Source organism: Peribacillus tepidiphilus (genome assembly GCF_009466385.1).
GTDB classification, from domain to species: Bacteria; Bacillota; Bacilli; order Bacillales; family DSM-1321; genus Bacillus_BN; species Bacillus_BN tepidiphilus.
Map to the genome: position 1 here is coordinate 1 of NZ_WIAQ01000018.1, position 47,736 is coordinate 47,736.

Annotated in this window: 47 protein-coding genes and 1 riboswitch; of the genes, 35 read left to right on the forward strand and 12 right to left on the reverse strand. The window is 37.0% G+C overall.

The window, feature by feature from the left end; genetic code table 11:
* Positions 1–160: 160 nt before the first annotated feature.
* The 5 genes from GD441_RS10745 (at position 161) to GD441_RS10765 (ending at position 3,401) form a co-directional block, all read left to right on the forward strand.
* Positions 161–385: a YozE family protein gene (locus GD441_RS10745; protein ID WP_153126437.1), complete on the forward strand. Its 225-nt coding sequence runs from the start codon at positions 161–163 to the stop codon at positions 383–385.
* Positions 386–492: 107 nt separating this feature from the next.
* Complete coding sequence (locus tag GD441_RS10750; RefSeq protein ID WP_153126438.1) at positions 493–1,200, forward strand: hypothetical protein; 708 nt, start codon at positions 493–495, stop codon at positions 1,198–1,200.
* Between the two features lie 71 nt (positions 1,201–1,271).
* Positions 1,272–1,439, forward strand: a complete 168-nt coding sequence (locus GD441_RS10755; protein WP_153126439.1) for a YozD family protein — start codon at positions 1,272–1,274, stop codon at positions 1,437–1,439.
* A 407-nt stretch (positions 1,440–1,846) separates the two neighbouring features.
* Entirely contained in the window at positions 1,847–2,647 is an 801-nt protein-coding gene (locus tag GD441_RS10760) for a serine/threonine protein kinase (RefSeq protein WP_153126440.1), read from the forward strand.
* Entirely contained in the window at positions 2,631–3,401 is a 771-nt protein-coding gene (locus tag GD441_RS10765; RefSeq protein WP_153126441.1) for a sporulation protein, read from the forward strand. The genes GD441_RS10760 and GD441_RS10765 overlap by 17 nt, the downstream gene beginning before the upstream one ends.
* Before the next feature lie 209 nt (positions 3,402–3,610).
* Here the strand turns inward: GD441_RS10765 and GD441_RS17010 are convergent, their stop codons facing one another.
* Positions 3,611–3,769 (reverse strand): hypothetical protein, encoded by a 159-nt coding sequence (locus GD441_RS17010; protein ID WP_191992158.1) that lies wholly within the window; start codon positions 3,767–3,769, stop codon positions 3,611–3,613.
* A gap of 172 nt (positions 3,770–3,941) precedes the next feature.
* Between GD441_RS17010 and deoD the strand changes: the two genes are divergently transcribed.
* The 3 genes from deoD (at position 3,942) to GD441_RS10780 (ending at position 7,187) form a co-directional block, all read left to right on the forward strand.
* Positions 3,942–4,643 (forward strand): purine-nucleoside phosphorylase, encoded by a 702-nt coding sequence (deoD, locus tag GD441_RS10770; protein WP_153126442.1) that lies wholly within the window; start codon positions 3,942–3,944, stop codon positions 4,641–4,643.
* Positions 4,644–4,803: 160 nt separating this feature from the next.
* The gene (locus GD441_RS10775) at positions 4,804–5,658 is read left to right on the forward strand and encodes a M15 family metallopeptidase (protein ID WP_153126443.1); all 855 of its coding nucleotides are present in this window, start codon (positions 4,804–4,806) and stop codon (positions 5,656–5,658) included.
* A gap of 56 nt (positions 5,659–5,714) precedes the next feature.
* Positions 5,715–7,187, forward strand: coding sequence for a lmo1851 family serine protease (locus tag GD441_RS10780; RefSeq protein WP_276567787.1), 1,473 nt, complete (start codon positions 5,715–5,717; stop codon positions 7,185–7,187).
* A 56-nt stretch (positions 7,188–7,243) separates the two neighbouring features.
* On the opposite strand, the gene GD441_RS10785 is transcribed toward GD441_RS10780, so the two are convergent.
* A complete protein-coding gene (locus tag GD441_RS10785) occupies positions 7,244–7,954 on the reverse strand; it encodes an AlbA family DNA-binding domain-containing protein (RefSeq protein WP_153126445.1) in 711 nt (236 codons plus the stop codon).
* 238 nt (positions 7,955–8,192) lie between these two features.
* Between GD441_RS10785 and GD441_RS10790 the strand changes: the two genes are divergently transcribed.
* From GD441_RS10790 to GD441_RS10800, 3 genes are all read left to right on the forward strand, one after another.
* Positions 8,193–8,591, forward strand: coding sequence for a hypothetical protein (locus GD441_RS10790; protein WP_153126446.1), 399 nt, complete (start codon positions 8,193–8,195; stop codon positions 8,589–8,591).
* A gap of 219 nt (positions 8,592–8,810) precedes the next feature.
* Positions 8,811–9,728, forward strand: coding sequence for a CobW family GTP-binding protein (locus tag GD441_RS10795; protein ID WP_153126447.1), 918 nt, complete (start codon positions 8,811–8,813; stop codon positions 9,726–9,728).
* A 104-nt stretch (positions 9,729–9,832) separates the two neighbouring features.
* A complete protein-coding gene (locus tag GD441_RS10800) occupies positions 9,833–10,675 on the forward strand; it encodes a hypothetical protein (protein WP_153126448.1) in 843 nt (280 codons plus the stop codon).
* Positions 10,676–10,716: 41 nt separating this feature from the next.
* Here GD441_RS10800 and GD441_RS10805 read toward each other — a convergent pair whose 3' ends face one another.
* Positions 10,717–10,962 (reverse strand): DNA alkylation repair protein, encoded by a 246-nt coding sequence (locus tag GD441_RS10805; RefSeq protein WP_153126449.1) that lies wholly within the window; start codon positions 10,960–10,962, stop codon positions 10,717–10,719.
* A 100-nt stretch (positions 10,963–11,062) separates the two neighbouring features.
* On the opposite strand from GD441_RS10805, the gene GD441_RS10810 reads away from it, so the two are divergent.
* The 7 genes from GD441_RS10810 (at position 11,063) to GD441_RS10840 (ending at position 16,926) form a co-directional block, all read left to right on the forward strand.
* Complete coding sequence (locus GD441_RS10810) at positions 11,063–11,338, forward strand: hypothetical protein (RefSeq protein WP_153126450.1); 276 nt, start codon at positions 11,063–11,065, stop codon at positions 11,336–11,338.
* Between the two features lie 220 nt (positions 11,339–11,558).
* Positions 11,559–12,524: a YncE family protein gene (locus GD441_RS10815; RefSeq protein ID WP_153126451.1), complete on the forward strand. Its 966-nt coding sequence runs from the start codon at positions 11,559–11,561 to the stop codon at positions 12,522–12,524.
* A 6-nt stretch (positions 12,525–12,530) separates the two neighbouring features.
* Positions 12,531–13,223: a response regulator transcription factor gene (locus tag GD441_RS10820; RefSeq protein ID WP_153126452.1), complete on the forward strand. Its 693-nt coding sequence runs from the start codon at positions 12,531–12,533 to the stop codon at positions 13,221–13,223.
* Entirely contained in the window at positions 13,210–14,616 is a 1,407-nt protein-coding gene (locus GD441_RS10825; RefSeq protein WP_153126453.1) for a sensor histidine kinase, read from the forward strand. The genes GD441_RS10820 and GD441_RS10825 overlap by 14 nt, the downstream gene beginning before the upstream one ends.
* Positions 14,617–14,639: 23 nt before the next feature.
* On the forward strand, positions 14,640–15,110 hold the full coding sequence (locus GD441_RS10830) for a FixH family protein (RefSeq protein ID WP_153126454.1): 471 nt from the start codon (positions 14,640–14,642) through the stop codon (positions 15,108–15,110).
* Between the two features lie 132 nt (positions 15,111–15,242).
* Positions 15,243–15,758 carry a DUF6385 domain-containing protein gene (locus GD441_RS10835; RefSeq protein WP_153126455.1) on the forward strand — a complete coding sequence of 172 codons (516 nt, stop codon included), beginning with the start codon at positions 15,243–15,245 and terminating at the stop codon, positions 15,756–15,758.
* 361 nt (positions 15,759–16,119) lie between these two features.
* Positions 16,120–16,926, forward strand: a complete 807-nt coding sequence (locus tag GD441_RS10840; protein ID WP_153126456.1) for a CAP domain-containing protein — start codon at positions 16,120–16,122, stop codon at positions 16,924–16,926.
* 3 nt (positions 16,927–16,929) lie between these two features.
* On the opposite strand, the gene GD441_RS10845 is transcribed toward GD441_RS10840, so the two are convergent.
* Both GD441_RS10845 and GD441_RS10850 read right to left on the reverse strand, forming a co-directional pair.
* On the reverse strand, positions 16,930–18,342 hold the full coding sequence (locus tag GD441_RS10845; RefSeq protein WP_153126457.1) for an IS1182 family transposase: 1,413 nt from the start codon (positions 18,340–18,342) through the stop codon (positions 16,930–16,932).
* 433 nt (positions 18,343–18,775) lie between these two features.
* Complete coding sequence (locus GD441_RS10850; protein WP_153126458.1) at positions 18,776–19,273, reverse strand: Hsp20/alpha crystallin family protein; 498 nt, start codon at positions 19,271–19,273, stop codon at positions 18,776–18,778.
* A gap of 150 nt (positions 19,274–19,423) precedes the next feature.
* Here GD441_RS10850 and GD441_RS10855 point away from each other — a divergent pair, with 150 nt between their 5' ends.
* Complete coding sequence (locus tag GD441_RS10855; protein WP_153126459.1) at positions 19,424–20,197, forward strand: SDR family oxidoreductase; 774 nt, start codon at positions 19,424–19,426, stop codon at positions 20,195–20,197.
* A 70-nt stretch (positions 20,198–20,267) separates the two neighbouring features.
* Here the strand turns inward: GD441_RS10855 and GD441_RS10860 are convergent, their stop codons facing one another.
* Positions 20,268–21,635, reverse strand: coding sequence for an MATE family efflux transporter (locus tag GD441_RS10860; protein ID WP_153126460.1), 1,368 nt, complete (start codon positions 21,633–21,635; stop codon positions 20,268–20,270).
* A gap of 207 nt (positions 21,636–21,842) precedes the next feature.
* On the opposite strand from GD441_RS10860, the gene GD441_RS10865 reads away from it, so the two are divergent.
* Positions 21,843–21,995 (forward strand): DUF2639 domain-containing protein, encoded by a 153-nt coding sequence (locus GD441_RS10865; RefSeq protein ID WP_153126461.1) that lies wholly within the window; start codon positions 21,843–21,845, stop codon positions 21,993–21,995.
* 82 nt (positions 21,996–22,077) lie between these two features.
* On the opposite strand, the gene GD441_RS10870 is transcribed toward GD441_RS10865, so the two are convergent.
* Together GD441_RS10870 and GD441_RS10875 are read right to left on the reverse strand one after the other, a co-directional pair.
* Positions 22,078–22,764, reverse strand: a complete 687-nt coding sequence (locus GD441_RS10870; protein WP_153126462.1) for an LrgB family protein — start codon at positions 22,762–22,764, stop codon at positions 22,078–22,080.
* A complete protein-coding gene (locus GD441_RS10875) occupies positions 22,739–23,128 on the reverse strand; it encodes a CidA/LrgA family protein (protein WP_153126463.1) in 390 nt (129 codons plus the stop codon). The genes GD441_RS10870 and GD441_RS10875 overlap by 26 nt, the downstream gene beginning before the upstream one ends.
* A gap of 173 nt (positions 23,129–23,301) precedes the next feature.
* Between GD441_RS10875 and GD441_RS17015 the strand changes: the two genes are divergently transcribed.
* The gene (locus GD441_RS17015) at positions 23,302–23,463 is read left to right on the forward strand and encodes a hypothetical protein (protein ID WP_191992159.1); all 162 of its coding nucleotides are present in this window, start codon (positions 23,302–23,304) and stop codon (positions 23,461–23,463) included.
* Positions 23,464–23,523: 60 nt separating this feature from the next.
* On the opposite strand, the gene GD441_RS10880 is transcribed toward GD441_RS17015, so the two are convergent.
* Positions 23,524–24,303 (reverse strand): undecaprenyl-diphosphate phosphatase, encoded by a 780-nt coding sequence (locus GD441_RS10880; RefSeq protein WP_153126464.1) that lies wholly within the window; start codon positions 24,301–24,303, stop codon positions 23,524–23,526.
* Positions 24,304–24,442: 139 nt separating this feature from the next.
* Between GD441_RS10880 and GD441_RS10885 the strand changes: the two genes are divergently transcribed.
* From GD441_RS10885 to dapF, 5 genes are all read left to right on the forward strand, one after another.
* Entirely contained in the window at positions 24,443–24,763 is a 321-nt protein-coding gene (locus tag GD441_RS10885; RefSeq protein WP_153126465.1) for a DUF4870 domain-containing protein, read from the forward strand.
* A gap of 110 nt (positions 24,764–24,873) precedes the next feature.
* Positions 24,874–25,866, forward strand: a complete 993-nt coding sequence (locus GD441_RS10890; RefSeq protein WP_225434204.1) for a helix-turn-helix transcriptional regulator — start codon at positions 24,874–24,876, stop codon at positions 25,864–25,866.
* Positions 25,867–26,204: 338 nt separating this feature from the next.
* Positions 26,205–27,008, forward strand: coding sequence for a hypothetical protein (locus GD441_RS10895; RefSeq protein WP_153126466.1), 804 nt, complete (start codon positions 26,205–26,207; stop codon positions 27,006–27,008).
* A gap of 88 nt (positions 27,009–27,096) precedes the next feature.
* Positions 27,097–27,681, forward strand: a complete 585-nt coding sequence (locus GD441_RS10900; protein WP_153126467.1) for a beta-class carbonic anhydrase — start codon at positions 27,097–27,099, stop codon at positions 27,679–27,681.
* A 79-nt stretch (positions 27,682–27,760) separates the two neighbouring features.
* A complete protein-coding gene (dapF, locus tag GD441_RS10905) occupies positions 27,761–28,744 on the forward strand; it encodes a diaminopimelate epimerase (RefSeq protein ID WP_153126468.1) in 984 nt (327 codons plus the stop codon).
* A gap of 84 nt (positions 28,745–28,828) precedes the next feature.
* Here the strand turns inward: dapF and ligD are convergent, their stop codons facing one another.
* Entirely contained in the window at positions 28,829–30,622 is a 1,794-nt protein-coding gene (ligD, locus tag GD441_RS10910; RefSeq protein ID WP_225434206.1) for a DNA ligase D, read from the reverse strand.
* A 135-nt stretch (positions 30,623–30,757) separates the two neighbouring features.
* Between ligD and ku the strand changes: the two genes are divergently transcribed.
* A complete protein-coding gene (gene ku / locus GD441_RS10915) occupies positions 30,758–31,588 on the forward strand; it encodes a non-homologous end joining protein Ku (RefSeq protein WP_153126470.1) in 831 nt (276 codons plus the stop codon).
* A 202-nt stretch (positions 31,589–31,790) separates the two neighbouring features.
* On the opposite strand, the gene mscL is transcribed toward ku, so the two are convergent.
* On the reverse strand, positions 31,791–32,246 hold the full coding sequence (mscL, locus tag GD441_RS10920; protein WP_153126481.1) for a large conductance mechanosensitive channel protein MscL: 456 nt from the start codon (positions 32,244–32,246) through the stop codon (positions 31,791–31,793).
* Positions 32,247–32,431: 185 nt separating this feature from the next.
* A riboswitch (SAM riboswitch) is annotated at positions 32,432–32,535 on the forward strand.
* A 65-nt stretch (positions 32,536–32,600) separates the two neighbouring features.
* On the opposite strand from mscL, the gene GD441_RS10925 reads away from it, so the two are divergent.
* From GD441_RS10925 to GD441_RS10960, 8 genes are all read left to right on the forward strand, one after another.
* A complete protein-coding gene (locus GD441_RS10925; protein WP_153126471.1) occupies positions 32,601–33,749 on the forward strand; it encodes a trans-sulfuration enzyme family protein in 1,149 nt (382 codons plus the stop codon).
* Positions 33,750–33,939: 190 nt separating this feature from the next.
* Complete coding sequence (locus tag GD441_RS10930; protein ID WP_153126472.1) at positions 33,940–35,784, forward strand: bifunctional homocysteine S-methyltransferase/methylenetetrahydrofolate reductase; 1,845 nt, start codon at positions 33,940–33,942, stop codon at positions 35,782–35,784.
* Positions 35,781–39,227, forward strand: a complete 3,447-nt coding sequence (gene metH / locus GD441_RS10935; RefSeq protein ID WP_153126473.1) for a methionine synthase — start codon at positions 35,781–35,783, stop codon at positions 39,225–39,227. Before GD441_RS10930 ends, metH begins: the two co-directional genes overlap by 4 nt.
* A 93-nt stretch (positions 39,228–39,320) precedes the next feature.
* On the forward strand, positions 39,321–40,055 hold the full coding sequence (locus tag GD441_RS10940; RefSeq protein WP_153126474.1) for a polysaccharide deacetylase family protein: 735 nt from the start codon (positions 39,321–39,323) through the stop codon (positions 40,053–40,055).
* 113 nt (positions 40,056–40,168) lie between these two features.
* Positions 40,169–41,242, forward strand: coding sequence for a tRNA 2-selenouridine(34) synthase MnmH (gene mnmH / locus GD441_RS10945; protein ID WP_153126475.1), 1,074 nt, complete (start codon positions 40,169–40,171; stop codon positions 41,240–41,242).
* A gap of 339 nt (positions 41,243–41,581) precedes the next feature.
* The gene (gene sucA / locus GD441_RS10950) at positions 41,582–44,434 is read left to right on the forward strand and encodes a 2-oxoglutarate dehydrogenase E1 component (RefSeq protein WP_153126476.1); all 2,853 of its coding nucleotides are present in this window, start codon (positions 41,582–41,584) and stop codon (positions 44,432–44,434) included.
* 224 nt (positions 44,435–44,658) lie between these two features.
* Positions 44,659–45,936, forward strand: coding sequence for a 2-oxoglutarate dehydrogenase complex dihydrolipoyllysine-residue succinyltransferase (odhB, locus tag GD441_RS10955; RefSeq protein ID WP_153126477.1), 1,278 nt, complete (start codon positions 44,659–44,661; stop codon positions 45,934–45,936).
* A gap of 138 nt (positions 45,937–46,074) precedes the next feature.
* The gene (locus tag GD441_RS10960; RefSeq protein WP_153126478.1) at positions 46,075–46,860 is read left to right on the forward strand and encodes a VOC family protein; all 786 of its coding nucleotides are present in this window, start codon (positions 46,075–46,077) and stop codon (positions 46,858–46,860) included.
* 127 nt (positions 46,861–46,987) lie between these two features.
* Here the strand turns inward: GD441_RS10960 and GD441_RS10965 are convergent, their stop codons facing one another.
* Positions 46,988–47,308, reverse strand: coding sequence for a MerR family transcriptional regulator (locus GD441_RS10965; RefSeq protein ID WP_153126479.1), 321 nt, complete (start codon positions 47,306–47,308; stop codon positions 46,988–46,990).
* Between the last annotated feature and the right edge of the window lie 428 nt (positions 47,309–47,736).

Below are 47,736 nucleotides of genomic sequence, written 5' to 3' on the forward strand. Positions count from 1 at the left end.
TCCTTTATTTAGGGATTTAGTGTCGGTGTGGTAACCTCACTATTACCTAAATTTCAGGGGGTGGCAATTTTTTTGCTCAAAAAGCCCTCTAATATAGGATTTACTAACCTATTTACTATAAAAGTTTTGACAATACGAAAAATAACAAGGGGATGGAGATATGAAATCATTTTATCAGTTTCTCATGACGATGCGACATCCGAAGCCGCATGATGAGTTGAGTCAATTTGCTAACAATGCCTATGACGATCATTCATTTCCGAAGCATTCGATGGATTATGATGAACTGAGTAACTATCTGGAAATGAACGGGCACTATTTGCCTTCAATGAAAGTTTTCGATGAGGCATGGGAGCTTTATCGTCAATCCTATCAAAAAGTGTAATCACATAACTAAATAAGGACATTTGGTACAAACTTTCCAATGACCCTGTCATTTTATCCTGCATATACTATTGTAAGTATTTCAAGGTGAAGTGAGAGGATGTCACTATGGATAAGCGGAAAAAAGCCAAATTTAAAATTGGTGACACAGTCGTCATCACCATGTATGGAACAGTTGGAAATATTACGGATGTCAAATTTTTGGACGGATCCTATGTGTATGAAGTAAACCATAGTGAAGGTTTGTACATGGAGTCTACGTTACAGCACATTTCAGAATATGAAGGTGAAATTGTCCAAGAGTCAGAAAAAATAGATATCACATACAAGTTCTTTTTCGGAGACCTAGTACAGGTGGACGGATATGGTCAAGATTATTTCAAAATAGTAGGCTTTCGGACGGAAATTTGGAGATATAAAGAAAATGCATGGGAAGATGTCATTTATGAGCTTTCTAGACTCTCTGATGGGGAATGGCTTGAAGCTCATGAAGAGGAGCTAACGCTGATTGCCGAAGCAGAAGATGCGGAAACCTTTATACAAAAATTAGGCCTTTTATACCCGATTAATAAAAAAACGGGAAAAAAAGAAATCAATAAAGCTTCTTCCGCTGTCAGGAAAGCTGAAAAGGAAGCATTGGAGGAGAGAAAAGAGAAAAAACAGCTTATTGATGGATTATTAGATTTATATAATGATTATCTAGCGTTGTATGAAAATTTTGGAGATGATGAATATAAAAAAGTCACGGTTTTAGTGTTAAATAAAATGAAAAAACTTTCTAGCGAGCTTTACAATATAAGGCGAAATTATAAATAAGCTATAATAAGATTTTTTTTAGTATAATCATTCCAAATTCTTCATACATCTTTAGAAAAGGGGGCGATATTGTGCGTGAAATTGAAGTCTTTATTGATACAGAAGAGATTGCCGAGTTTTTCTTTCAAGAGTTAACCAAACGTGGCTATGTACCTTCTGAAGAAGAATTGGAAGAAATCGCTGATATCACTTTTGAATACTTGATTGAAAAATCCATCATCGATGAGGAATTCGAATAATGATCGTCCTCTGAGTATTGAAAGCATTACGGCTCAATCAGTCTGAATGTGCGTGATCATATACATTGTCTATTATCTAATACGGCGGGAAACCGTCGTTTTTTATTCTTTAAAAAACTCGAAGTAAATAAAACAGAATCAAAAAAACTTTGAAACTTTTTTGTTTGGAAGTTCGTAATAAAGAAAGAAAAGGAGAGTGTGAGAATATGATAGAGAAAATTCTGAAGTTAATTTTCGGTAAGAATAAACACGGATATTACAAGCATTCAAACAGTGATTTTAAACACGGCTTTTCAAAAAAGCACCAGCACTATGGATACAAGCATTATAAAAAGAAACATAAAAAAAGCTTTTTTTCTAGCTCGCACGGTTTTTTTAAAAGCTGAAGATGAGTGTGGAAGATAAACATGTTCGGTCTAACAGAAAACAAGATAGATTCTTTATTTACCCATTATATCAATGAAAATACACCATTTTTACTTGTAGACAAATTGGGAAAAGGTGGGTTTGGGTCAACCTATTTACTTAAAGAAAAGCATTCGGGAGAACGATTTGTTTTAAAGAGGTTAAATAAAAAGAGGCTTAAATCGGCAGAGGCTATTACTTCGTTTCATTTTGAAAAACAGGTTATTTCTGAATTGGAAAATCAGGCCTTTCCGACATATCATTCAGAAGGAGATATGAATGGAATTCCCTATTTCATTATGGAGCTCAAAAAAGGGAAAACTTTTGAGCAATGGATTTTTCAAGAAGGAAAAAGGTATTCTGTCGACGAATCATTCATCATAGTGAAAAAGGTGTTACAAGCTGTTTTGTATATGCATAGTAAAGGGATTGTTCATAGGGATCTTCGGATTCCAAACATCCTGTTTGATGGAAGAGATGTCAGTATTATAGACTTTGGTTTAGCAAGCCGATTAGATTCATCGTATGATCATCGTAATATAGATCATCCCAAAAAAGCCCCAAACCATATAAGTGACTTGTATTGCCTCGGGCATTTTTTGTTGTTTTTACTCTATAGCTCATACACACCTACTGTAAAAAAAGAAAGAAGCTGGGAAGAAGAGCTTAGTCTTCCTCTTCCTTTGAGAATTTTTATTAAAAAGCTATTATTGCTTGACACACCTTTTATAAACGCAAAACACGCCTATTCAGAGCTAGAAAAAATGATGGAAGGGAGAATGGAATATGTCACTATTCAATAAGTTTTTGGCCACGATCGGAATTGGCAGTGCAAAGGTTGATACTCGATTGGAAAAGGATACATATATTCCAGGAGAACAAATGTCTGGAGTCGTTGAAATTCAGGGAGGGGCGATTGAACAAGCCATCGATGAGATCTACTTAACCCTGCATACCACTTATTTGAAGGAGCATGATGATAAGAAATTTACACAGGTGGCTACTATTGAAAAGGTTCGTATAAATGAACCATTCACCATTGGTCCCAATGAAAAAAAGGAAATTCCTTTTCGTTTTAAACTTCCTTACGATACCCCTTTGACTTATGGGAAAACAAAAGTTTGGGTAGCGACAGGACTTGATATCAAAAACGCAGTAGATCCAAAGGATGAAGATTACATTAAAGTGCAGCCAAATCCTTTAATTCATCAAGCTTTTCTCGCATTAACGGATTTGGGATTCAAACTAAGAAACGCAGATTGTGAAGCTGCACCATACCGCTATCAAAAGAGAGTGCCATATATACAGGAATTCGAATTTGTTCCATACAGCGGATTATTTCGAGGTAAGCTCGATGAGTTGGAACTGGTTTTCTTCCAATCAAGCGAGCATGAAGCTGAGATATTAATCGAAATTGACCGCAGAGCAAGAGGACTGGCAGGCTTATTATCCGAAGCATTGGAATTAGATGAGACAAAAGTCCGCTTTACCATCAATCATTCAAACCTACCGTATTTAAAAGACCAATTCAAGGATATAATTTCTAAATATTCATAAGGTAATGGGGCTGTCCAATAAGTCGAATTTTCGGCTTTTGGACACCCCTTTTTTGTTTCGACAAAAAAGTGGGATATCGATAAAGGATTCGACATGTCTTTTACATAAATATGAATATAGGAGAATCTAATTCGAAGGGAGTTGTAATTCGTGTACACTGGATGTATGTTTGTTAAAACGGAGCCGAGATCATACAATCTCGGCATTTATTAGCGATCACCATCTGATTGATGGTGACCTGGTCCGTTTTTTCGTTTTTCTGGTGATTGTTCATCAGCATGTGCTTCATGTTCAGCTACAATGCCCTCAGGAGGGATATGATTATTCTTTTTTGGTGCATTGACACGATTACGATGTTTCTTTCCCATTTGTGAAATCCTCCTTTTTATGGTTTCCCCTATTATTGTGCCAATTATTATGAATATTACACAGGAAAAGGTTAGAGACTATAAAGGGACAAGGACGCCAAATTAAGGTTTTTCAGATTTCACTACAATATGGTATAGTAGTGATGGATTTGATTAAATAGGAGGGCATAAAATGAGTATACATATTGGTGCTAAAGTAGGGGAAATTGCAGACACAGTTCTTTTGCCAGGAGACCCGTTACGAGCAAAATACATCGCAGAGACTTTTTTGGAAAGCCCGAAATTATATAATGAAGTACGTAACATGTTTGGCTATACTGGAACATATAAAGGAAAAAGAATTTCCGTCCAAGGGACAGGGATGGGGGTTCCTTCCATTTCAATTTATGTAAATGAGTTAATCCAAAGCTATGATGTCCAAAATTTGATTAGGGTTGGGACATGTGGAGCCATCCAAAAAGATGTGAAAGTCCGCGATGTGATATTGGCCATGACATCCTCTACTGATAGTCAGATGAACAGACTGACATTCGGTGGGGTAGACTATGCTCCAACAGCCAGCTTCGACCTTCTTAAAAAAGCCTATGATGCAGGTATAGAAAAAGGATTAAATCTTAAAGTGGGCAGTGTGTTTACGGCTGATATGTTCTATAACGATAATGCCGAGCATGAGAAATGGGCTCAATATGGAATTTTAGCGATCGAAATGGAGACTACTGCACTTTATACGATAGCTGCAAAATTTGGAAGAAAGGCATTATCCGTATTAACAGTTAGCGACCATATCATTACGGGCGAGGAAACGACTGCTGAAGAAAGACAAACGACCTTTAATGACATGATTGAAGTTGCTTTAGAAGCAGCAATAAAATAAGAATTTGTCCAAAGAGGATGGCTATATTAAAGGCTTTACTGTATGAGTAAGTCTTTAGAAGGCCATCCTTTTATTTATTATCATTACAAATTACTGTTTTTATTTTGTGGTTAAATGGTAAAATGGATAAGTGAATTTAACAATAAGGGTGATTTGTTTCGTGTTACATAAGAAGTATGGACTGTTTCTTCTTTCAATTATTTTTCTAAGTGGATGTCAGGTAAAAGATCTAATACCCGAAGGATTCCATTTTATCTCTCAACAGGAAAATACAACGAAAGAGCAAACAAAGCAAAAAGTAGAGCAAAATACAAAAGAAAAGGAAGAAAATTCTGCTGCAACAAAAGGTGGCATCGAGAACGAGGAAGAGTTAACACTTGACTCTCAATTTTTTAATGAAATACAAGAGGTAAACGGTAAGAAATTGATCCAAAATCCCGAAAACTTTTTAGTTCTAGTAAATAAGGAATATTCTTTAAATGATGATTATGCTCCTAAGGATTTAGTTCGACCGAATGTCGCTTTTTCCTTTGGTTTCCTTGAACAAGAAAAAGCTCTCATGAGAAAGGAAGCAGCGAGGGCACTTGAGCAAATGTTTCAAGAGGCTAAATTAAATGGTATTGAACTTTATGCTGTTTCTGCCTATCGCTCTTTTGAACGCCAAAAGATGATTTTTGATGCTGAAATCAACCGTGTTGGAAGAGAAAAAGCGATTGAGGCTGTAGCGTATCCAGGTCAAAGTGAGCATCAGACTGGACTAGCAGTAGATATTTCCAGCAAGAGTGTGAACCTGTTACTTATTCAAGAATTTGAAAACACTCCTGAAGGAAAATGGCTTGCGCTAAATGCACATCATTACGGTTTTATTTTAAGATATCCGAAAGGAAAAGAAGAAATCACTGGATATAAGTTTGAACCTTGGCATTTCCGCTACGTTGGAAAAGATCTGGCTGAAATCCTGTACGAAAAGGGTTTAACGCTAGAAGAATACTTCTCAAAGGTAAAAGCTATTTAATCAAACATTTCGGTGTTATAATAAAGCATTAGAAACAGAGCATCTGGTTGAAAGTGGTGGATAAATTGGAAGAGAAGAAACCTGAAGTAGAAAAAGAAAATGGCAAATATATAAAAATCAAAAAATTTCATTTTGTATTGAGCATTTTTTTCGTGATTTTCATAACAGCAGGTATTACAACTGTAGCTTTGACATTTGGGGATGAACCTGCACAACCGATTCAGCAAATTATCCAAAATCGAAAAGAATTCAATAAGCTATATTCAGCCTACGACACTTTAAAAGAAAAGTATTTTACTGAAGTAGATGATGAGAAGCTGATAAATGGTGCGATAAATGGTATGCTTGAAGCGCTTGACGATCCCTATTCAGACTATATGAATGTGGAGGAGGCTAAGAGCTTTCACCAACAAATTTCTTCTTCTTTTGAAGGAATTGGTGCTGAAATTCAGTCTCATAACTCAAAAATTATGATTGTTTCGCCAATCAAAGGATCACCTGCAGAAAAGGCAGGTTTGAAGCCGAATGATTATATACTTAGCGTAGATGGCAAAAGCCTTCAAGGGATGAGCGCAACAGAAGCAGTGATGCAGATTAGAGGGAAAAAAGGGACAAAGGTAGAACTCATGATACAACGAGGCGAAAATGCTGAGCCAATGAAAGTTGAAATTGTTCGTGATACGATCCCTTTACAAACGGTCTATGCTGAAATGAGAGATGATGGAATCGCTACTGTCCAAATAACAAGTTTTTCAGAGAAAACAGCTGATGAGCTGAAAGATTCTTTAGCTGACATGCAAACGAAGGGTATGAAAGGGTTAATTCTTGATTTAAGAGGGAATCCAGGGGGGATTTTAGGACAAGCTTTAGAGATTTCTGATCTGTTCGTTCCAAATGGTAAAGTCGTTCTCCAAGTGGAAGACAGAAAAGGAAATAAAGAAATTTACAAATCTGAAAATAAAAAGGAACTAGGCATCCCAGTAGTTGTTCTTGTTGATAAAGGAAGTGCAAGCGCTTCTGAAATAGTGGCTGCAGCGGTAAAAGAATCAGCAGGCATCCCGCTTGTTGGTGAGAAAACTTTTGGGAAAGGAACTGTACAGACTGCAGAAGATTTTAAGGATGGCTCTAATATCAAATATACGTCAGCTAAATGGCTGACTCCAAAAGGAAATTGGATTCATAAAAAAGGCATTAAGCCGGATTATGAGGTAAAACTGCCAAATTATTCAGAGTTAACTTACCTCTCACCTGAACAAGAATATACGATTTCCTCTTCTTCTTCAGAAGTGAAGGTAGCTGAACAAATGCTGAAGGAAATCGGCTATAATCCTGGAAAGGTGGATGGTTTCTTCGATGAACAAACAGCATTAGCCATCAAAAAACTACAGAAGGACCAAAAATTAACTGAAAATGGAATCCTTTCAGGAGATACGACACTAGCTTTGATGAATGAGCTAAGAGAAAAGATCCAAAAAAACGATACCCAGCTTCTTAAAGCAGTAGAAATTATTAAAAGCCAAATGAAATAATAGAATAGAATAAAAAGGTGACACAGCGGAACTTTTTTCCGAATGTGTCACCTTTTTTACTCTTCTTTTAAGTCAAGATATTTTTTGATTTTCTTTTTCTTTTCATTGATGATTTCTTGTATGAAAGCTTGATATTCAAGATCATTTTGTTGTGATAATTCATCATATAAAACTTTGAGATGATTAAGATGATCTTTTAAGGAAATTTCTCTAGTATCAGAGCCACCAGATTGTACTTTGCGAAGAATCATTTCCACTAGCTTTTCCTTTGATGCTTCAATTGATTTTGTACCTTGTCTAACATAAATGGCTCCGTATCTAAGCTCACCTTGATTCACGATTGATGTGTATGGGACGTATACAGGATCATATTCGATTATTAACACTTGAAAGATTTTTTCTTGTAGTAAAGCATGAGTCCGTTTGGAAAAAATGAAATCTTCCGTACGGTACTTTAAATATTTTGGTAACAAATGCTCTAGCTTGTTGTCAATATCGGCCTTATCCAAGACGTCCTCATTTTTTAATCCTACTAATACTGCAGTACCGTCCTCTGCCTGACTTACACCAACAACAATACAACCACCACCTGAATTAGCGATTGCCAAAATGTGTTTGGCAAGCTTGGTGATCTCGATCCATTTCGTTTTGAAATCAAGAAAATCCGTCTCTCCGGTATTATGCAGCAATAAGTTTTTTAGATTTTCCTTCGTTGGCTCAAGTAAAAATTGTTTTAAAGTTCCCGGATATATTTTAGAATAAAACATATTTATTTCCTTCCCTTTGTTCATCTACTATACATTATAGTCGGTATAACAAAATATGGGAGAGGAAATAATAAGAATTTTTTATCAAATACTTAAACTATTTTGTTAAAATATTACACTAAAGGATTGAAGTTCAAGTTATATTGTTTTTCTAGTTTTAGAAAAATAAAATCAATCATTCATCAATTTTTTAAACTTGGTCAAAAATGATCAAGTAATATGAGCGAGGAGGAATAGATTGAAACAAATTACTCACTTAGACAACGAAGTCAAACAACTCGTTCATGAAAAAGAGGAGCTATGCGAAAAATTATGTAGTTATTTTCATTTTCTCTACGGACAGGATTTTGAAAAATATCATGTGAAATTGGTTGTTGAAGTCATTAGAGAAAGAGGATGCTGCTTGGTTTCTCGGCAGGAAATTTTTGAAAAAGGATATAAATCCTATATTGAAATTGGACTAGAAATGGGTGGTGAGTATTATCCCAATGAATCTATTCCCATTTGGAAATGTAAGGGAGAATTGTTTCATCAGGTAGGCTATTTGACAATGGATACGAAAGAAGAACTAAGCAGAAAAATCGATGAAACAATAAAAAGCATGCTCGAAGAGTTATCAGAAGAAAATAAAATATAATATAATATAATCGAAAAGTGTCATAGTTGATCAAAAGTGTAGGTTGTTTTCGTAAAGTTTGTTGCTTTTAAATTTTTAAGTCCCAAAAAAACAATCTATGCGAAAAGAGCCAAAGTGTAAAAGCAAAATGTATTTTGTTAACGACCTGATATGTTATTATAAGTAGGGTAGAAAGCGATGTAGTTTTCTGCCTATTTTCTTGTAATAGAGGTTTTGAATATGAAAAAAACAGAAATTTATATTTTAGCTGGCTTCTTAGGAAGTGGAAAAACCACACTTTTAAGAAATATTGTAGCCGCAGAGAAAAAGGAAGGCAGACAAATTGCTGTATTGCTTAATGAAATGGGAAAGGTGTCCATTGATACTGAATTAATTGACAAGGATATCCCTTTAAAAGAATTATTCGATGGTTGTATTTGCTGCACAATTCAAGAAAAACTAGATGCACAGCTGCAGGAAATACTTACGATGAATGTAGATGCCATTTATATTGAGACAACCGGTGCGGCTCATCCTGTTGAAGTATTAGACGGTATTATGTCTCCTCTCTTTGCTGAACGCTTAGAATATAAAGGAATTGTAACGGTTGTGGATCTAGTAAGATGGCGTGACAGAGAACAATTTTCTCCACAAATAAAACATTTAATGCTAGAACAAATTCAGCATGCAGATCTACTTCTACTAAATAAAATAGATTTAGTCAGCGAAATGGAAGCAGGTCAAATGAGCTTTGAAATCCAATCGTTGAATGAACATGCAACGTGTTTATTTACAAATCATAGTAAAGTCAATCTAACCCAAATTAGTAGTTTATCTATGAGTCGAAAGCAGTATGATGGAAACAACGGGAAAAAAGACCTCCATCTACAAACTATTTTGTATTCGTTTAAGGGCAGTGTACATTATGAAGAGTTTGAAGACTGGTTAAGGTCGTTACCTGAAACGGTATATCGGATGAAAGGGTATATTTCCTTTACTCATTCTCAATACCCCTATTTATTCCAATACTCATATGGAATGCCGGTAACGATGCCTGAAATCATGAAAATGCCTTTAAATTTAGTTATCATTGGTGAAAATTTAAATCAAGATAAAATTCTTTCCGAATTACGTGCACTTGAACAAACTGAAAAATAATTTACAACGACATATAATGGTTCAAAAATGACCCTTTCTAATCTGTTTATTATTTTGTCAAACGATAAAGAATAAGGACATGAATCAGAAAGAGGTCATTTTTTATGGGAATTCATAGATATTTCTTGGTTATGATCATATTCATTGTATTTCCAATTAAAGCAGCGGGAGAAGTAGAATTTGACAGGGATTCACCTATTAGCTTCAAGGTGGAAATGCTTCCGTGGAACGAAGTAAATGAAATCTTACCGAAGTATTCCAATTTTACAGTCATTGATGTTGAAACAAGAAGGCATTTCAATGTTCAGAGACGGGCCGGAACCTATCATGCGGATGTACAACCATTGACTTCACAGGATACCAAAATGATGAAAAGTATTTTTAACGGTCAATGGACTTGGAAAAGAAGAGCGATTCTCATCTTAAGTGAGGACAGGCTCATTGCAGCTTCCATGCATGGAATGCCGCATGGTGCAGGCGCGCTTAAAAATAACTTTCCAGGCCATTTTTGTATTCACTTTTTCGGAAGCATTACACATCGTTCTAATAAAATGGATCTGTCGCATTTATTAATGATTTTAAAGGCTGCTGGTAAGCTGGATGAATATTTAACAACGATTAGCCCTTCAGATACAGTACACGCGTATATCGCCTCACTCCATCAACAGGATGAGCATCTGTTCAACTATATTAGTTTGCAGCCATTAAAGTCTGATCTTAAAGAGCACATTCTAAAAATTGAAGCCATCAAAGTAAACCGAATAAATATTGATTTGAACAATTCTCCATTAAGAGGGGGCGTGTTTGTTCCCGTGGAATTGAGCCTATATATAAAAAACGAAGGCTTAAAAAGGATTGAAACAAACATTCTTCTTGTTAGAACTTCACCAATGGAAGGATGGAAAGTTGATTCGGAGTACTTTGTTAACGAGATTTTTCCAAAATAAATGGAGCCGGCAAAAGAGCCGGCTTCAAGAGATTTTCCATATTAAGATTGGATGGAACCGTAGGCTTCAAAGGTTTTTTCATCTTCAATCAGTCCGCAGGCTGCACATTGTACCCTGAAGGAAGGTCCATTGTATGCAAGGTGGAAAGCATCTAAGTCTTCGTTGGTAAATTGTTGGATAATATCACCGGATTGAGGATCCTTTTTCACTGGCATCGCATGTTGTTCAATGATGTTAAACCTTGATTTATTCGTCTTACAATTTGGACATCTATATGGACTATTCATTTATTAACCTTCTTTCTTGAAATAGTACGATATCTTTTATTTTTTGTTTTACTACCGAAAAATATGTGATACCGAAGGAATAAACGAGAGGAGAGATAGGATGCATCAAGCATTTTCAAATGAACAATTATTACAGGCTTATTTACAGATTTGGAACAATAGAGGAATACAAAGTGAAGATGATGCTGGAACCGTATTGAAAGAGTTGATAAAAAGAGAATTGCTAGATGAAAATTCACATCCTCGAGTCAGGAAAAACAAATACGAAAAATTTTACTTAAGTGTCAAAAGACTGGCCGAATCTTCCTTACATCCAGAAGAGAAAGTTGCTCTATTGGCATTCTATATATCCACCATGCAAGATTTACAAAATTGAGGTTTGCTACTCAATCACACTAAATAAGTCCACAATCTAAAATCTCCGATGTTAATGGAGATTTTTTTATTAAAATGTAATGAAAGTCTTATGAAATGAAGCATGGATTGTTTACCGTTTTTTAGAAATTATTTGCGATATTTCACACTTATTTCACATTGTCTAGTTAAAATAGGGTAAGTAGCAAGGATAGGGAGTAAGGTCACGATAGGGGAACATTATGAAGAAGAAATTGACATGTCTATTTTTTGCAGTCTTGGTATTGTCAGGGTGTATGAATGAAACCTATACCCAAATTCCTCCGGATCAAGCATTTATTTCTACTATTAACTTAAAGGATGGTAGCTTAAGCTTTATTGACGGCAATGATTATACAGAATTGGCAAAGTGGGAACTTAAAAAGCCGATTACCGGAGGGGTGTTATTGCCTGATCAAGATACCCTGATGCTGTATGGTAAGCAAATGAAAAGTGTAAATTTTTATTCATTTAAGAAAGGCAAACAAATCCGTAAATGGGATACTGGGGAAGGAATTGTATTCGCCGGGCTAATTCATGATAATAAGGTAATGGCATTGATTAATCAATTACATAATCGGATCGATTTTTTTGGATTAAACGGGAAAGAAATCGCTTCCGTTAAGGTAGGGAAAGGTCCTATCTCATTTGTGGAAGATTCTGATACCAATATGTTATATGTGTTGAATTTTCATGATACCTATGTAACCGTTATTCATTACGAAAACTATAAAACAGTTAGGAAAATACCGGTCAATGAGTTTTCAACAGGCCTCCTCATTCATAAAGAGAACGATGAGCTTTGGGTCGGAGGTCATGGCAAGGGCGCAACAATAGAAGAAAATATACACATTTATTCACTAGATACTGGAAAACTAAAAAGAACAATTAAGGCTCCTTCTATGCCTATTAATTTTTTGCAGGATGGAGATGCTACCTTCATTGTTAGTCATGGAACAAGTACCCTATATAAAGCTCAAACTAACAAGAAAGATTTGCTTAGCATCAAGGTAGGGGTTAACCCATTTGAACTAGTGTTATTTCACAAAAAACTGGTCGTAGCCGGATATGACAGTAACGATGTGTCCATCATTGATCCGGATAAAATGGTTGTACAACATACGATCCCAGTTGGAAAAGGTCCGTTTCACATTGTTGTAAGGGAGTAGAATAGCATGAATGAATACACCGTCCTTGTTGTCGATGATGAAGAAGATATGAGGAATCTTATAGAAATGTATTTGCTGAATTCAGGATATAAGTGCATACAGGCTGAAGATGGAAAAAAAGCTTTAGAAAAACTTCATAAACACCGCGTAGATGTAATCTTACTTGATATCATGATGCCAAATCTAAATGGATTTGAAGTTTGTGAAATTATTAGGAAAACCCACCAAACGCCCATAATTTTTATCAGCGCTAAAGGAGAAGAATGGGATAAAGTCAAAGGTTTAAAGTTAGGTGGAGATGATTATGTCGTTAAGCCTTTTAGTCCAGGCGAATTAATGGCAAGAATTGAAGCGTTGTTAAGAAGAACAGGTAAGCTTGGACAAGATAATGAAACCGACATTATACAATTCCATGAAATTGCATTAAATCAAAAATCCCGAAAGGTAACGGTACACAACAAACCAGTCAATTTGACGCTAAAAGAATATGAACTCCTATTATTTTTCATTAAACATGAAGGACAAGTTTTAAGCCGAGAGCAGCTTCTCGAAAATATTTGGGGTATAGATTATGATGGGTCTCTCAGAACTGTGGATACACATATTAAAACGTTGAGAATGAAGTTAAAAACAGCAGATTACATTCAAACAGTATGGGGAATTGGTTACAAGTTAGAGGGACATTATGCGGCTAAATAGGTTAACTTTGGCTCAAAAGCTGTGGCTAACGGTTACTGTTACCGTTTTTATTACGGTTTTGTTTACGTATCTTCTTTCTCAGTTTTTTTATGAAAAGTTATATGTGGACAATGTGACGAGTAATTTGCTGTTACAGGCTGAGCTTTTAGCAAATGATTATGAGGGTGGTCCGATTTCGGACAGCTTTAAAGAAAAAGTTGATTGGTACAATGAAAAAAACATTGCTGAAATCTTTGCCGTCAGCAATCCGCGTGAGTTAAGTGCATGCCTGCCATTTGACATTGATTATGACACGTTAATCTCATCGGATGAAAGAGAAAAGCTGCTTAAGGGAGAGCCCGTGAAAAAAGAAGGGTATGAAGAGCGGTTTGACCGTAATATTGTGGCAATCATCTATCCTTTACTCGATGATGAACGGTTGGAAGGAATCCTTTATGTCTATTTGCCGCTTGCTTCTATTAAGGATTTGATGAAAGACTTTACTACCTTTTGGATGATCGCATCCTTTTTATTTATTGTTGTATCCATTTTTCTTGGAACTCTGTGGATTAATCGGCTGATCAGGCCTTTAAAAGAAATGGAAGCAGCAGCCCATTCAGTTTCTCAAGGTGATTTTTCTCAACGAGTCGAGGTAACAACTGTAGACGAAATAGGCCAGCTTGCCAAAGCCTTTAACGAAATGGCAGCTGCGATTCAGAAAGAAGACGAAAGCAAAAGAGAATTTCTTGCAGATATTTCTCATGAATTAAGAACTCCTCTTAGTTATGTAAAAGGCTATGTACAGGCAATATTAGACGGAATTGTTAAAGATGAACATGAACAAAGAAAATATTTAGGCCTTATTTCGAGAGAAACGAAAAGACTACAAGACTTAGTACAGGATTTATTAGATCTTACCAAGCTTGAATCCAATTCATTCGAAATGGAAGAAGGACCTGTCGCATTTGCTCAGCTAATAGAAGATATATTGATGAAATATAAGATTCGTTTTCAAGAGAAAGACATTACCCTAGCATTCAATCTAGATCCTGATCCTATTATTATGGGAGATGAGAGAAGGTTAGAGCAAATATTACAAAACATCTTAGAAAATGCCTACCGCTATACTCCTAATGGAGGGAAAATTACGGTCGAACTAACTTCTCAAGATGATCATTGTATTGTAACCATTACTGATAATGGGATTGGGATATCAGAGGAACACCTTCAAAAAATAACAGAACGCTTCTATCGAGTGAACAAAGCTCGAAGTAGAGTAGATGGTGGAACAGGTTTAGGGTTATCCATTGTCGAAAAATTGATGAAAATGCATAACGGAAAAATGAAGATCACTAGTAAGATTGGGGAAGGTACTCAAGTACAATTAATCTTCCCTATTTTATCAGAAGTATAAATGATATGAAAAAGGGGATCGTTATGAAAAAATTAGTGGTAGGAATGCTTATTATTTTATCTATATTAGCTGGTTGTGGTAGTAAACAGGATACTACAAATGATGAAATCGATTTCTTAGATGTGGATTTGACGATTAATCCTGAAAAAGCAAAACTCGGGGAAGAAGTAACATTTTCGGCTAAAGTAACCTACGGTGATGAGGCCGTAGAAGATGCTGATGAGGTAAAGTTTGAAGTGTGGCGATCTCAAAGTGAGAATCATGAAGAAATCGTAGTGAAACATAAGGAAAATGGCGTATATGAATTAAAAAAATCGTTCTCTGAAGAAGGGACGTATTATGTGTACGCACATGTAACGGCAAGAGGCATGCATAATATGCCAAAGAAGGAGTTTGTGATTGGTCAGCCAAGCGAACCAGAAACGGAGGATGGTTCCCATTCAATGAAGGAACAACATTCTGATAAAGCTTCCTCTGATGCACATAATCATTAACCATGATGAGGATGACTAAAAGACCCTTTGAGGATCTTTTGTCATCCTCATTATTTATGGGCGGAAAGTTCTTCTCACTTTAAAACTTTCATAAGTATAAATAAACATGTTCGTTTAATGTGGGGTGAAAACTTGAATAGCTCGAAGGAAGAAACTGTCCTTTCTACTCTTCAACCATTGAATGAAGGAACGATTCTTAAAGAAGAAAGTGTGTTCGGAGAGGTATACCCAAACCAATGGTCTTATAAAGTAAAGAAATTGGATTCAATTGTTTTGCAGAAGAACAATGAAATGGCAATCGAATTGCCAATGGATGAAGAAGGAAGAATTGAAGTAGGTACACTACATTTTCTCTCGATAAAAAAAACGTTACGGATTAAAGCCGATGGTAAAGCGCATATCATTTTTAACGTCGGTGCATTGAAGAAATATTCCATAACAATCATAAATGAAGAAGAAGAAATAATGAAGATTTGCATAGAACTCAGTCCGGATAATGTGTATTTTATTAAAAAAACTCCTTACCTTGATCTGTTGCCAAAAAGTGGGGAGATTTTTTCGCTACAGGATTTTTGTAGATTTGTACGAGTAAAACTATTTGGGAGTTATGGTTCTGTCATTACTATTTTTTTACAAGGTCAAAAATAATAATGTGAAAATAATTTTTCAAGGAACTAGTTTACGAAAAAATGCTGTAACATTCGTTACAAATTACCTATTGTTTTAAAAGGTGTCAATCATAATTTATTAGTAGGTGAATGGAAATATAAAATAAGTATATCCATTGCTTCTTAAGATTTGAAAAAAATAAAAAATATGGAAATAGTAATGGTTCCCTTGAGTTTCAAGGGTTTTTTTTTCGTTTCAGGAGAGTTGACAAATTATACTTCTTTTTAAATTATATTAAAATAGTAAATTGGGAAAGTATGGATCTATTATTACAAAAATCATATGGTATGATGATTGTGCAAGGCAAACAACACTAGTTCACAAAGTAGGAGGAATATAGATGAAAAAGAAAGCCTTATTTTCATTCGCAACAGCAGCTGCTATTATGTTCAGCGGAGCGGCAGCAGGAAAAACAGAAGCTGCAACAAACCAAGTAACAATCAAGCCAATGGTGATTCAATATACTAAATATCAAGATGTTCAAAATCTATTAAACAAGTATTTCACTAATAAAGATGTACAAGCTATTATGTCGCAACTTCAAGGACAGGTTAAACCATGTCCAGCTGTGGTGCAAAAACCAGTTCAAAAACCTGTAGTTCAAACTCCGGCTCAAAAGCCTGCAGTTAAAGCACCAGCTCAAAAGCCTGTGGTACAAGCACCAGCTCAAAAACCTGTGGTACAAGCACCAGCTCAAAAACCACAAACCAATACTGTTACACAAAAACCAACAACTCAAAACACACAACCAACAACTTCAGCAAATGCATTAAGTGCTTATGAACAAAAAGTAGTTGAGCTTACAAATGTTGAGAGAGCAAAGCAAGGTCTTCCTGCATTGAAAATTGATACAGCGCTTAGCAAGGTTGCTCGCATTAAATCTCAAGATATGAAAGACCGTGGCTATTTCTCACATACAAGCCCAACTTACGGTTCTCCATTTGATATGATGAAACAATTTGGTATTTCCTATACAACAGCTGGTGAAAATATCGCACAAGGCCAACGTACTCCTGAAGAAGTTGTAAATGCTTGGATGAATAGCCCAGGTCACCGTGCAAACATTATGAATGCAAACTTTACCCACATTGGTGTAGGGTATGTTGCAAGCGGCAACTACTGGACACAAATGTTTATCGGAAAATAATTATTACGATAAGGGGTTGTCTAAAAAGTCCCTAAAATGAAGCAAGTGGAGAAAAACGATCCGTTTTTCTCCACTTGCTTTTGTGTTATTTGGATTTTTCTCTGAAAGTAGCTGGCGGATGCCTGCTACTTTCAGTATGTTGTGGGCTAATGCCACAATCCCAAACTCATGTCTTTTTTTGTATTTGCGTGTCTGTTCTTGAATATAGGATCCATATGGAATGAGAAAATCAAATCGAGGCTCTTTCTCGTCACCCATCGCATATACATAATTTTCTTCACTGCCATATCCTGCATCCGCGATAACTGTTTTGGGGATCGGTAAAGAAGTAGACGCCAGTTTCTCCAAATGCGGGATAAAACAACTCGTGTCTGTAGGTCGTTGATGAATGGAATAAAACACAATAAACTGGTTTTCAGTCCTCATTTGCACGTTATAACCCGGCTTGAGCTGACCGTTTTTCATATGATCTTCTTTCATGCGCATAAAGGTTGCATCTTTGTCCGTTTTGGAGTAGCTGTTACGGTCGCCAAAAATTTCGTTTTGTTCTTTGTATGTAGCTAGTCGTGGTATGAAATTTTCTCGAATCAGCTTTAATGGTTTTTTCCATTTACTCCGTTCTTTTCGCTTCTCCTTACGAATATTTGTATCTGCTTCCTTTTCGATTTCCTCTGTTAACTTTTCTACTTTTTCTACTATTTTCTTAGCGACTGCCTCCAGGTTCTGTTCGGTGAACTCTTCATTTTGTTCAGTTTCCTTTTGTTCCGTTCCAGCTTCTAATTGTGTTAATTCATGAATGTGTTGCAGTGTTTCTCGAATTTTTTCTTTTAATTTTGCTTCAAATTTCGCAGTTGATTTTTTCCACACGAAAGAATACTTATTGGCATTGGCTTCAATCTTGGTGCCATCCAAAAAGTAGTTTTCAATCGTGATGTATTTTTCGTCAATCAATTTCAGAATCATGACTTCAAATAATTCATCCATCAAGACTTTCATCCGTTCTCCACGGAACTCATTAATCGTACGGAAATCGGGTTGTTGCATCGCAGCTAACCACATGGCTGGGATATTTTCTCTTATCAACTTTTCGATTCCCCGGCAGGAATAAACCTTTTGGGAATAACCAAATAGAATGATTTTAAGCATCATTTTGGGATGAAAGGAACTTCTGCCACCACCTTTATAATGAGAAAACAATTGCTCATTTGGCACAGCTTCAACCATTTCATCCACCACACGTGCAACATGATGTTCTGGTATGAGTGCTTCAATATCAAAAATAACTTGAATTTGACGGTTATCATATGGTTTAAAAGTAGGGGCTAATTGTCTTTTTGGAGTCTTTTTTTCCTCTGTCTCTGGAAGAAGGGTCATTTGCGTGATATATTTTTCAGTAGTAATCTTCGGATTGCACATAAAAAATCGTCCTTTCTTTGAATGTTGGTTTGGTCACTAACATTTTACTAGAAAGGACGATTTTTTTGATTTTATTTTTGGCTGTTTTCGTAAAGTTTGTTACTTTTTTAGTGTAATTTAACGATACGATCTGAGTTGATTGTAGCGGAGGGTACTTGACTCCTGCGGGAAAAAGAGGGAAGTGGGAGACCCCACAGGCGGCAACGCCGAGGAGGCTCCCATCCCTCCACGCGGAAAGCAAGTGCCTGGAGCGGAAAGCAACGGGCAAACTTTATAGTCTAAAAACATCATTCTATGTGAAAAGAACTTTATTTTTTAAATATAATGATAAAAAAGAGGCTCCAGAAAGTCAGGAAAACTGACTTTCTGGACAATCCCTTTTTTAATTAATTAGATAACCTTTCTTTCAACATAATGGAAGATTAATGAAACATTATCCGAATTCTGTAACATCAACTTCAGAAAATTGGAAATCATAATTTTTAGGTATTTTAATCTCCAATATCCCATCTTTAAATTTTGCAATGGCTCCCTTCTTTTTTACAATAGCTGGAAGAGTCAACACTTGCCGGTCGTCTTTATTTGGAAATCCTTCAATGATCGCTTGATTGGAGGTATGAAAAATCTTAATGTTTTTTACCGATTCTGAATGTTCGATTGCCATCCTTACGTATATATGATTATGGGTTTCAAAAACATCTGCTGAGAACTGTTTGATTCTTTCAGAGTAATTTTCAGCTTGATTGTCCTGCATTTTTTCCCATGATTTTGTCTGTGATTGAGTGAATGGATTTCCCGGATTTTGCATATGCTGTGGCATTACATTCGATAAAATCTGTTGTACATATGATTCTATTTCTAGAGGACTCATTTTATTTTGCATTTCCTTTAGATTTTTTTGAAAAGGAAAAAGCATATTCCATGGAAACATAGTAGGCTCCTCCCTTCATATCTTCAAAGTTGTGTTATTATATGCATGACAGTGCCCATAGGTTATAGCATATCTTTAAAAGCGTATATAGATGTATGAAATGGACGGTTTTTGTATAATAAAAGAAAGAATAGTAAAAGAGGTTAGTACATGATGAATAAAGTGGCGCTCATTACCGGCGGAGCAACAGGAATTGGTAAAAGAACCGCAATAGAGCTTGCTAAACAAGGGGTCCATATTGCTGTAACTTATCGGAACAGTTCAGAAGAAGCAAATACATTGTGTCAGCTTTTACAAAAGGAGTTTCATGTAAGGGCTGCTTGCTACAAAAGTGATGCGGCTGATGCGAAGGCATCGACCAACATGGTAAAGATGTTGCTACGTGATTTTGGAACCATTGATATTTTGATCCACAACGCGGGACCCTATATCCATGAAAGAAAAAAGCTGATGGAATATTCTGTTGAAGAGTGGGACTATATCGTAAACGGTAATTTGAACAGCTTTTTCTATTTGGTAAAAGAAATCCTTCCAGAAATGAGGAAAAAAAGGTGGGGAAGAATCATCACATTTGGTTTTGAGAAGAGTGATACAGCTCCTGCTTGGATTTATCGTTCAGCTTTTGCTGCTGCAAAAAGTGGGCTAACTTCGCTTACAAAAACGCTTGCCCTAGAGGAAGCAGAATATGGGATCACTGTAAACATGATCTGTCCCGGTGATATTGTAGGTGAATGGAAGGAGAAGGATATCCAAGAAGGAAAACGTGTACCAGATTTCACCACCCCTGTTGGTAGACCAGGTACAGGCGAAGACATCGCCCGTGTCATATCATTTCTTTGTGAAGATCATTCAGATTTTATTACGGGGAGCATCATTCCTGTTACTGGTGGAAAAAATGTGTTAAATAAGGTACATCCAGAATAAAAGGGCTAAACCTCAAGTATCAGACCGTAGGTTTAGCCCTATTGAATTTGGAAACATTAACACCAATTTTTTAAATCTCAGATCCATTTTTAGCAGGAAACTTTGTTTTTTGTACATACATAAGACGAAGTGATAACCCGATGGCACCAACCGCAAGTCCAACAATAAGTCCGATCCAATATCCGAATGCCTCTAAGTCAGTGAAAGTAGCAAACACATAACCTGTTGGTAGTCCTACAATCCAAAATGAAATGAATGCCATCAAAAAGGTAAAATTCACATCTTTATATCCACGCAAAACCCCTTGAATGGGAGCTTGAATGGCATCTGACAGCTGAAAGAAAAGGGCAAAAAGCAAAAATTTGGAGGTCATGGCTATTACAGCTGCTTCCTTTGTATAGATGGATGCAATTTGTTCGCGAAAAAAGAACAAGAATATTCCAAACAGGAGTGATATTCCAACTGCAAAGGCTATACCGATCATGCTATACATTTTGGCGTCTACATATCTTTTTGCTCCGACTTCAAAACCAACTACGATTGTCAATGCCATGGACATACTGAGCGGTACCATATAAACAAATGAAGCGAAATTCAAGGCTGCCTGGTGAGAAGCAATCGTAATGGTATCAAAGGTGCTCATTAATAGGGTAACCGCAGAAAAAATACTCGTTTCAAAAAAGATGGAAAATCCAATAGGGACACCAATTTTTAAAATAGCCTTCCATTCAGATAAAGAGATTTTATATAATCTCCTGAATACATTATAATGAGTGAAAGGCTGAACCCACTTGATGACACCAATTGCTATAAAGGTGATTAGCCAATAAGTAATGGAGGAAGCATAGCCGGCCCCAACTCCTCCTAATTCCGGAAAACCGAATTTACCAAATATCAGAAGGTAATTAAATACCACATTAATCGGTAAGCTAAGGAGAGTAATCATCATTGAAACTCTTGTTTGTCCAAGTGCATCGATGAAAGATCGTAGCACATTGTAAACAAAGAGTGGAATCATTCCGAATGACAGTGCGATTAAATAGTCGTGAGCAATTTCACGTACCTTAGGTGAAAGTTCCATATTATTTAATATAGGGTTTAAGACAAATGCTCCGATCACTATGACTGTTAATGCCATTAAAACCGCTAAGTACACTCCTTGTGAAACAGAGAAAGGAACATCTTTTTTATTTTCGGCCCCGATCAATTGTGCGACAATGGGTGTAATGGAGAGCAAAATCCCGCTCAATCCCGTAAAAACTGCCACCCAGATCGAGCTCCCAATTGCAACACCAGCCAAATCTGAGGATGAATAGTTTCCAGACATTACTGTATCAAAAAAATTCATAGAGAATAAACCGATTTGAGTTATGAAAATCGGTAACATGATTTTAACGAATTGAATGATTTTTTCTTTTTTGGAATGTGTCTGTTTCATAAGATCCCCCTTTACCATTCTAACGACATCAATGAATAAAATCGTTAAATTAGGATTATATCATATCTCCTATGGATGATATTTACTTTTTTTAAAATAAATTTCAAAAAAAGTATCAAGATATGATGTAAACGAATAAGATCATTTATCATACATCCTCCTTTTCTAGCATATTTTTTATAGACAAGCTCGAAAAGGGGGATTGACATGGCCTATAAATATTCAAAAGGCTGGTATTTAAAACAATTAAAAGAAAAGGGTATTACGAAGCATCCAGTCGAACTAAAAAAACTTGAACTATATCGAACCTTTGTCATACGCAAGCTTTATTTCGAACATGTTGAAAAAACCAATCAATAGATGACAGGCTTTATTTTCTTTTTACTTATGAGAAAAGCTGACCGGGATGTTAAAATCCCGATCAGCTTTTCGTTTTATTGTTTTAAAAAATGAACTTCGAAATTGCTGGCAGTATAAAGGAAACGAGAACCGGTGTAATTCCCATCGCGATTCCAGCAATGGCTCCATTCAATTCTCCCTCCAAGCTCGCCTGGGCAGTTCCTTGACCGTGTGAAATGGTTCCTAATGCTAATCCACGAGCAATCGGCTCATGGACTTTAAAAAAATCTAACAAAGCCGGACCCATCATCGATCCGAGGGTTCCACATGCCACAACGAAGGCTGTAGATAAGGTAGGATCTCCACCAATCAATTTGGTAATTTCAATCGCAATCGGTACGGTTACAGTACTTACTGCAAGAGACTTTACGATTACCTCCTGCAAAGAAAAAATCGAGCTTAGCAATAAAATCGAAAATAACGAAGCAAAAATCCCCATGATCATACCGCTAAAGGCCGGGATCAAATAGCGGATGATGGTTGTACGATTTTTATAAAGCGGTATGGCGAGTGCGACTGTTGCAGGCCCTAATAAATAAGTCATGAACTCTTTGGCAGGTGTATACTCTTTAAAGGAAACGTCAGATACTAGCAAAATCAAAATGATAATCGTTGTGCTGAAAAAAACAGGAGTAGTAAAGGGGGAAGGATATTTTCTTCCAACTACTCTGCTAATCAGATAAACAGATAATGTGATAAATACACTATAAATTGTCACGAAAATGCTCATGCTGCTTTACCCCTTTTTTAACCAATAGTTGTGTGATCCAAGAAGAAAGTAAAATGCCAGCTACAAAACTTCCAAGAATTACGACAGCCAAAGAAAATCCGTAATGAGCTAACAGTCCGCCCATGTTCATTAAACCAACAGCAATTGGAATAAAGAAAAACGCTAAATGCTTGATCAGAAAGCCTCCAGCTAAATCGACCCATTCTAGTTTAATGGCTTTGCTAAGCAGTAATAAAAATAATAAAATCATCCCTATAACGTTACCTGGAATAGGTAAATGAAAGAACTCTGATATTTTATAACCTAACGTACTGATCAAGAGCAAAAAAATGAGCTGTAATAAAAAAATCAATCCCTTTTTCATGTTGATGTCCCCTTTTATTTACGCTATACAAAGTAAAATTATAGAATCTTTCGGGAAACGAAACAAGACAATTTAAAATATTAAAATATTATGAACATTACAAACCAAAGAATGAAAACCCTTATATTTGTAGAATATATAAAATAACCAGTTAAGAAATGGAGGTGATTGGGATGGAATTTTCGTTAAATCGAATCAATCCGAATCAAACACAAGTCTTTTTTTCTGACGGTCGTTTTGAAACACTGACAAATGATGAGTTAGAATTGTTATTAGCGCAATATTCATACTTAACAGAAGGTGAGTCTGATCTTAATTCCTCCATTTCAAATTAAAAAAGCTGTCACAGAATTTATGAAGAAATTTCAAAATTCTTGTGACAGCTTTTCCATCTATTAAAATGTCCCTGTGAATTGCATCAATAGAATAAAGACCCCTAAAACCCAAACATAAACAGCAAATATTTTTAAGGAACGCTTCTTCAGAAAATTCAACATCCACATAACGGCTATATAACCAAAAATAGCTGAGGATAATGTGGCTATGAACATAGACATAAAACTTATACCTTCATTCGAGCTAGAAACGACATTTTTTAGCTGGAAAATGATTCCTCCTAAAATCGCTGGAATAGACAACAAAAAAGAAAAGTAGGCAGCTGTTTCACGGTCCAATTTCCTGAAAAGACCTGAAGCAATCGTTAGTCCGGACCTTGACAGAGCGGGTAGGATCGCAGCAGCCTGAAAGCAACCGATGAATAAGGCATCACTGTAACGTATACTGTCTAAAGTCTTATACCCTTTTTTCATTCCATCTGCCAGCCATAAAAAAATCCCTGTCACGAGGAACTCCCAGCCGATGGTTTTCCCTGTTACTGAAAGTTCCTCGAGCCAATCATCAACGAGTATACCTGCAATAACTGCTGGAATTGTCCCAACAATTAGTAATATGGATAGCCTTGAAAAGGGACGGATTACAATCGAAAGGAGTTCATTTTTGTATACTGTGATCAAGGCGATTAGCGTTCCAATATGTAGCATCGTATCAAGAAACAATCCCGCATCATCAAGACCAAATAAATGCCTTCCAAGATATAAGTGCCCAGTGCTAGAAATCGGTAAAAATTCAGTTAAGCCTTGAATGAGTCCGAGAATAAAAGCTTGCAGTTCATTCAAAAAATCACCTCCTACAGGTGGACAACTTTATTTTTATGACTATTCAGCCTATTCTTTATTCATGCAATATTTTCATAAAACATGGTGAAACTTCTCCTAAATGGTTTCGTATATATAAGTAAGGAACAGGAGGTGTCTTATGCCAAATCAAGATGAAAGGTTACTGGCTGCTCTAATTTATGTCATCAGTTTTTTTACAGTGTTTCTTGGTCCATTATTAATCTGGCTGTTTAAAAAAGATTCTTCATCGTACATTGATTATCATGGTAAGGAATATTTTAATTTCTTATTCTCTTATATCATTTACGGGTTTGTAGGGTATATTTTATTATTTGTACTGGTTGGATTTATCCTTCTTCCACTAATTGCGTTATGCGCTTTTATCTTTACCATCGTAGGTGCAATTAAAGCCTATGAAGGCGATCAATATCGGATTCCGTTCATCTTTCGAATCCTTTAATCGTTAAGCCAAAAACATCTTCTTTCCTCTATTTTCCTTGGGAAGCAGGTGTTTATTTTTGATAGATTTGGTACAATAGGAGGAGATTGGACAGTCTGAGGTGAGGAAATATGCGCTTGAATAATAGAGAACGATTATTAAAGTTGATGGATATTTTACGGGAATATACGGATGAGGAGCATCAATTAACACTCGAGGAAATCATGGATAAGTTCCGTCAAGCCTACGGGCCAGATTTGACGTTGAATCGGAATTCGCTTCGGGAGGATATTGAGCATTTGATAGAATCGAATTTTGATATAACGGTTAATCAGAAAAAGGAAGGGATGCCGAAATATTATAGCCATCAATATCGATTGTTTGAGCTCTATGAATTGCGCATGCTAATCGATGCAGTTGCTTCTGCTCGGTTTATCACAAAAAATGAGACACGTCAGCTAATTGGCAAAATCAAAAAGTTAACAAGTGTGCATCATGCAAAAAAACTACATAATGAAATATTAATAGATTCATCCGTGAAAAGTGAAAGCAAACTCGTTCGTCTCGCAATCAACGACCTGCATGAGGCGATTTCAGAAAGAAAAATAGTTACTTTTCAGTACGGGCGCTATAACATCCAAAAAGAATTTAAATTAAGCCATAAAGGCGGTCATTATAAAGTTAAGCCACTCGCATTGACATGGGCGAATGATTTTTATTACCTCATCGCTTATTATCTCCCTGAGGAGGAAATTAGACATTACCGGGTGGATCGCTTAAGAAGCGTAAAAATCTTGGATGAAACCTTTCCTTATGAATCCTTTGATGTCTCAAAGTATGTCCGCGCCACTTTTCATATGTATGCCGGTACGGAGGAATGGATCAAAATACGTTTTAAAAATGGACTCATCAATGTAATTATCGATAAGTTTGGAAAGGAAGTAGAAATTTCCAAAGACGGCGAAGAGCACTTTATTCTAACAACAAAGGCAATTGTAAGTGACGGTCTTGTGAAATGGATTTTGAATTGGGGAGGAGAAGCCAAAGTATTATCCCCGCAAAGGCTTGTAGATCAAGTCAAAAACGAAATTCAAGAAATGATGAAAGTGTACGAACTTGATTAAAAGGCGACTCAGAGGGAATCTGGGTCGCTTTACTATGAGAAAAAATGGATTCATAAAAACGGTGAAGATTCCTTTCACGTTTTAATTGAATTGGATGGAACTAGTCCAGAAAAGCAACAAAAGAGAGCACCACTCAATATTGCGCTCGTATTGGACCAGAGCGGCTCTATGCACGGTAGGCCAATTAGAGCTTTCGATTGCACCATTAAAAGAAATAGGTGGACAGCTCCCTTTTTTTATTTAACCCATCTAAAAATCATACCCATAAACATAAATAGTATAAGAAATAGTATGGTAAAATATATAACAATGAACACGAATCTATCAGGAGGATCGCTTTGGATATTAAAGAATATTATAGAAAAACTGCAAGGATTAGCTTTATTGTCTCTTGTATTTCCTTTACGCTAACAATTTTTACCCTTATATATTTTATTTTAACCGATTTACAAAGGGACATGTTTAGTACAATTATTCCATTTGTTTGCATGGGCAGCGTTTATTTAGCTAGTTTTTTTATTAATCAAAAAAGATACAAAGATGTCCCTGCCATAATTAAAAGCGGAAATGTTTCGTTTTGGGAAGTTCAGGACCTACTGATGGCACATATGCCTGCCCCTACATTAAGGATCCTATTGTTTAAGCCTAACGGTGAACTAGTAGGGGAGTTAAGAGACCAAAATATGAAATGGTACATGTGGCTATTGCCTAATCAACTTACAGTAGTACTCCCAAAAAAGTATGGGCTTTATGACAGCAATAATCAATTGCTGGCGTCTTACTCTGTTGGTTGGGGAATCACGAATAAGACAAAAATGTTTGATGAAACAAATACTTGGATTGGCACATATGAGGAAGACTGGAAAAATTCAATGATTAAAATAACCGGCACGGTAAAAAATCATGTAGATGAACCTTGGATGCCGATACAAATCAGCGGTTTTCTTCAGCAATTCTCTATAAAGGATTTTGATGGTAAAAGGATTGCTTCTTTTCAAAAAGGATGGATGCCTTTACAATGGGGAAAGATATTTAAAGAAATCAACACCCCGATTTTAACATTTTCAGAACTTGCAGATAAAAGGGAAAGAATTGCGGTGTTCGGATTATGCGCATCATTTATGCATCATAACAAAAACTAAACCTTTTGAGAGTTAAAAGTATAGCTTATAGTTTTCTTTTTGATATAATTCTTGCATATTAAAATCTACAAAATAAAGTGGTGAAAATATGACTCTATTAAACGAAATCTTACAACACAACCAGTCTTTTGTGGAAAACAAAGAATATGAGAAATTCCAGACGGATAAGTTTCCTGACAAACGTATGGTAATTCTAAGCTGTATGGATACCCGCCTCGTTGAACTACTGCCGAAGTCGATGAATATTCGCAACGGAGATGTAAAAATTATAAAAACCGCTGGTGCTATTGTCTCTCATCCATTTGGCAGCGTTATGAGAAGTATTATTGTAGCGATTTACGAATTAAATGCGGATGAGGTTTTTGTAATTGGGCACCATGATTGCGGCATGTCCTCTGTTAATGTAGAGAGTGTTATGGATAAAATGAAAGACCGCAATATTGACGAACATACTATTTCCATCATTGAGAATTCAGGGATTCGAATTAAAAACTGGTTAAGGGGCTTTGACGATGTAGTAGAAAGTGTGAAGAACAGTGTAGAAATCATTAGAAATCATCCCCTTATTCCAGAAGATGTGTTTGTACATGGTCTTGTAATATCTCCAGATACTGGTAAATTAGATTTGGTTACAAATGGGTATGAAGTAAATAAGAACGAAAGAGATATATAATTTAGATCTACGTTTTTTATTTTGGCGCTTGCGGTCAGTCAAAAACATGTAATTTGCTTATTTTCGGAGGGGTATAAAAATGCAATTAGAGCTTATTAAATGCCATGGCTCAGGCAATGATTTTTTGTTAATCGATGAGTTTAATCATGATATACATTTTACAGAGGAAGAAAGGGCGCTTCTTGCAAAGCATTTATGCAATCGTCAAACAACTCTTGGAGCAGACGGGATCCTCTTTTTCCAAAAGAGCGATAAGGCTGATGCTCGCATGCGTGTGTTTAATGCGGATGGTTCTGAGGCGTCAATGTGCGGCAACGGCTTAAGGTGCGTTGCAAGATATGCGTTTGATGTTTTTAAAAAGCCGCTGATGTCAATTGAAACAATGAAGGCTGTTCTGGAAGTGGAAAAAGACAAGGAAATTTTTGAAGGGATCCCGACTTTCAGGGTCGAAATCTCGCCTGTTTCATTCCATGTAAAGGATCTCCCTCTACAAATTGAGGATGAGACATTAATGAATAAAGAGCTCCTTGAGCTATCCGATTCCTTAAAATTTACGGCTTTAGCTGTTCCAAATCCACATTTGGTTTCCATCGTATCGAAGGAAGTACTACAAACGAATGTTCAAGAAGAAATTGCTACAGTCGTTAACGGACCAAATAAGCTGTTCCCTGACGGGGTAAATGTCAGCTTTGTTTACCCAATTGAAAAAGGTCATATTTTTGTTAGAACTTTTGAACGAGGCGTAGGATTTACGAATGCATGCGGAACGGCAATGTCAGCTTCAAGCTTAGTGACATGCCTTCAAGGCTTCAACGAAGTGGAAAAAGAAATAAATGTATATAATCCAGGCGGCATGGTAAAATGTGTCGTCCGTCAAGAAGACAACAAATATAAAATTGATTTAATCGGAAACGGAACGTATGTTTTTAAGGCGAAAATTGAAGTAAACCTTGATGACCCTGGTAATTTTTCTCTTTTAAGTAAAGAGGAATTCGCTGAAGAAAATGAGCAGTACCAGAAGCTTCAGGAACACGTTGAAAGATATTTATCTGAAAAAATGTAATCATGAAAAGGGCTGACAAAACGGTAATCTAACTGTTTCGGTGTCAGCCCTTTTTTACCACCACTTTCAAGTTTGTTACTCAGTTTACTTATATTTCTTTTTGAGAACAGCCATAATTTTTTCAAACGGCTGCACGTTACGAATCGCTTCCATCTGTGCAAATGGACAGCCATATTTTTTAATACGATCGTAAATCGTATGTATGTTGTAGTCCTTAAGGTTAAGAGACTCATTGACTTCCTCCCAATATAAAGGAGCTGCAATTCCAGCAAATTCGTTTGCACGGGGGGAATAGGGGGCAATGATCGTTTTGCCCTCTGCATGCTGTACGAAATCCAAGTATAAACGATTTCCCCGATTCTTCTTTAGACGTTCCACCGTAAAAGCTTCAGGTGCATGTTGAATGAGCCAGTCACTTAAGAAATTCGTAAAAATACGGGTGTCTTGATACGAAAATGTGTTCTTTGGGAGTGGAATATGAATTTGTAGACCTCTGTTTCCAGATGTTTTTATAAAGGATTGCATGGATAGATTGTCTAAAGCATCTTTCAAGAGGAGTGCGGCTTTAATCGCTGATTGAAATTGGTTTTCGTCTTCTGGATCAAGATCGAGGACAATTTCAGAAGGTTTTGTTTCTCCTGCCTCTTGAAATGGGATATGAAATTCAATGGCGAGTTGATTGCCAAGCCACAGAAGCGTTTGAAGGTCATTGCAAAGAATATAGTCCGTATCATCCTCTTTATACGTTTCAATGAATTTAGGAGCGTAATTTGGGCAGTTTTTTTGAAAAAACCTTTCATCAAAGATCCCATGAGGATAACGAATCACAGTAAGCGGCCTATTTTGCAAATAGAACAGTAACCAAGTACTAATATCTCTTAACACAGTTAAATACTGAGCTTTATTGATTCCGTTCCAAATCGGTTTTTCTTTGGAGGTAATAGAAACGTCTTTACTGGCAACAAAAGAAGAAACAGTAAATGCTTCCCAAGTGCATTCAGTTGGAGAAACGTCAAATAGAAAGGCTTGAAATTCAGGCTCTCTCAAATCATTCTCCATAACATGCAGGTAGGATATGGCTACGACAATGGAAGGATCGATGAAAAAAATTTCTCCCTCCTGTTCACTTGCATTACTCATGACTGCCTGTCGAAGTGTTTCGTATTCTTCAGGCTGAAATCCATTTCTACAACGACCTATTACCACGACCGTTTCCTCTTTCCAAACTCCCACCTCAAAATATCCGTTCCCACGATTATAGGAAGTGATGAAAACATGCGCGGTTTTTTTGTTTTTAATTTTTAGCCAATTGGTGGTGCGATTGCCTTTTTCCCACGTACTATTGACTTTTTTGGCTACCGCACCCTCACTGTCGTACAAAAGGATCGTTTGCCAAATTTTCTCCGGATGATCGAAAGAATGAATCAAAACGAATTCGGATTTTTCTGTAATAAAATGGTTGAACAGATTTTCGAGTAATTCCCTTCTTTTTGAATAGGGTAAGGAAGTCAGATTTTCTCCATCAAGCTCAAGAATATCAAAACAAACATATGAGCAAGGAGATACAGTAGAAGCATGTGAGATTTTTTCCTGCGATCGCAGACGTCCTCGAAGCTGAACTTGTTGAAAATCACTTTTATACGGATTAGTGAGCCAAACAATCTCGCCATCTAATAATAAAGAATGATATTGGGGAGGCTTGGAATCCGTGACATTTCGCAGTATTTCAGGGAATTGGCTTGACAGGTCTATGCCATTTCGACTGATAAGCATAATGGAACTGCCATTTATATACATCAAAGCTCGAAACCCGTCGTATTTCGGTTCATATTTCCACTCAGGACCTATCGGAAGCTCTTTCATACTAGTTGGAAGCATTGGCCTCAATTGGATCACCTCTATTCATCTTTTAGTTTTCCTGATTTTTGCACTCTTAATCTTTCCAGAAGTTAATAGTACTTTTTTTCTTTGGTTATAAGCACATTAATAGTAAAAAGAACAGGGGAGAATAGTATGCATACAATCTGGAAAGGCAGCATCAGCTTTGGGCTAGTAAATATACCGATCAAGCTTCATACAGCCACTGAAGATAAGGACATATCCTTGCGTACCTTGCATAAGGAGTGTCATGCACCGATCAAATATGAAAAAGTTTGTTCGGCTTGTGGTAAAGAAGTGCCAAAAGAAGAATTAGTGAAAGCTTTTGAATATACAAAGGGAAAATTTGTTGTCATTGAAGAGGAAGAGCTTGAGAAGCTAAAAAAAGAAAATGAAGAAAAAGCAGTGGAAATAATGGATTTCGTCAAATTAGAAGAAATTGACCCAATTTATTACAATAAAAGCTATTACATGTCTCCGGGAGAAGGAGGTACGAAAGCGTACAGCTTACTGAGAAAGGCGTTGGAGGCTTCAGAAAAAGTTGGAATCGCTAGAATTGTTATCCGTTCAAAAGAGCAGATGGCAATCATTCGAGTTTTAGAAAATACACTGTTAATGGAAACCATTTTTTATCCAGACGAGGTTCGATCCGTTCAGGACGTACCGAATATTCCAAGTGTAGACAACGTCACAAAAAAAGAATTGGATACAGCCATACTGCTCATTGATCAGCTGACAGAATCTTTTGACCCAGAAAAATATAAGGACGAATACCGAAGCTCATTACTAGATCTAATTGAAAGCAAAAAAACTGGACAAACAGTTACACCAAAGGAAACCGCAAAGTCTACAAGCAATGTGACCGACTTAATGGCTATGCTTCAGGCTTCCATTGATAAAACCAAACCTGCTAAGACAGCAACTCGGAAAAAGACTACTGCACAGAGAGGGAAGAAAAAGGCATAAAAAGAAAAAGTTTTACTTTACGCGCGTAATTTTCAATCACTGATATGTTACGCGCGTTTTTAGCACTCAAGTGGATCATTAGATCACTCACACACATTTTACGTATACTCATGCGAATTATACAATGACTAAGGCAAATTTAACTAACACTTGCAGAGCATATCGATCCCCATTACTTACCATTCTCAAGTAAAAAGATTTTTCAATTCGAGCTTCCTTCAGTAAGTTCCTCTAAATAGCTTGTACATGCAGGACAACGTTTTGCCTGAAGCGGGATCGACGTAATGCAAATTGGACACTCTTTTGATGTTGCTGGTTTTTCATGTTTTTTGGGTATATATTTGTTAACCTGTTTAACGATCAGAAAAATAACAAACGCAATAATTAGGAAATTAATGACATTGGTTAAAAATAAGCCATAATTGATGGTAGCAGCACCAGCTTTTTTTGCTTCCTCAACCGATGAGTACGGAGTGGAAGAAAGGTTAATGAATAAATTACTGAAGTCTACTTTCCCAATAATTAAGCCAATCGGCGGCATTAAAATATCATCTACAAACGAAGTCACAATTTTTCCAAAAGCTCCGCCAACAACAACCCCGATTGCTAAATCAAGCACATTGCCACGATCAATAAACTTTCGAAATTCATTCCACAAACTATGCACCTCTTTTTTGTTCTCCATGCGCTTTCTCTTTTTATGTTTTGAAAATCTAGGAGGAATATACCCTTATCCTATTTTATAGAATTATCTGTAATAATTTAATATTGACAATTTTACAATTAATCTATATGATTTATTTCAATACTAATTTACAGTAAGACATTAAATTGAATAAATGACTCTTATCAAGAGAGGCGGAGGGACTGGCCCTGTGAAGCCCGGCAACCATCATATTCATGAACGGTGCCAATGCCAGAAAGAACTAGATTCTAGTCGATGAGAGATTGCCGATAAAGCACTCTTTGATCGTGAAGAGTGCTTTTTATATTAATTAGGAGGAATGACGAGATGAATATGGAGACTCTAATCGCACAAGCTGGGACAAAGCGGGATCCGAGCACAGGTTCAATTTCTACACCAATTTACCAAAATGCGACCTTTGAACATCCTGAACTTGGAGCAAGCACAGGTTATGATTATTCCCGAACAGGGAATCCAACTCGTACTGCATTGGAGGAATGTGTTGCAAAGCTAGAAGGAGGACATAAAGGTTTTGCATTTTCATCGGGGATGGCTGCTATTACAAGCATCTTGTTTTTATTTAAACCAGGTGACCACATTGTCTTTTCTGATGATTTATATGGGGGGACTTATAGAATAGCGGAGGAGATTTTCCGCCGCTATGGGCTAGAGGCAACGTATGTGGATACCTCAGATATTGAAGCCACAGAAAATGCTATTAGAAAAAATACAAGAGCCTTGTTTATTGAAACTCCTACCAACCCACTCATGAAAATAACCGATTTGCATGCAATGAATCTTTTGGCAAAAAAATATGGACTCCTTACGATTGTGGATAATACTTTTATGACTCCTTACTTACAGCAGCCAATTCTTCTGGGAGCGGACATCGTCCTTCATAGTGCTTCAAAATATTTGGGAGGACATAATGATGTTATTGCAGGAATTGTGGTCACAGCAAACGAAAAACTTTCAGAGCAAATTGGAAAACTGCAAAACGGAGCAGGTGCGATCCTAGGGCCACAGGATTCCTGGCTCGTTCTACGAGGTTTGAAGACCTTAGCTGTAAGGATGGAAAGACAACAAGAAAATGCTCTAAAGATCGCGAGTTGGCTAAAAGAACAAGATCAAGTTAAGAAAGTATATTATCCAGGTTTACCGGACCATCCGCAGCATGAAATATGTAAGCGTCAAGCAAGGGGCTTTGGGGCCATGATTTCTTTTGAGGTTCAAAGTAAAGAATCAGCAGCGAAATTGTTAAAATCGGTATCTTTGATTAGCTTTGCCGAAAGTCTTGGAGGGGTCGAATCACTTATTACCTATCCGACCACACAAACACACGCCGATATACCACAATCGATTAGGGAAGAGCGTGGAATAAATGATCGGTTGCTACGTCTTTCCGTTGGAATTGAAAGCAGCGTGGATTTAATAGAAGATTTAAAAACTGCATTGAAAGAAGAAGTTTTAACGTAAAAATATTATGTAAACTAAAATAAAATCTATTAAAAAAGTCCCTTTTAGCAGGGACCATGAAATGAGGAAACATTCAAGTGAAACAATATATAGATGTAGCATTATCCTAAGCATCAATATATTGTGTCTACATTGTACCATATTTAAAAATAATCGTGCAATAGTTAAAACAACGCTAAGGAGGGTTACTGTGAAATTCATAGAAGAATTGCAAACTAGAATATTAATTGGAGAAGGGGCGATGGGTACCCTCCTTTATTCCAATGGTATTGACCATTGTTATGAAGAATTGAACGTAACAAATCCAAATAAAATTGAGAGCATTCATCGCGCCTATTTGGATGCGGGAGCTGACATTCTCCAGTCTAATACATATGGAGCCAATTATATAAAGTTAAAAAGATATGGACTTGAAGATGAAGTCAGCCGAATTAACCGTAAAGGTGTGCAGATTGCCAAAAAAGCTGCTCAAGGAAAAGCATTTGTATTTGGTACCATAGGTGCTACTAGAGGACTTCGTAAATCGGATTTACATATAGATGAAATCAAGAGAATTTTCCGTGAGCAGCTATATAGTTTGCTTCTAGAGGATCCGGACGGAATTATTTTGGAAACCTATTATGATTTAGAAGAAATGGAAACGGTCCTTTCGATCGTTAAGCACGAAACAAACGTACCGATTATTGCTAATCTTTCGCTCCATGAAAACGGATATCTTCAAAATGGTATGCATGTAAGTGAAGCCTTAACTAGATTGGAAAGCCTTGGAGCAGAAGTGGTGGGTCTTAATTGTCGTCTAGGTCCACATCATATGATCCGTTCCTTGGAAGAAATTCCACTTCCTAAGAAAGCTTTTCTTTCTGTATATCCTAATGCAAGCTTGCCCGATTATGTGGATGGTCGATTTGTATATGAAGCAAATCCCGATTATTTTGGAAGCAGCGCAATGAAGCTATGGGAGCAAGGAGCTCGAATCATTGGCGGGTGCTGCGGAACCACACCTGAACATATTAAAGCAGTGAAAAAAGCGGTTGGAAACAAAGCACCAGTCAATAAAAAGGTGACGAAACTAAGAAAAATAGAAATCAATGATATCTCAGGGGTTTTTACCAAACAGCCACTTCATAAAAAGGTAAAAAATCAAATGACCATCCTTGTCGAACTCGATCCACCCAAGAAACTCGGCATTGATGCTTTCATGAAAGGGGCAAAGGCTTTAAAGGAAGCAGGAGCAGATTCAATAACACTGGCGGATAACTCATTGGCTTCCCCAAGGATCAGCAATACGGCCCTTGCTACCTTACTCAAAGAAAAAGAAGAGATCAATCCGTTAGTACATATTACATGCAGGGACAGAAATTTAATTGGTTTGCAGTCACATTTGATGGGACTCCATACACTAGGCTTGAATGAAGTACTGGTTGTAACAGGTGATCCTTCTAAAATAGGAGATTTTCCAGGATCAACTTCTGTATATGACTTGTCATCTTTCGATTTGATTAGCTTAATCAAACAATTTAATGAAGGGCTTTCCTATAGCGGTCTGCCACTGGGCCAAAAAACGAATTTCCATGTAGCTGCTGCTTTCAACCCGAATGTAAGATATTTGCACAAGGCCGTTGAAAGAATGGAAAAGAAAATTACATGTGGGGCTGATTCATTTTTAACTCAACCGATTTATTCAGTCCAACAAATCGAAGAAGTTTATGAAGCGACCAAGCATCTCGAAACGCCGATTTTTATTGGAATTATGCCATTAACAAGCTCCAGAAATGCAGAATTTATTCACCATGAAGTTCCGGGAATCACATTACCTGAAAATGTTCGTAAGGCTATGAGTGCTGCTGGGGAAGATCGGATGAAGGCGCATCAGGAGGGCATTGCAATCGCCAAGGAACTTGTGGAAGCCGCTATGGAAATGTTTAATGGGATTTATTTGATTACTCCTTTTTTACGATATGATATGACGGTTGAATTGACGAGTCATATTCATACAAAAAATAACCTGCAAAAAGTGGGGGAACGAAATATATGAGTAGAGAGCTTCTGGAGAAACAGCTTACAAAAAAAATATTGATTTTAGACGGCGCTATGGGAACGATGATTCAAAACGCTGGTCTGACTGCTGATGATTTTGGCGGAGAAGAGCTGGAGGGATGTAATGAATATTTGACAATTACCGCTCCTCATGTAATCGAATCGATTCATGAAGCGTATTTACAAGCCGGTGCAGATATTATTGAAACCAATACATTTGGAGCGACAAGCATTGTATTGGACGAATATGGTTTAGGAGAATGGGCCTATAAAATAAATAAGGAAGCAGCTTTAATTGCTAAGAAAGCTGCCAATCGATACTCGACTGTTGAATGGCCTCGTTTTGTAGCAGGCTCAATCGGTCCAACTACAAAAACGTTATCTGTAACCGGAGGAACGACATTTGACGAGCTTGCGAAAGCCTATCAAGAGCAAACAGAAGGCTTGCTTGATGGAAATGTTGATCTATTACTAGTTGAAACATGCCAGGATATGCTGAATGTAAAAGCAGCATTTTCCGGAATACAAGCTGCGTTTTTGAGTAGACACAAAAACGTTCCTCTAATACTGTCGGGAACGATTGAACCGATGGGAACCACTCTGGCAGGCCAGCCAATCGAATCGTTTTATATTTCATCCGAACATATGAAGCCGATTGCTGTCGGGTTAAACTGTGCTACAGGTCCTGAGTTCATGACCGATCATATCCGAAGCTTATCTCAGCTAGCAAATACGGCCATCAGCTGTTACCCAAATGCAGGCCTTCCAGATGAAGAGGGCCATTATCATGAAACCCCTGAATCACTTGCCAATAAAATCAAACAGTTCGCCGAAAAGGGATGGGTCAATATTGTTGGTGGATGCTGCGGTACAACTCCAGCTCATATCGAAGCTCTAGTCAAAGTATTAAAAGACATCAAGCCGAGAGAAATAAAAAACATGGATCAACATCATAAGGTTTCAGGCATTGATTATCTTCTCTATGACGATTCGATGCGCCCTCTTTTTGTAGGAGAGAGAACAAATGTCATCGGTTCGAGAAAATTCAAAGAGCTCATTCGCTCCAAGCAATATGAACAAGCTGCTGAAATTGCAAGAGCCCAAGTGAAGAAAGGGGCACACGTCATTGATATTTGTCTTGCCGACCCGGATGGTGACGAATTCGGTGACATGAAGGCGTTTGTACAAGAAGTGGTGAAAAAAATAAAAGTTCCGCTTGTGATTGATTCAACAGATGAAGCGGTCATTGAAGTAGCCCTAAAACATTCACAAGGAAAATCGATCATCAATTCAATTAATCTTGAAGACGGAGAAGAAAGATTTCATAAGATTAGCGCACTCATCCATAAATATGGAGCAGCGGTTGTTGTCGGTACTATCGATGAAAAAGGAATGGCGGTGACAGCAGAAAGAAAGGTAGAGATTGCTAGAAGGTCCTATCACTTGCTTGTCAATAAATATGGAATCCATCCCCATGATATTATATTTGATCCACTTGTTTTTCCAGTTGGAACAGGGGATGAACAATATATTGGAGCAGCAAATGAAACGGTTAAGGGGATCCAGCTTATTAAGAAAGAGTTTCCTGAGACCCTGTCGATCCTTGGAATCAGCAATGTGTCTTTCGGGCTTCCACCTAGAGGACGTGAAATTTTGAATGCTGTATTTTTATATCATTGTACGAAAGCCGGACTTGATTATGCAATTGTCAATACTGAAAAGCTTGAGCGATTTGCAAGCATTCCACAAGAAGAAATCAGTCTAGCAGAACAACTGCTCTTTGAAACCTCAAATGATACGCTTCAAAGATTTATTGAGTTTTATCGAGATAAAAAAAGTGAGAAGAAACAAACGGATCGTAAGCTTTCTCTAGAGGAAAGGCTGGCTCACTATATTATAGAGGGAACAAAAGAAGGATTAATAGAAGATTTAAATCAAATGCTGGATAACGGTTTCACACCTTTAGATATTATCAATGGTCCATTAATGGATGGCATGACGCAGGTAGGTAAATTATTTAATGACAACCAGCTTATTGTTGCAGAAGTTCTGCAAAGTGCAGAAAGCATGAAAGCTGCTGTTGCACATTTGGAAACCTTTATGGGAAAAAATAGTGAAAAATCAACAAAGGGAAAAATTTTACTCGCAACCGTAAAAGGGGATGTTCACGACATTGGTAAAAATCTGGTCGATATCATCCTATCAAACAATGGTTTTGAGATTATTGATCTTGGAATCAAGGTGACTTCTCAGCAAATCATCGAAGCCGTGGAAAAACATAAGCCAACAGCAATAGGCTTGTCAGGTCTTCTCGTTAAATCTGCTCAGCAGATGGTATTAACAGCTCAAGACTTGAAAAACAGAGATATTCATTTACCCATCCTTGTTGGGGGAGCGGCGCTATCACGCAAGTTTACGGATTATAAAATTGCTCCAGAGTATGAAGGAGCTGTCCTTTATGCAAAAGATGCAATGGATGGCTTAAGCCTTGCAAATGCATTACATGATTCAGGGAAAAAGCAAGAATTGTTAGAAAAGCTTGAGGAAAAAAGAAAGGCAATTTCCTTAACCGCTGTGACTGTAGAAGAAAAGACAGAAAGACCGCCTTTGCAAAATAAAAGCAAGTTATCCAATCATTCGGTAATGCTTCCAGCCAATTTAAAACGACATGTTCTTCATCAATACCCTATAGAACAAATTATCCCTTATGTCAATAAGCAAATGCTCTTAGGACATCATTTGGGGCTTAAAGGAAAAGTCGATCAACTATTAGAACAAGGTGATGAAAAAGCTCATCAGCTTAACGACCTAGTTGATCAACTAGTAAAAGAATTGAAACAAAAAGAAGACTATTCATTAAGTGCTGTTTATCAATTTTTTCCAGCACAAAGTAAAGAGAATTCCGTGTTCATATACCATCCAGAAAATCAATCGGAGGTCATTGAAACCTTCTATTTCCCTAGACAAGACAGTTCTCCTTATCTTTGCTTAGCGGATTACGTGAAGTCTGTTGATAGTGGAGAGATGGATTACGTTGGTTTCTTTGTGGTAACTGCGGGAAAAGGAATAAAGCCGCTGGCTGACAGGATGAAAGAAAATGGAGAATTTCTACGAAGTCATGGGATCCAGGCATTGGCTCTCGAAATGGCTGAGGGCTTTGCAGAGCGGATCCACCAAAAAATGAGAGATTTATGGGGGATCCCTGATGCCATTGACATGACGATGAAAGAACGATTTGCTGCCAAATATATTGGTCAAAGATATTCATTTGGTTACCCGGCTTGTCCAAATCTTGAGGACCAAGAGAAGCTTTTTAAGCTTTTACAGCCAGAAGAAGTTGGCATTATATTGACAGACGGATACATGATGCAGCCGGAAGCTTCCGTTTCAGCCATTGTATTTTCTCATCCTGAAGCAAGATACTTTAATGTGAATAAATAATTGTGTGGCAGCCTTTATATAAGGCTGTTTTTTTATAGGATAAAACCTATAAACAGTGACACATTAAGGAATATAGGAAGGGGGCGTCATTATTTGAAAAAATCTATCATTTTACTGGCACTTGTTTTACTTTTATCATTTACATTTACCATCCCTATAAAAGCAACAAATGGTATGGATCTCTTGTCTTCACATTCAAATAAAAAGATGGCCTATTTGACATTTGATGATGGACCGTCTATTAATACGATCCCAATTTTAAATATTTTGGATGAATACAATATTAAAGCCACTTTTTTTGTGATGGCCAATAACAGCTCTTATGCGAAATCTGGCTATAAAGAAATGATGAAAAGAGGTCACACAGTGGCACTTCACACCTATTCACATGACTTTTCAAAAATTTATCGAACAAAAGAATCGTATTTTAGTGATTTGGGAAAGCTCGAAAAGTTTTTGGAAGATCATTATAACCTCCGTACTAAAATGATCCGTTTTCCAGGTGGGTCTAAAAACAAATCAAGCCGTCAATACGGTTCTAGCCATCTTATGAGAGATATTATCGAAGAATTGGACTCAAAGGGGTACACCTACTACGATTGGAATATTGATTCAAAGGATGGAATCAGTCCCTCAATCAGTGAAAATACAATTATTACTTCCGTGTTAAATGGAGCAAAAAACAAAAATATTGCTGTAATACTTCTTCATGATATCAATAGCATGAAAAATACGGTACGGGCTTTGCCGGATCTTATAGAGGGTTTAAAGGAACAAGGCTATGTGTTTGATGTTATTTCACCTAATATTCATGAGTTTAAATATTAGATAGGAGGTTATAGAGAAAGACATAAGACGGTTTCCCTAAGGTGTTTTCATTACTACGAGAATTTCGCTATAATGGAAGTATTCGCAGTTTAAGTAGGAAGGAAGACAAGGTTGTGTCTGACATTTTAGTAGAGGATTATTTACATTCCAATAGCAAGATCATTCCCGTAGACGTTCGGTCTCCCGGTGAATTCCTTGACGGAAGCATCCCAGGTGCAGTCAATCTTCCTTTATTTTCGGATGATGAGAGGAAAGTAATCGGCACGATTTATAAGAAAGAAGGATCAAAGGCTGCTCAGTGGGAGGCAATGAAGATTGTTTCGCCAAAGCTTCCGGATCTTTTAGGGGAATTGAAGAAAATAGCAGAAGAGGAAAAACAACCAATGCTATATTGCTGGAGAGGTGGAATGAGAAGCAAATCGTTTGCTGCATTTGCTCAATTTTCTGGTTTAGAGCCTCTTCGCTTAACAGGTGGATACAGAGCTTATAGGGAAAAGATTTTAGAGCTCATTCCAACCTTAATTCCTCCAAAAATGGTCGTGTTACATGGAATGACGGGTGTTGGGAAAACGAAAATCCTTTCACAGCTTCAGCAAAAAGGAGTACCGGTTCTAGATTTTGAGCAGATGGCAAATCATAGTGGTTCACTCTTTGGAGATATAGGAAAATCTCGTCCCCATAATCAAAAGACCTTTGATGCATTATTGTTTCAAGCATTATGGGAGCAAAAATCAAGTTCATATTTTGTAATAGAGGCTGAAAGCAAGCGTATTGGTCATGCTGTATTACCTTCAGAAATTCTAGAGGCAAAGGAAAAGGGTCTGCACATCTATGTGCACGCTTCACTTGAAAAAAGAGTGGAAAATGTTTATATGCAATATGTACATCCGTTTCATCGGGAACCAAATTTCAGACTTAGGGTCGATGAGAAGCTGAAGTTCGTACTGAAAAGAATAAAAAATCAGGATGTCAAAAAAAGCTTGCAGGATGCTTTTCTAACGGAAAATTATCGGGAGCTCATTAGAATTTTAATGAACGATTATTATGACCCAAAATATGATCATTCTTTTAGCCAATATAAAGGGCCCATCTTCCATGTGGATGGAAATGATCCGTACTTGGCAGCCCAAGAAATACAAAATATAATAGAAAGCAATATGTTTGTCGAACCTTTAAAATTGAAATAGATGGATCATGGTCCGTAATTGGATCTCTTAATCTAAAAATGAATAGTGGAATAGATGAGTCATTCTATGCCAACAACCCCCCGTATAAAAAGGTAGACGAGGTTTTCAAAAGGGAATTTTCCTATTTAAAAACCTCGTCTTTTTTTCTGTAAAAAATGTGTCAATTTTTTGAACTAAAGTGGATTTTCATGTTAATATAGTTTTGGAAACGGTTTATCCTTAGAAGAATCAGATTATTTTAATAAAAATAATTATTTCGAAATAACACACTATTGCTATACAGTAACAGAAAGGGTAAGATTCCGAATCCAATTTTTTAAATTTGTTGGGGGTATACAAATGACCAACTTTTTCTCTGTAAATCCTTGGAAAAGCTTTGCAGGACCAAACTTAGCGTATGCTATTGAGCAATACGATCTTTTTCTCAAATCACCAAATGAAGTGGATGAAGAGCTAAAGAAGCTTTTTGAAGAGTGGGGCTCGCCTGAAGAAATCGGAAATGATCATCAAGACAAAACCTATGATTCTTTCATTTCGGCTTCTTTCCAATCTGTTGGAATGACCCCGGAATCTATGAAAAAAATCATGTCTGCGGTCCAGTTAGCTGATCATATCCGTACATATGGTCATTTAGCTGCCGACATTTATCCTTTACATAAAAATAAAGGTGAGAATAATCTACTATCATTAGATAGATATGATTTAACAGAAGAAGATTTACGTCAAATACCAGCTTCATTCATTTGTTCAGATGCACCGAAAAATATTAAAGATGGATTTGAAGCGATTCAGTATTTAAAAGACTTTTATACGAAAACGATTGCATTTGAATTCCATCAAGTACACGATTTAGCAGAAAAAAAATGGCTTCATTCTATGGTGGAATCAGGAAGTGTTTTCCATTCTTTATCGAATGAAAAAAAGAAAGCCATTTTGAAAAGACTCAGTGAGGTTGAAGGATTCGAAAAATTTTTGCACCGCACATTTGTGGGGCAAAAACGGTTTTCAGTAGAAGGCCTTGATGCATTGATTCCAATCCTTGATGAACTGATAGCTGAATCGGTTCAAAATGGAACAGAAACGATCAATATCGGAATGGCTCACAGGGGGCGTTTGAACGTACTTGCCCATGTACTTGGAAAGCCATACGAAATCATTTTCTCAGAATTCCAGCATTCACCCAATAAAGAACTTGTCCCTTCTGAGGGATCCATTGGGATCAATTACGGTTGGACAGGTGATGTGAAATATCATCTAGGAGCAGACAAACAAATCAAAGATGAAAGCACGAAAACAGTTAGACTGACATTGGCAAATAATCCGAGTCACCTGGAATATGTAGGGGCAGTAGTAGAAGGATATACAAGAGCTGCACAGGATGACAGAAGTCAGACAGGCTATCCGATTCAGGATTTTGCAAAATCTTTAGCTGTGTTAATACATGGGGATGCAGCATTTCCAGGCGAAGGAATTGTTGCTGAAACGCTAAATCTAAGTAGATTAAGAGGTTACCAGACTGGCGGAACTGTACACATTATCGCGAATAATATGATCGGTTTTACAACAGAGAGTGAAGATTCAAGGTCTACAAGGTATTCCAGTGACCTTGCAAAAGGGTACGAAATTCCGATTGTGCACGTGAATGCCGATGATCCTGAAGCCTGCATAGCTGCCGTTCATTTAGCCATTCTTTATAGAAAGAATTTTAACAAAGACTTTTTAATTGATTTAATAGGCTATAGACGTTTTGGGCATAACGAGATGGATGAGCCACTCGTCACTCAACCTAAAATGTATACACTCATTCAAAAGCATCCGACTGTAAAGGAAATCTATGCAGAGAAATTAATTCAACAAGGCATAATCTCTGCTGAGGAGTTCGCTGATATTGAAAAGAGTGTAGAAGACAAACTAATTGAAGCCCATTCGAAGGTTTCTGACCGTAAAAAAGAAATTGATCAAGATGAAGCACTGCCTCCAGAAACGGTTGAACATGGCTTGCCAAAAATATCGACCGCGGTATCGATTGAAGATCTGAAAGAAATCAATGAAGGTCTATTGAAATGGCCTGAAGGCTTTCATGTATTTAAAAAGCTTGAAAGAATTCTATCTAGAAGAAAAGATTCGTTTGGTGAAAACGGAAAAATTGACTGGGCTCTAGCGGAGACTTTGGCTTTCTCGACTATTTTAAAAGACGGAACGCCGATTCGTTTGACAGGTCAAGATTCCGAGCGAGGAACTTTCTCACAAAGACATCTAGTGCTGCATGATTATGAAACGGGTGAAAAATATTGTCCACTTCATACATTGAGTACATCAAGAGCTTCTTTTGCAGTTCATAATAGTCCTCTAACGGAAGGAGCCGTTCTTGCTTTTGAATACGGCTACAACGTTTTTTCACCAGAGACGCTTGTTCTATGGGAAGCACAGTACGGTGATTTTGCCAATGTAGCCCAAGTCATTTTTGACCAATTTATTGCTGCTGGCAGAGCAAAATGGGGACAAAAATCAGGATTGGTCATGCTTCTTCCACACGGTTACGAAGGACAAGGTCCAGAGCATTCCAGCGCGAGACTAGAGCGTTTCCTTCAGTTAGCCGCAGAGAATAACTGGACGGTCGCAAACCTATCAACATCTGCACAATACTTCCATATTTTACGTAGACAAGCAGCAATCCTGAAAATGGAAGAGGTACGCCCTTTAGTGTTAATGACACCAAAAAGCTTGTTAAGAAATAACTTAACTGCTTCGTCGCCTGAGGAATTCTCAAATGGAGAGTTCAAAGCATTCCTTGAGGAAAAAGGATATGGAGAGAAAAAAGATTTTGTTGAGAGAATCGTGATGAGCACAGGGAAAATGAGCATTGATATAAGTGATAAAGCTTCTCAGCTTGAAGATAAAGATTGGATTCACATCATTCGATTAGAAGAAATTTATCCCTTCCCATTTGATGACATAAAGGAGTTATTACATTCTTACCCGAATTTGAAAGAAATTGTGTGGGTACAGGAAGAGCCGAAAAATATGGGAGCTTGGAACTTTGTTGAGCCAAGACTTCAAGCAGCTGCACCAAAAGGAGTCACTATTCAATATATCGGAAGAAAACGGAGATCATCTCCTGCTGAGGGTGATCCTTTAGTTCACAAGAAAAAACAACAACGCATTGTAACAGACGCATTAACAAGAACCTGATGACTTGGGATCTAGATGGCCCAACACCTATGCCAAAGGTTAGAAAAGATGGTTGGGGTAAATATCCGTAAACTCCGTGAAAAGGGACCACTGTCTAAATTCAACGCTTTCGTTGGACTTCAAAACAGTGGGGATGAACGTACGCAAAATTTGTAGCGTCTTGAAAATCCAATGATGAAACTTTCACTTTATGAAAGAAGGAGAGAGAAGGAGAGAGAACCAGCATGGCTGAAATTATTGTACCAGAATTAGCAGAGTCAATTTCGGAAGGAACGATCGCACAATGGTTAAAAAAAACGGGTGAAAAGGTGGAAAAAGGCGATTATATTGCTGAATTAGAAACAGATAAAGTAAATGTAGAAATTATATCTGAGCATAGCGGTGTAGTGACCCAATTGTTAAAAAAAGAAGGCGACACAGTTGCCGTTGGAGAAATCATTGCAATAGTAGATGAAGATAAAGAGAAAGATGCCCTAGTTGAAAAAGAACATACATCAAAGCCTGATGAGCAGGTGATGGGGGAAATGAACGCTGTAAAAGTGGAGTCCATAGCGGAACAGAATCATGAATCTGTAGATAAATTTGGTAACAGACCGATTGCTTCCCCTGCAGCTAGAAAACTAGCAAGAGAGAAAGGCATTGATTTAAGTAGTGTGCAAGCACAAGATCCACTTGGCAGAATTCGAAAACACGATATTGAAGCAACTTTAATTCAGAAAGACAGTCAGCACAAGCAGCAAATTCACTCTCCACAGCCAAAACAGGCTGCCCAAAACAAATCGGCTGTAGAGCTATTTGAAAAACCTGTTGAAGTCATTAAGATGTCACGTCGTCGGCAAACAATTGCTAAGCGGTTGGTTGAAGCTCAACACACAGCGGCCATGCTGACCACATTTAATGAAGTAGACATGACTGCTATACTTGATTTACGAAAACGACGTAAAGAAGCTTTTGAAAGGAACAATGATGTAAAGCTTGGCTTCATGTCATTCTTCACAAAAGCGGTCATTGGTGCTCTTAAGAAATATCCATTACTAAATGCTGAAATTCAAGATGATGAAATTATTGTGAAGAAATATTATGATATCGGGATCGCTGTAGCTGCTGATGATGGATTAGTCGTTCCAGTTGTACGTGATGCAGATAAGCTTGGATTTGCCGGAATCGAAAAGAAAATCGCAGAACTAGCTGAAAAAGCAAGAAATAATAAGCTAAGCCTGTCCGATCTTCAAGGCGGAACATTTACGATTACGAACGGTGGCATCTTTGGATCCTTAATGTCCACCCCAATTTTAAATGCACCGCAGGTAGGAATTCTTGGGATGCATAAAATCCAGCTTCGCCCGGTAGCAATTGATGAAGAAAGAATGGAAAATCGCCCAATGATGTATATCGCTTTGTCCTACGATCATAGAATTGTAGACGGAAAAGAAGCAGTAGGCTTTTTAGCTAAAGTGAAAGAGCTTCTTGAGGATCCTGAACAATTATTATTAGAAGGATAATGAATGTTGAGCGCGGGAAAATTACCCGCGTTCATTTTTTCAGGAGAAAAGTATAGGAGAAATTTGTAAAATAAAAAATGTACATTCTTTCCATGGAAAGATAAGGTGTGAAATAATACTAGTAAAGGTGGGAGAAAGATGCTGAAGTTCGATCATATCGTGCATTTTGTCGAAGGCGAGAGTAGAAAGGCTGCTGAAATGTTTCAAGCATTAGGAAAAAATGCTGTCAGAGGCGGCAAACATGTAAATTGGGGAACAGAAAATAGTCTTTATTATGCAGGTCTTTCATATATTGAGTTTCTTGCCATCGAAAATGAACAGAAAACAAAAGAAAGCGACAATCCGCTCATTCAATTATTCATAAAAGATTTGGAAAAGGAAGAGGGTTTTGGGCAGATTTGTATTAGAACTGATGATATCGAAAAAGAAAAGCAACGTTTAGAAGCTGATGGTTTCATAACCTCACAAGTGTTCAAAGGGGAACGTATTAGAGAGGACGGCAAATTGCTCTCATGGAAAATGTTATTTATTGAGTCTGATCCTAGCCTTTCATTACCTGATCCATTTTTTATCCAATGGAATGAAAGTGACGAAGATAGAATGAATGACCTAACGGTTTCAGGACTCATTAAAGGTAATCAGCAAGATGAATACATACGCTCTGTTTATTTTGTAGTGAAGGATCTTCCAAAAATGAGGAAAAGGTGGGAGAAGATCTTAAATCAGCACGCTATTTCAACTTTTGATGATTGGTTAAAAGAAAATTGTGAGGTTTTTCAAGTTAACAATACACAATTGGTCTTTCTGCCAAAAGTTCCAGATCGTTTTCAGGTTAGTGGAAATCGTGGCGATCGTCCTTTCTTAGTTGTTTTAAATAATGGCACTGAGATGCACCATGTATCACGAGGCTATTATTTTATATGAATTTGTTAAAGAGGCTGATTCAAAACAAAGAGCAAGGAGCTCTTAATAAAGCAGGCATACTATGTCTACTGTAATTCGTAATTACAGATGATGCCAAGCACTTTTGGATCAGCTTCTTCTCTTTTTCCTATAACTTAAATTGCACGTTAATTTGACCTTTTAATAAGGAGTTCCTGATTTCTTCGTTCGTAATAGGTGCTTCTTTCTTTTTCATTTCTTTACGAATTTCATTTGTAAGAACCCCATCCTCTATTTTATTGGCAATTTCTATTAGTAACTCAATATCTGAAAAAGAGTATTTTCTGATCCCTGTTTTTGAGCGATCGGGAAAAATCAGTTTTCTTTGCTCGTAATACCTGATTTGCCTTTCTGATAATCCGGTTAATTCACTTACGGTACCTATAGAAATTACTTTTTTCTCTTTATAAGAACGATCATTCCACGTCATAAATCCCCCTAAACTCTTTACATTTTCTAAAAATTCTAAAAATTAATATAATTATTTTACTTGTTTATTTATTATTTTTCAAGAACTTTTTCACCTATATGTAATCTTTCTTAACATAATTGCTTTATTCTATTTATTTAGTGGGTCGAAAGAATAAAAAGTATGTAAGAACATCTGACACACTTAATGACCTGAATATTCAAAAAATTTATACTGAAAAAAATAGTCTTAGGCTTGCCCTTACTAAATACATATAGAATAGGGCAAAAATTACTATTTTTTTAAAAGAAAAAAGGTAGTGTCAAAAGTTCTATGAAAAACTAGTTCTAGGCATCTCCGCCAGGATTTCAGGAATAGCCAAGTCCGCAATCGCTCTTGACAAACAGTCGAAAAAGGTTGCGATACGGCCATCAAGGGCGAAGGGAACA

What these genes read in the sequence shown, in the direction of transcription:
- GD441_RS10745 (WP_153126437.1), top strand. Translation starts at nt 161, where the DNA reads ATGAAATCATTTTATCAGTTTCTCATGACGATGCGACATCCGAAGCCG.
- GD441_RS10750 (WP_153126438.1), top strand. Translation starts at nt 493, where the DNA reads ATGGATAAGCGGAAAAAAGCCAAATTTAAAATTGGTGACACAGTCGTC.
- GD441_RS10760 (WP_153126440.1), top strand. Translation starts at nt 1,847, where the DNA reads ATGTTCGGTCTAACAGAAAACAAGATAGATTCTTTATTTACCCATTAT.
- GD441_RS10765 (WP_153126441.1), top strand. Translation starts at nt 2,631, where the DNA reads ATGTCACTATTCAATAAGTTTTTGGCCACGATCGGAATTGGCAGTGCA.
- GD441_RS17010 (WP_191992158.1), bottom strand. Translation starts at nt 3,769, where the DNA reads ATGGGAAAGAAACATCGTAATCGTGTCAATGCACCAAAAAAGAATAAT.
- deoD (WP_153126442.1), top strand. Translation starts at nt 3,942, where the DNA reads ATGAGTATACATATTGGTGCTAAAGTAGGGGAAATTGCAGACACAGTT.
- GD441_RS10785 (WP_153126445.1), bottom strand. Translation starts at nt 7,954, where the DNA reads ATGTTTTATTCTAAAATATATCCGGGAACTTTAAAACAATTTTTACTT.
- GD441_RS10795 (WP_153126447.1), top strand. Translation starts at nt 8,811, where the DNA reads ATGAAAAAAACAGAAATTTATATTTTAGCTGGCTTCTTAGGAAGTGGA.
- GD441_RS10800 (WP_153126448.1), top strand. Translation starts at nt 9,833, where the DNA reads ATGGGAATTCATAGATATTTCTTGGTTATGATCATATTCATTGTATTT.
- GD441_RS10805 (WP_153126449.1), bottom strand. Translation starts at nt 10,962, where the DNA reads ATGAATAGTCCATATAGATGTCCAAATTGTAAGACGAATAAATCAAGG.
- GD441_RS10810 (WP_153126450.1), top strand. Translation starts at nt 11,063, where the DNA reads ATGCATCAAGCATTTTCAAATGAACAATTATTACAGGCTTATTTACAG.
- GD441_RS10815 (WP_153126451.1), top strand. Translation starts at nt 11,559, where the DNA reads ATGAAGAAGAAATTGACATGTCTATTTTTTGCAGTCTTGGTATTGTCA.
- GD441_RS10820 (WP_153126452.1), top strand. Translation starts at nt 12,531, where the DNA reads ATGAATGAATACACCGTCCTTGTTGTCGATGATGAAGAAGATATGAGG.
- GD441_RS10825 (WP_153126453.1), top strand. Translation starts at nt 13,210, where the DNA reads ATGCGGCTAAATAGGTTAACTTTGGCTCAAAAGCTGTGGCTAACGGTT.
- GD441_RS10830 (WP_153126454.1), top strand. Translation starts at nt 14,640, where the DNA reads ATGAAAAAATTAGTGGTAGGAATGCTTATTATTTTATCTATATTAGCT.
- GD441_RS10840 (WP_153126456.1), top strand. Translation starts at nt 16,120, where the DNA reads ATGAAAAAGAAAGCCTTATTTTCATTCGCAACAGCAGCTGCTATTATG.
- GD441_RS10845 (WP_153126457.1), bottom strand. Translation starts at nt 18,342, where the DNA reads ATGTGCAATCCGAAGATTACTACTGAAAAATATATCACGCAAATGACC.
- GD441_RS10850 (WP_153126458.1), bottom strand. Translation starts at nt 19,273, where the DNA reads ATGTTTCCATGGAATATGCTTTTTCCTTTTCAAAAAAATCTAAAGGAA.
- GD441_RS10855 (WP_153126459.1), top strand. Translation starts at nt 19,424, where the DNA reads ATGATGAATAAAGTGGCGCTCATTACCGGCGGAGCAACAGGAATTGGT.
- GD441_RS10860 (WP_153126460.1), bottom strand. Translation starts at nt 21,635, where the DNA reads ATGAAACAGACACATTCCAAAAAAGAAAAAATCATTCAATTCGTTAAA.
- GD441_RS10865 (WP_153126461.1), top strand. Translation starts at nt 21,843, where the DNA reads ATGGCCTATAAATATTCAAAAGGCTGGTATTTAAAACAATTAAAAGAA.
- GD441_RS10870 (WP_153126462.1), bottom strand. Translation starts at nt 22,764, where the DNA reads ATGAGCATTTTCGTGACAATTTATAGTGTATTTATCACATTATCTGTT.
- GD441_RS10875 (WP_153126463.1), bottom strand. Translation starts at nt 23,128, where the DNA reads ATGAAAAAGGGATTGATTTTTTTATTACAGCTCATTTTTTTGCTCTTG.
- GD441_RS17015 (WP_191992159.1), top strand. Translation starts at nt 23,302, where the DNA reads ATGGAATTTTCGTTAAATCGAATCAATCCGAATCAAACACAAGTCTTT.
- GD441_RS10885 (WP_153126465.1), top strand. Translation starts at nt 24,443, where the DNA reads ATGCCAAATCAAGATGAAAGGTTACTGGCTGCTCTAATTTATGTCATC.
- GD441_RS10890 (WP_225434204.1), top strand. Translation starts at nt 24,874, where the DNA reads ATGCGCTTGAATAATAGAGAACGATTATTAAAGTTGATGGATATTTTA.
- GD441_RS10900 (WP_153126467.1), top strand. Translation starts at nt 27,097, where the DNA reads ATGACTCTATTAAACGAAATCTTACAACACAACCAGTCTTTTGTGGAA.
- dapF (WP_153126468.1), top strand. Translation starts at nt 27,761, where the DNA reads ATGCAATTAGAGCTTATTAAATGCCATGGCTCAGGCAATGATTTTTTG.
- ligD (WP_225434206.1), bottom strand. Translation starts at nt 30,622, where the DNA reads ATGCTTCCAACTAGTATGAAAGAGCTTCCGATAGGTCCTGAGTGGAAA.
- ku (WP_153126470.1), top strand. Translation starts at nt 30,758, where the DNA reads ATGCATACAATCTGGAAAGGCAGCATCAGCTTTGGGCTAGTAAATATA.
- GD441_RS10925 (WP_153126471.1), top strand. Translation starts at nt 32,601, where the DNA reads ATGAATATGGAGACTCTAATCGCACAAGCTGGGACAAAGCGGGATCCG.
- metH (WP_153126473.1), top strand. Translation starts at nt 35,781, where the DNA reads ATGAGTAGAGAGCTTCTGGAGAAACAGCTTACAAAAAAAATATTGATT.
- sucA (WP_153126476.1), top strand. Translation starts at nt 41,582, where the DNA reads ATGACCAACTTTTTCTCTGTAAATCCTTGGAAAAGCTTTGCAGGACCA.
- odhB (WP_153126477.1), top strand. Translation starts at nt 44,659, where the DNA reads ATGGCTGAAATTATTGTACCAGAATTAGCAGAGTCAATTTCGGAAGGA.
- GD441_RS10960 (WP_153126478.1), top strand. Translation starts at nt 46,075, where the DNA reads ATGCTGAAGTTCGATCATATCGTGCATTTTGTCGAAGGCGAGAGTAGA.
- GD441_RS10965 (WP_153126479.1), bottom strand. Translation starts at nt 47,308, where the DNA reads ATGACGTGGAATGATCGTTCTTATAAAGAGAAAAAAGTAATTTCTATA.